Here is a 57,005-nt window from a genome sequence, read left to right on the forward strand (position 1 = left end):
GAACGTTAGAACCAAAAGGGACACTAGCAACTTGATGAAACTAGTGCGCTTTTGGATTTGGCGTTCGTAATGAGGACTCGCTGCGATACTGATACGAACGTCAAATCCAGCGCACTCGCTTGAACGGCCATTGCGGCTATGTCATGAGGGACGCACGTTTCTCCGGCAATGGACATGAGCTAAATGGCTGAAAATATGGGCCTGATGCGCGGCAAGCGCGGTGTGATCCTGGGGGTCGCCAACAACCGGTCGATTGCCTACGGAATTGCGAAATCCTGCCGCGATCAGGGAGCGGAACTCGCTTTCACCTGGCAGGGCGATGCGCTGAAAAAGCGCGTGGAGCCACTGGCCAAGGAACTCGGCGCCATCACGCTCGGCCATTGCGACGTCACCGACTTCTCGACCATCGATGCGGTGTTCGACGAGGTGAAGAAGCAGTGGGGCAAGATCGATTTCGTTGTCCACGCCATTGCCTTCGCCGACAAGGATCAGCTCGACGGCCGTTACATCGAGACCACGGCGGATAACTTCTCCAAGTCGATGCTAATCTCGTGCTACTCGCTGACCGCGATCGCGCAGCGCGCCGAACACTTGATGACCGATGGCGGCTCGATCCTGACGCTGTCTTACTACGGCGCTGAAAAGTGGATGCCGCATTACAACGTGATGGGTGTCGCCAAGGCCGCGCTCGAAGCCAGCGTTCGTTATCTCGCGGCAGACCTCGGCGAGAAGAATATCCGCGTCAATGCAATTTCGGCGGGACCGATCAAGACCCTCGCCGCATCAGGCATCGGCGATTTCCGCTACATCCTGAAGTGGAACGAATACAACGCGCCCTTGCGCCGGAACGTGACGCAGGAAGAAGTTGGCGACAGCGCGATGTATCTGTTGTCCGACCTGTCGCGCGGCGTGACCGGTGAAGTGCATCACGTCGATTCCGGTTACCACATCGCGGGCATGAAGCGTCCCGATGCGCCGGATATCTCGCTGTCGAAAGAATAGTCTCCACGCATGCCTACCGTTTATTTCGTCCGCCACGGCCAGACCGAATGGAACGCCGCTGGCCGTTTCCAGGGTTCGCAGGACATCCCGCTGAACGACATCGGCAAGGGTCAGGCGGTTCGCTCCGGCGAGCTGCTGACTGACATCCTCGTCAATGATTCACATGATCCCGCGAAGATGCCGTTCGTGTCCTCTCCGCTCGGCCGCGCGCGCAACACGATGGAATTGCTGCGCGGTGCGCTCGGCGTCGCGCCGCACGGCTACGAACTCGACGATCGCCTGCGTGAAATCGGTTACGGGCACTGGGAGGGATCGACCCTGGCGCAGATGGAGGTCTCACACCCCGAGCTTTTTGCTGAACGGCAGGCCGACAAATGGGGCGTGCCGCCGCCGGGCGGCGAGAGCTATGCTTCCGTCACCATCCGTGTGCGCGACTGGTATGATTCCCTGTTGCAGGACACGGTGACGGTCTCCCATGGCGGGACGATGCGCGCGTTGCTGGTCGCGCTCGATGTCCATACACCCGTGAGCGCTGTTGATATGCTGGTGGAGCAAGGCGTGGTGTACGTGTTCCGCGACGGCCAGGTGACGAAACATAGTTAACGCTTCGTTAAAGTGGCACTTTAAGCGTATTTGACGCTCCCGACCCCGCGCGTTACGACATCGCATCAAAATCGCGTTTAGCGGTTTCACCGAGGTCGGGTAATTTCCTATGTCTTTCAATACGTTCGGCCACCTGTTTCGCGTCACGACCTTCGGCGAAAGCCATGGGGTGGCGATCGGCTGCGTTGTTGATGGTTGCCCGCCGCGCATTCCCTTAACGGTTGAAGAGATCCAGCGGGACCTCGATCGCCGCCGTCCTGGCCAGTCGCGGTTCACCACCCAGCGGCAGGAAGCCGATCAGGTGAAAATCCTGTCCGGCGTGATGGACACGGAGAACGGTCAGGTCACCACCGGCACCCCGATCGCGCTCTTGATCGAGAACACCGACCAGCGCTCGAAGGACTATTCCGAGATCAAGGACAAGTTTCGTCCTGGCCACGCCGACTTCACCTATGAGGCGAAGTACGGCCTGCGCGACTATCGCGGCGGCGGGCGTTCGAGCGCACGCGAGACCGCGACGCGTGTTGCGGCCGGCGCCATCGCACGCAAGATCATGCCTGGTCTGAATGTGCGCGGTGCGCTGGTCCAGATGGGCCCGCACAAAGTCGATCGCGCCAACTGGGACTGGGAGGAGGTCGATCGCAATCCCTTCTTCTGTCCGGACAGGGCGAAAGCGGAATTCTTCGCCGAATATCTCGACGATATCCGCAAGAGTGGTTCGTCCATCGGCGCGGTGATTGAAGTGGTCGCCGAAGGTGTTCCGGCGGGGCTCGGCGCGCCGATCTACGGCAAACTCGACAGCGATCTCGCGAGCGCTCTGATGAGCATCAATGCTGTCAAAGGCGTGGAGATTGGCGCAGGCTTCGGCGCCGCCGAACTGCACGGGGAGGACAACGCGGACGAAATGCGCATGGGCAACGACGGCCCGGTATTTCTGTCCAACCATGCCGGCGGTATTCTCGGTGGCATCTCCACCGGTCAGGCGGTGGTGGCGCGCTTCGCGGTGAAGCCGACATCGTCGATCCTGACGCCACGCCGCACCATCGATCGATCCGGTGCGGATACCGACATCATGACAAAGGGGCGTCACGATCCGTGTGTCGGAATTCGTGCAGTTCCCGTTGGTGAAGCCATGATGGCCTGCGTGATCGCCGATCACTTCCTGCGTCATCGCGGCCAGGTCGGAGGCTAGTAACTAGGCTTGACCCCGGCTCGCCAGGTAAAGCAAAACTGGCGCATGGTGACCGGTGAACTTCAAAGCGTTGCGGACTGGTTGATCGATGGCGCGCGCTCGGCGTCACGTGTTGATGATTTCATGGCGCAAACCTGCGAGCGGATGGTCGATTGCGGCGTTCCACTCTCGCGGGTCGGCGTGTTCGTCAGCACGCTTCATCCCAACATGATCGGCCGCAGTTTCATCTGGCGTCAGGAATCCGGCGTCAGCATGGGAAGCATGGCCTACGGTTCCGAGGAGTCGGACGATTATCTGTCGAGCCCGCTGTCGGTCGTGTTCGAGCAGGGGCTGGAGGTGCGGCGCCGGCTGTTGAACTCCAACGTTGGCAACTCGCCGTTCCTGGCTGAAATGCGCGCCTCCGGTGCGACGGATTACATCGCTCTTCCGCTCCATATGTCCGACGGCGAAGTCCATGCGTCGAGCTGGCTGACCAAGGATCCTGACGGTTTCAGCGATGCGCATATCGACGGTATGCGATCACTCCTGCCGCCGTTGACGCGCATGATCGAAATCTGGCTGTTGCGCCGGACCGCTGCGGGACTGCTCGACAACTATGTGGGCCCGCGGGCGGGCGCGCGTATTCTGGCCGGACAAATTCGCCGGGGTCATACGGAAGCCATGCATGCCGCTATCTGGCTCTCAGATCTACGCGGCTTCACCCCGCTGTCGGACCGCCTGTCACCTGAGACGGTTGTGAATGTGCTGAACACTTATTTTGACTGCCAGGTTGCTCCGATCCTGAAGCGCGGCGGCGAAGTCCTCAAATTCATGGGCGACGGGTTGCTGGCGATCTTTCCCATCGCAGAGAACGAGGGGGACGCGGCGACCGTCTGCAGCCGGGTCCTTGAGGCCGCGCGCGAATGCCGGGCCAATGTCGAAGCCATGCGTTACGAAACCGGTTCGGAAATCCTTGATAGTTTCCGTTTCGGGCTGGCCTTGCATACGGGCAAGGTGCTGTACGGCAATATCGGCGGCGGTGATCGTCTCGATTTCACCTGCATCGGGCCGGCCGTGAATCTGGCTGCCCGGATTGAAAAAATCACCAGTCGGCTCAATCGCACGGTTCTGGCGTCCACGGATTTCGTCCGCCACACGGAGGGGGAGTGGACAGATCTCGGACTGTTTTCCGTGGCGGGGTTTTCTGCCGACGAACGGGTTTACGGTTTGCCCGAGGAGACGAGCGGCGGGTCGAATTGATGGGGTCTACGATACTTCTCAAGGGGATTATCGGGCACCGTCATCATTTGTGATTGGTCACTGAACAAAACCTGCGGAATCAATATGGTTTTTGAAAGCATAGCGCCAACGACGGCGCGAATGTTTCGGATCATATTTCATGACCCAAGCCATTTCAGGCGATATCAGCGCGTCCTTTTCTTTACGCATTGTCACGCGCGCCGAGTTGAAAGATTGCGATGCTTGGACGTCTGCGTTCGCGGCGTCCAGGAAAGACCATCGCTACTACGAGATTGTCGAAGACACTCTGCGCGACCAGTTCGAATATGGTTATCTCGCCATCGTCGATGCTGCAGGGACGATCCGTACGGTACAGCCGTTCTTTCTTCTGGATCAGGATTTGCTGGAGGGACTTGGCCCGGAATGGCGATCAGTGTCGTTCATCCGGCGATACTATCCGCGATTGTTCAAGCTTCGCACGATGATGGTCGGCTGCTCCGCGGGTGAAGGGCATCTTGCTGAGGGCGATGGCCTGCCGCCTGCACTGATCGCAAAAATCCTGTCCGATGGCATTGTGCAGATCGCACGCTCTATTCGTGCTCGCATGATTGTTCTGAAGGAATTTCCCGCGGAGTATCGTCACCTTTTCAATTGTTTGCTCGAAAAAGGCTTCACCCGCGTTCCCAGCATGCCGATGACCATCATGGATACTGGTGGTTTTCCCGATTTCGATGCGTACGCGCTCGGTAAGCTAAGTGGCCAGACCCGCCGGCAGTTGCGCAAGAATTTCAAGGCGACGGAAGGCATCGAGATCAGCATGAGCGTGACCGACGATGCCGGAAGCTCCGTCGGTGAGATACACCGGCTGTATCTGCAGGTTTTTGAGCGATCAAAACTTCACTTCGAGAAATTGACTGAGGATTACTTCCGTCAGCTCGGGACGCGGATGAGCGACAAGACACGCTTCTTCTTTTGGCGTCGCGACAATGTGCTGGTTGCTTTTGCCCTGTGTATGGTGGAGAGCGGTCAGCTCTTTTACGAATATGTCGGGTTGGAGTATGGCGTTGCGCTCGATTTGCATCTCTATCATTACGTGACGCGTGATCTCTTCAATTGGGCCGTTTCGAACCGTTTTTCTTGCATTCGCAGCACTGGGCTGAACTATGAGCCGAAGCTTCGCTTGCGCCATCGTCTCGATCCGATCGATCTGTATGTCCGGCACACGTCACGGCTTGCCAACGCCGTTCTCAAACGGGTCCTGCCGCGGATTGTCCCGGCGCGGTACGATGCGGTGCTGAAGAAATTTCCCGATTACGGCTCGCTATGGTGAGCCATTGTCACCGGCCGTTTTCGCTAAAGGACTATGGTCACACAAGGTTCACACGAGCGTGACGGCTCCTATGATCTCCGATGGGTCTGCAAACCGCGATTGAGGTGATTTTACGGGTAGCATTCTCTGTCGGGAGGCGTAAAAGCCGCCTTAAATCCTACGGTTGCTCATGTTTCAAACCTAGCTCGATGGTCCCCTCCGGCTTTTATCTCGAAGCTCCGCGAAGACTGCGGGCGCTCGTCAGGGCGCGTGAATCCAGCCTGGTCGTGATTGCGGCGTTGATCGGCGCGATCTCTGGTCTGCTGGTGGCCGCCATGAGCGCTGCGGTGGAGTTACTCCACGTCGTGTTGTTCAACATTCCGATGGGCGCACGATTATCCGGTCAGATCTCGATTGACCCGGTGCGTGCCATCGCCGTGCCTGCCCTGGGCGGCCTTGTCCTCGGATTGGTTCTGTTAATCCTGCTGCGATGGCGTCCGGGGCGCGAGATCGACCCGATCGAGGCGAACGCGTTGCACGGCGGCTATATGTCGTTTCGCGGCAGCATCATCGTGGCGCTGCAAACCATCTGGTCGAGCGGCGTTGGCGGCTCGGTCGGGCTAGAGGCGGGCTATACGCAGCTTGCGAGCGGTGTAGCGTCGTCCGTAGGCCGCGGCTTTCATCTGCGACGTGTGGACCAGCGCGTGATGGTCGGGTGCGGCGCGGCCGCGGCGATTGCCGGTGCGTTCGGAGCGCCTCTTGCCGGCGCCTTTTATGCTTTCGAGCTTGTGCTCGGCAGTTATGCTCCCGCGAGCCTTGCCCCGATCGGGATTGCGGCGGTCACCGGCTATGCCGTGACGCACGCCTTTGCTCCGCTGTCCTTAGGGATCGTGGTCCGACAGGTCGGCGAAGTCATGGGGCAGGATCTCGCCATCGCAAGTGCTCTCGGATTGCTGGCGGCGCTGACCGGCATCGTCATCATGCGTGGCGTCGCGTTATTCGATACGCTGCTATCCAAAATCAGCCTGTGGTCACCGCTGCGTCCGGCATTTGGCGGTTTCATCGTCGGCCTTCTTGCGCTCATCACCCCGCAGGTGCTCGCTTCGGGCCATGGGGCACTGCATCTCAACAGCATGGTCGTGCTGCCCGTCACCACAATCGCCATCATCTTTGTGCTGAAGGCTTTCGCCTCCATTGTTTCGCTTGGTTCCGGCTTTCGTGGTGGGTTGTTCTTTGCGTCGCTACTGCTCGGATCGCTGGGAGGACACTTGTTCGCCGCGGGCCTGTCCGCCGTGTTTCCGCACCTGAGTTTCGATCCCAACGTCTACGCTATTATCGGGATGAGCGCGTTGTCGGCTTCGATTATCGGCGGCCCGCTGACCATGTCCTTCATCGCACTTGAGACGACGGGGAATTTCTGGCTGACAACGGCAGTGTTGATTGCGGTGATTGTTTCAATGCAGGTCACACGCGAGTTGTTCGGCTACTCCTTTGCGACCTGGCGTTTTCACCTGCGTGGCGAAACTATTCGCAGTGCTGCCGATGTCGGCTGGATCAGGGATCTCACCGTGAAATCCATGATGCGAGCCGATGCGGTGACAGTCGATGCGGACACCTCCATCAACGATTTCATCATCAAATTTCCATTGGGATCTAAAACACAGGTGGTGGGCATCGATGCAAAGGGAAGTTATGCGGGGGTGATTTTTGTTGCAGAGGCGCACGGATTGAAAGACACGCCCGGAGCAAGCGTGAAAGAGGTCTTGCGCTATCGTGACGCGACATTATCGCCGGACATGAATGTGAAGCAGGCTGTTGCTGCGTTCGATGCCGCTGAAGCGGAATCGCTTGCGGTGGTGGATTCAGCTCATCAGAGCAGGGTGATTGGAATTCTCACCGAAGCGCATACGCTGCGGCGATACGCCGAAGAGTTCGACAAGCATCGGCGCGATGTTCTCGGCGAAATATAACTTTCCTGCGCGCAGTTCCACTTATTCGCGTCTTGGTTGAGGATTTTAGCAAACCATTAACAGCGACTTGCGGGAAATTACCGCAGCGCGGCTCCGTAGACGCCCAATTAGCAAAATCAATGCAGATTCACGCTGTTTTTGGTCGATTTGGGAGCGGAGAGTTGGAATTCCTGCGGTCAATGCTGATGCATTCCAGCCGGACTTTTGTCTGGTCGGCGACCGCATGCGGCCTCGTGGTCTTGCTCTCGTTCTTTGCCGCGATCGGTTATGATTTCTACCGGGCAACTATCGAGATGAACGAGCAGGCGGCGATGAACATCGCGGCGCTTGCCAGCCAGACCATCGAACGCGACATCGAACTTTACGATCTGTCGCTGCAGTCGGTTCTCGATGGCGTGAACGATCCCGATATTCTCTATCAGGAACCGGCATTGCGGCAAAAAATCCTGTTCGACAGATCGGCTACAGCGCCCGGTCTGGGTTCGCTCACAGCTCTCGATGAAAACGGAGATATTTTCCTCGACTCTCATGGGTTTCCTCCGCGGCGGGGAAATTTTGCTGATCGCGAGTATTTCAATATTCACAAGACCGCTGCGATCGGTATGTACGTCAGCCAGCCATATATGGCGCGATTGCAGAATAATGTTTGGAGCATCTCGGTCAGCCGGCGCATCAACAAGCCAGATGGCGGTTTTGGCGGCATTGTGTCGGGCACGATACGGCTCAGCTATTTTGAGCGGATCTTCAACAAGGTCGCCATGGGTCCGCATGATTCGATCGTGCTGCTCAGGACCGATGGCGCGCTGGTGACGCACAGCGCGTACGTCACGGATCACAAGGTTGGAGCCGATTGGCGCGCTGCACCAGTCTTTGCTCATTTAAAGGATGGCCCAGAAGGAACATTCGCCAGCGACCATTCGATGGATGGAATTCCGCGCCACTTCGCGTTTCATAAAGTTGGTCGGTTGCCACTGATCGTGGTCGTCGGACTTTCCACCGATCAGATTCTTGCGCCCTGGCGATCCAAGATGGCGGTGCTGGCCGGCATATTCGCGATCATGTCCACCAGCGTGCTCATTCTCGTATGGATGCTCGAAAGCGAACTTCGGCGCCGTGCTGCAGCGGAGAAGGCCGCCGAGTTGCTGGCCCGCACGGATGGCCTCACTAAACTTTCAAATCGCCGCTGGTTCGATCGCGGGTTGGCGCGTAAATGGAGTCGAGCCGCGCGCGACGGTGGGCCGATGTCGCTGTTGATGATCGACGTCGATCATTTCAAGTCGTTCAACGACACTTATGGACATCAGGGCGGTGATCGCGTCCTGCGGGCTATCGCCGGCGTTATCAGCGAGTGCATCAGGCGGCCCGACGATCTTGCGGCCCGCTACGGCGGCGAGGAGTTTGCAGTGGTGTTGCCGAACACTGACAGTCGCGGGGCAAGGCAAGTGGCCGCCTCCATTCTTGACGGCGTGCGTGCCCTGCAGGTGGGGCATGGCGGCAGCGAACACAGCGTCGTGACGGTTAGCATTGGATTGGCGACAGCGATGCCGGGTTCCAGTGCTGCCAAACCGCTTCTTCTGGTTCGGGAGGCGGATGCCGCGCTTTATCGCGCGAAGGACAGCGGCAGGAACACCTGCGTGTCCGATGCGACACCGCTCAATTCGGAAACGCCGATTAGCCGCGCAGGCTGATGAGCGCTACAAAACGATTACAGCCAGCATCAATTTCCTCTCAATAAAATTTTAGCTGCGCGAGACGCAATAAATCTCTGCACACAACGTTATCAATCATGGGGGCGCACACCTTCTGTGGGAGTGAGCCATGTTCAGAACATTTATGATCGGAGTTGCCGCGGTTGCGGCAATTGCCGCGTATTCGCCAAATGACGCCTATGCGCGCGGCGGAGGCGGAGGTGGCCACGGCGGAGGTTTCGGCGGCGGCGGTGGTTTCCACGGCGGTGGCGGCTTTGGTGGTGGTGGCTTCCGCGGTGGAGGCTTCGGCGGAGGCTTTCGTGGCGGAGGCATGATGGGCGGCGGTTTCCGCGGCGGTGGTTTCGCTGCAGCACCGGCTTTCCGTGGTGGAAGTTTTGCTGCGATGCGCGGGGCTGGTTTTGGTGGTCCCCGTTTCGCTACTGTGCCCGGAGGCGCGCGCTTTGCCGCCATTCGCGGTGCGGGATTCCGTCACGGCTTCCACCGCGGGCACTTCCGGCGCTTCGCCCCGTTCGCAGTCGGCTTTGGCTTTGGTTGGCCGTACTACAACGACGACTACGGGTACTACGACAACTACGATTACGGATGTTACGATCTGCAACAGGTCCCGACACGTTATGGCTGGCGCTGGCAACGCGTTTATGTCTGCGGTTGAGACACCCTCAAAAATAAAATCGGCGGCCTCGCGGCCGCCGATTTTCTTTAACGGGGTAACGTCGATCAGGCGGCGCGAACCGTCGTCAGGAACTTCTCAACTTCGGTCTTGAGGCGGCTGCTGTCGCTGGACAGCATCTGCGCCGAAGACAGTACCTGACCGGACGCGGCCCCGGTTTCGCCGGCACCGCGGCTGACGTCGGCAATGCTGTTTGCGACTTCGCCGCTGCGTTGCGCCGCGTACTGCACGTTGCGGGCGATTTCCTGCGTCGCAGCGCCTTGTTCTTCCACCGCGGCCGCGATGCTTGAGGAGATTTCGGAGATCATGTTGATGGTCGTACCGATTTCCTTGATCGTCGCGACCGACTCCTGGGTTGCCGATTGCATACCGGCGATCTGGGTACTGATCTCGTCGGTGGCCTTCGCGGTTTGAGCTGCCAGCGCCTTGACTTCGGAGGCAACGACCGCAAAGCCACGGCCGGCTTCGCCTGCGCGGGCAGCTTCGATGGTGGCGTTGAGCGCGAGCAGGTTGGTCTGTTCGGCAACGGCCGTGATCAGCTTCACCACGTCACCGATGCGGGCTGCGGCCTGCGAGAGTTCGGCGATGCTGGTGTCGGTCTTCTGTGCCTGACGCACGGCCTCATTGGCAATGCGGCTGGATTCCTGAACCTGACGGCCGATCTCGGCGACCGACGAGGTGATTTCCTCGGTGGCCGTGGCGACCGACTGGACGTTGCCGGAAACTTCCTGCGACGCGGCCGCCGCAGAGCCGGAGACCTTGCCGGTGCTTTCCGCGGTCATGGTCAGGGTATTGGCTGCAGCCTCGAGCTCGGTAGAGGAGGACGAGAGCGACTCGACCATCTCGCCGATCAGCTTCTCAAAATCGCTCGTGATCCGGTCCACGCGCTGGCCGCGCTGGATCTTGGCTTCCGCATCGGCTGCGGCGGCTTCGTCGGCCTCCTTCTTGGCGATGAGGGCCTCTTTGAAGACCTGAAGCGTGTCCGCCATGGTGCCGATTTCGGTCTTTTCGCCCTGATGCGGGACCTCGGCGGTCAGGTCGCCTTCGCCGAGTGCTTTCATCGGGACGACGATCGAATTGATGCCGTTCGACACGTCACGGACGAGGTAGAAGCCGATGAGGAGACTCGCCACGACTGCGAGAGCCAGCGAGCCGATCACCAATTTGAGGGCGAACGCGTAGCTGTCGTTCGCGTCCTTTCCGGCCTGCTCGGCGCCCTTCTTGTTCAATTCGATATCTTGCTTCAGGATTTCGTCGGCCTTCAGTCCGATCAGGTTGACCGTGGTTGTGTTCAACTCGTGAGCTTCATGGGTCGACGTCGCGTCGGCTCTGTTGGAAATCGTAATGATCTCCTTGGCGGCCGTCTTGTAGCGATCCCATTGTTTGCCCCACTCCTCATACAAGGCGCGCTCCTCGGGTGAAGCAATCGTCGGCTCATAAATGGCGCGGATTTTATTATTGCTGGCAATGATGCTGTCCAGCAGGGCTTCCTGCGCTTTCTTCTCATCGATCGTTTCCGACAGCATATGCTCGCGGATCACATTGCGATAGGTAATGACGCCGGCGCGGAGATCGCCCAAAGCCTGGATAGCGGGAAGCCAGTTCGTCTGAAGGTCGACGGCGTTTGCATTGATTGATCGTATCTTTTGAAGCGCGAGCAAGCCCATGGCTGTCATGACGATCAGAAAGAATGCGATAACGGCCGTAATTTTTGTGCGGATGGAAGTCCTGGAAAACATGACGTGTATCCTTGGGCTTTCTTAAGCCGTTGAGACAAGGTGCTGGCGCCTGGAAAAAGGCCGCGGGTGGGCGAACGGAAGCAATGCCAATCGAATGCCAATCGCTTCACAACGGCTGGAATTCGCAAATCCCACTTTCGCCACATTGGGTGAAGGGTTGGTAAAGGTACGCTGGTGTTGGGCTCAGGCAGCCGCAGTTTATGCGCGATGCCTGCGCGGGGCGGCTCTGCATTCAGCGAATATGGAGTTGTTCGCCTAACGAAAACGGCGGCCAGAGGCCGCCGTTGACGCGAAGCTGATGTTCGGGAGATCAGGCGGCCCGGATGGTGGCCAGGAAGTTGTGAACCTCAAGCTGAAGGTGGTTGCTTTCTTTCGAGAGCGATTGGGCGGCGCTCAGGACCTGAGCGGAAGCGGCGCCCGTTTCGCTGTTGCCGCGATCGACATCCGCGATATTGGCAGCCACCTGGGCGCTGAGCCCGGCGGCCTGCTGGACGTTGCGGGCGATTTCCTGGGTCGCTGCTCCCTGTTCCTCCACGGCTGCCGCGATGGTCGAGGAAATCTCGGACATCAGATCGATAGTGGAACTGATTTCCTTGATAGTCGCGACCGAATCCATCGTCGCGGCCTGCATGCCGGCAATCTGGGTGCTGATGTCGTCGGTTGCCTTGGCGGTTTGAGAGGCGAGCGCCTTGACCTCGGAAGCCACCACGGCGAAGCCGCGGCCGGCTTCGCCCGCACGGGCGGCCTCGATGGTGGCATTCAGCGCAAGCAGGTTGGTCTGTTCGGCAATGGCCGTGATGAGCTTGATCACATCGCCAATGCGGGTGGCGGCCTGCGACAGCTCGCCAATGCTGGCATCCGTCTTCTGAGCCTGTTGAACAGCCAGTCTGCCTACACGGCTCGATTCCTGTACCTGCCGGCTGATTTCATTGACCGACGAGGTGAGTTCCTCGCTGGCGGTTGCGGTCGATTGGATGTTCTCGGAGACGTTTTGCGACGCGCCCGCGGCCGAATTGGAGAGCTGTCGGGTCAGGTCGGCCGCATTGGTCAGGGTGCCGGCAGTGGCTTCCATCTCCGTCGAAGCCGATGACAACGAGGCGATCATCTCACCGATCATGGACTCGAATTTGCGGGTGGCGCTGTCTACGGTCTCGGCCCGGCGCATTTTGGCGCCGGCCTCGTGTGCCGCGACCTCGTCGGCTATGGACTTCGCGACCAGAGCGTCCTTGAAGACCTGCACGGCATCGGCGATCTGACCGATTTCGGTGGCTTCTCCCTGGTGGGGGACTGCCACATTCAGATCGCCAGTGGCGAGGGTTCGCATCGGCCGGAGAACAGAGCTAATTCCGCGGGCGATATCGCGAACGATGGTAACGGCCGCGCACAGCCCGATCACGACGATGACGGCGAGAACACCGAGCACGATGCGGAACGCAAGCGCGTAATCACTTTTTGCTTTTTCTCCGGAGAATGCGCCGCCCTTTTCGTTCAGGTCGACCAGCTTGAACAAGACGTCGTCCATGGCGCGGCCCGGCGGCGTCGCCTTGTCGGTGTTGATCTCAACAGCCTTGGCAAAATCTCCCTTAGCGGATGCGGCAATCACCTCGTTTGCGGCATCGCGGTAAGCCTTCCAGAAAGTGCCCAACTCATTGAAAAGCGCCCGTTCTTCTGGCGAGGAAATCAGCGGCTCGTACTTGCTGATGGCAAGATCGTAAGCCTTGACCCGGTCGTCGAGAGCTTTGTTGATGCTTGCCTTCTTCTTCTCGTCGGCGATCAGGATGTGATCACGCAAAATCGCCCGATACCGCGAGGCTTGAATGCGCAGTTCGCTGATCTGGCGAATGCTTGGCAGCCAGGTCATCTGGATGTCCTGGGCTGACTCGTTGATCGCCCGCATCTCGTAGATGGCAAAAGCGCCTAAGGAAATCGGGGCAATCAGCAGAACGGAAACAAGGGCAATCAACTTGGTGCGAATTGAAAACTTCGAAAACATTACGGTTTCCCTTGGGCTGCTTGATCTGCACGCAAACGAAAATGGGCATATCGAATGAATTCGAATGCCGGGCAGCGGGGTCGTATCGGCAAGTTCCAGTCGGACAATGACGCGAAATGTGCGTAATCCGCATAGATCAGCCTAAAGAAATTGCGTGAACTGTTGGTAAACGACCACCTTTCGGGCCGCCGAAGTGATTGAAAACAAGGCAAATCGCTCAAGACGGCGGCTAAATTCCTGGGGTCCAAGACCGTCTGAAGGCGAAATGGGCGGACACAGATACGTGCGTAACGCAGGTTCCCGCTTTTCCGGCTCCGTCGGTCGTGACACCATCTAGTGCGGTGGTTCAGAAGTTCGCCTGATTTTTTCTGCGAGTCCTTCCGGCGAACTTAGATCTCAGTCCAGGGGAGGGTCGCCATGCGTTGGTGTATCTCGATCGGAGTGGTTCTCGCCGCGGGAGCATTGTTGGCGGGGGACGCGGCAAGCGTGGCGGCGCCAAACGCAATGCCGGTGCAGGCTCAGAAGGTCGACGAAGCCAAGCGTGTCGATGTTGAACTGATCCTCGCTGTCGATGTGTCCTACTCGATGGATATGGACGAACTGGCGATCCAGCGTGAAGGCTATGCCGGCGCGATCACCTCTCCTGAATTCCTGCAGGCGCTGAAGACCGGTCCAACCGGCAAGATCGCGGTGACATACTTCGAGTGGGCCGCCTCCAACGACCAGAAGGTCGTCATGTCCTGGCGCCTCATCGATGGTCCGGAATCCGCCGACGCCGTTGCCGAGGAGATTTCGAAGGCGCCCTTGCGCCGCGCGTCGCGGACTTCGATCTCGGGCGCGATCAATTTCGCAATGCCGCTGTTCGAAGCCAATGAGTATCACGGTCTTCGTCGCGTGATCGATATCTCCGGCGATGGTCCCAACAACAATGGCGAGCCGGTGACCATCGCGCGTGACGCCGCGCTCGCCAAGGGCGTCACTATCAATGGCCTGCCGATCATGGCCAAGGAGACCAACTACGCGACGATGGATATCGAAAATCTCGATTGGTACTATGAGGATTGCGTGATCGGCGGAGCAGGATCGTTTGTGGTGCCGATCAAGAGCAAGGAAAAATTCAAAGAGGCCATCCGCACCAAGTTAGTCATGGAGGTCGCGGGCCGCGTGCCGGAGCCACGGGTTATTCCCGCCGCGACACGCGAGCCTCGTGTGTCATGTCTTATCGGCGAGAAGATCTGGCAGGAGCGGTGGGGGCGTTGATATCCTGATTCAGCGACGGAAGCGCGCCACCAGCTCGACATGCGGTGTGTGACGAAACTGATCTACAGGCGTGACGGTGTCCAGTTTAAACCCGCCATCGAGAAGGATGCGTGCGTCGCGGGCGAATGTCGTCGGATTGCACGACACAGCCACCACCTGAGTAATCTTGCTCGCGGCGAGCTGTTGCGATTGCGCCTGCGCGCCTTGCCGCGGTGGATCGAATACGACGCAATCAACGTCCCGCAGCTCCTGCGGCATCAATGGGCGGCGAAACAGATCGCGTGCTTCGGCTTTGATCGGCTTCAGTCCTTGAGTGTTCTTGACCGCGTGCTGCAGGGCCGCCACGGCGCCAGCGTCACTGTCGAACGCGGTGACCTTGAATTTCTCCGCAAGCCTCAGGGCAAACGGGCCGAAACCGCAGAACAGATCAGCGACATGCTTTGCGCCCTTGCAGAAGGTGAACGCTAGCCCGGCCAGCACTTCCTCGCCTGCCAGTGTTGGCTGCATGAATGAGCCCGGTGGCAAGTTGATTTCCGCCTTGCCGATGCGCACGACGGGTGGCCGGCGCATGATGACCAGTTCGCCATGGCGCGTGAGGCGTGCAAGATCATGCTTTGCCGCGAGCTTCGACAATGCTGACAGCATTGCAGTATTCAGCGGCCCTGAGCCTCGCACATCGACGTCGAGGCCGTTGTTCGCAGCCGTGATCTGGATGTCGAGCGGCTTGCTGACGGGCTTGAGCAGTTCGGCAATCTCGTTGGCCGCTTCAACGGCGCCACGCATGGCCGGATCAAGAATAGGGCAATGGTCGATGGCGATGATCTCATGTCGTCCAGCCGCGGCGAAACCGACGCGGAGCACGCCTTGCTGGCTTTGCCGGGCATGCATGGTCATGCGCCGTCGGCCGGTGCCATGGGCGTCGATTAGATTCTCCACCTCGCAGGAGATGCCTGCGTGTGTGAGCCTGTCGACGACAAGCTGCCGCTTCCAGTTTCGGTACGCGCTGTCATGCCAGTGCTGGATCGCACATCCGCCGCACGTGCCGAAATGCGGGCAGAATGGATCGATGCGCTCTGGGCTTGCTTCGATGACGTGAGCCAGTGACCGCCGATCGTCGTGGCCGGGTGAGGGAAGAACATCGACCGTCTCGCCACCCAGTGCATAAGGCACGTAAACGCTCGTGCCGCCGATGAGGGCCACGCCGTCGCCGAAATGGCCGATATGAGCGATGGTGAGACGTTCAGACATTCAGAGCCATCTCATAAGTGATCAGCCGCGCCGCGCGCCGAGGAAAAATTCCATATTGCCGTCACCACCTGTGATGGATGATGGAAATACCTTGATATCAGTGCAGCCCAGCGAGGCCACGAACTTGGAAATGTCGTCACAGACCGCGCGATGCACTGCCTCATCCCGAATGATGCCCTTCTTTGAGTGCTTACGATCCGCTTCGAATTGCGGCTTGATCAGCGCGAGAAGATGCATCGGCGCCGCGGCCAGAGGTAACACCGCGGGCAGCACGTGTTTGAGGGAAATGAAGCTGACATCGATCACCACGATGTCGGGACGTTTCTCCAGACGCTTGCCCGCCAGCGAGCGAATATCAGTTTCTTCCATCGAGATGATTTTCGGATTGTCGCGCAGGCTCGGATGAAGCTGCTCCCGGCCGACGTCGATGGCATAGACGAGGCTTGCGCCATAGTTCAGCAACACCTCGGTGAAGCCGCCGGTCGATGCGCCGACATCGACACAGACATGATCTTCGATATCGATGGGATATTGCTCCAGCGCACCGGCGAGTTTGACCCCGCCGCGCGACACCCAGGGATGGGCCGGCTCGGCCTCGATCACGGCGTCCTCCGGAATCGTCTCCGATGGCTTGGCGATCGGCTTGCCGTTGGCTGTCACACGGCCTGCTTCGATTGCGGCCTGCGCCTTTGCGCGGCTCTCGAACAAGCCGCGCTCAACCAACAACAGGTCTGCGCGCTTGCGTTCGCCCATGCCCTTCTTTCGGATACTAGTGGTTCTTTGATTCTAACATTTGCAACGGTATCCGCCGAAGTGGGATGCAGATGTTAGAATCGAACCACTAGGCCAGCTTCACCGTCTCGGACCTTGGGTCCTTGCCGAGCGCCTCATACACCTTGTTCACGATGCCCTTGGCGTCGAGGCCTGCTTGCCCATACATCACCGCAGGTGAATCTTGATCGATGAACGTATCCGGTAACACGAGCGTGCGGACCTTCAGGCCACGATCGAGCGCGCCGTGATCGGCCAGGCTCTGCAGCACATGGGTACCGAAACCGCCGATAGAGCCTTCCTCGATGGTGATGAGGACTTCGTGCTCGCGTGCGAGCTTCAGCACCATATCGGTATCGAGAGGCTTCATGAAACGCGCGTCGGCAACCGTCGCGGACAGGCCCAACGATTCCAAATCGTCGGCCGCCTTGAGGCATTCGCCGAGACGCGCGCCGAACGACAGCAGCGCGACCTTGGAGCCTTGGCGCATGATGCGGCCTTTGCCGATTTCCAGCGGAATGCCGACTTCCGGCATCTCGACGCCGCGACCTTCGCCGCGCGGATAACGCAGCGCGCTGGGTGCGTCGTCGATCGCCACCTGGGTCGCAATCATGTGCACCAGATCGGCTTCGTCTCCTGCAGCCATGATCACCACACCCGGAAGACATCCCAGATAGGCGTTGTCGAAGGCACCTGCGTGGGTCGGACCGTCAGCACCGACGAGACCGGCGCGATCGATGGCGAAGCGCACAGGAAGGCGCTGGATCGCCACGTCGTGCACAACCTGGTCGTAGCCGCGCTGCAGGAAGGTTGAGTAGATCGCGCAGAACGGTTTGAAGCCTTCGGTCGCGAGACCGGCCGCGAACGTCACTGCGTGCTGCTCGGCGATGCCGACGTCGAAGGTGCGCTTCGGGAAGGCCTGACCGAACATGTCGATGCCGGTGCCGCCCGGCATGGCGGCTGTGATGGCGACGATCTTTTCGTCCTTCTGCGCTTCCTTGATCAGGCTTTGCCCGAACACGGCCGTATACGACGGTGCGTTCGATTTCGCCTTGGCCTGAGCACCGGTGGCGACGTCGAATTTCACGACGCCATGGTATTTGTCGGGCGCAGCTTCGGCGGGGGCGTAACCTTTGCCTTTCTGCGTGACTACGTGAATCAGTACGGGGCCGTTGCCGGCATCGCGCACGTTCGTGAGGACAGGCAACAGGTGATCGAGGTTATGGCCGTCGATCGGACCGACATAGAAGAATCCAAGTTCTTCGAACAGTGCGCCGCCGGTGACCATGCCGCGCGCGTATTCTTCCGCGCGGAGCGCACGATCCTCGAAGAACTTCGGCAGACGATGCGCGAGGTTCTTCAACGCTTCGCGGGCAGAGCCATAGGTGTGGCTGGAGATCAGCCGCGCGAGATAAGCCGACATCGCGCCCACGGGCGGTGCGATCGACATATCGTTGTCGTTGAGGATGACGATGAGGCGCGAGTGCATGGCGCCAGCGTTGTTCATCGCCTCATAGGCCATGCCGGCAGACATCGAGCCGTCGCCGATCACTGCGATGACGTTGTTCTTGCCGCCGGTGAGATCACGCGCCACGGCCATGCCGAGCCCGGCTGAGATCGACGTCGAGGAGTGCGCGGCGCCGAACGGGTCGTATTCGCTCTCCGCGCGCTTGGTGAAGCCGGACAGGCCATTGCCCATGCGCAGCGTACGAATGCGGTCGCGGCGTCCGGTGAGAATCTTGTGCGGATAGGCCTGATGGCCGACGTCCCAGATGATGCGGTCGTCCGGCGTGTTGAATACATAGTGCAGCGCCGTGGTCAGTTCGACGACGCCGAGACCTGCGCCGAGGTGTCCGCCCGTCACCGACACTGCGTCGATGGTTTCCTGACGCAGTTCTTCGGCGAACTGGCGCAGTTGCTCAGGTTTGAGCTTGCGCAACAGATCCGGCGTCGGCGCGGCATCAAGAAGGGGAGTCTTGCTCGAATGTGACACGTCAATCTTCCGCAATGAGTTGGGGAGGCGCCCGGCCCGGCACAGAAAGGCCATAAAAGGTCCGAAGCGGTCCCGTGGCTTATACCAATTCCAAAGTCATGCCAATCCGTCCGGTGGGCGAGGGAAGGCTTACATCTTGGTCAATTTAGACCGAAAACAGCTTCAAACGGCCGGATTTCGGCGAATTTCACCGATCAGGAGGCCCATATCGCGTGTGCAGGCATGCCCGAGGGGCATGCATCAATCCCTCGAATACATGCTCGGAAGGTAAATCTGAGATGGGCTCGCGCAGTACCGAGCTTGGAATAGAGGCGTCGGACGTCTGTTCTCGCGTTTACTGCACGTCGAGCGGCTCGGTGCCGACAGGGTGTCCGCTGGCATCGGTGGTGATCTTGTCGACGCGCGCTTCCGCCTGCCGCAACAGCTCCTCGCAGCGGCGCTTCAGGCTTTCGCCGCGCTCATAGATCGCAACCGATTCCTCGAGCGGGACCTTGCCATCTTCAAGTCGCTTCACGATCGATTCAAGCTCTTCGATCGCGCGCTCAAAGCTCAGCGTTTTGACGTCCGCATGAGTGTTATCGGCCATTCAATATCCTCAAGTTCAGTTCCACGCCGCAAAATCTAGAAATGATTTACGAGCGTAATATGGCGGCTATTTAGCCTGATTTGCCGCGTGCTGGAAGCGGATGGACAGTCTTAATTGTTCATCAGCGCTGCGACATGCACGGCAACGGAATCCCGCAAGCCTTGCAGATCGTAGCCGCCTTCGAGCACCGAGACGATGCGTCCCTGCGCGGACTTGTCGGCGATTTCCATCAGCTTGCGCGTCACCCACGCGTAGTCTTCTTCCTTGAGTTCAAGGCTGCCGAGCGGATCGCGCCAGTGCGCGTCGAAGCCGGCGGAAATCACGATCAGCTCCGGTGCGAACTGCTCCAACCGTGGCAGGATCGCCAGATCGAACGCTTCGCGGAATTCGCGGCCGCCATTGCCGGCGCGTAGTGGCGCATTGACGACGGTGTCTTCTTCACCGCGCTCGGAGGTCGAACCGGTGCCGGGAAACAGCGGCATCTGATGTGTTGAAGCATACATCACGGTTGGATCGGACCAGAAAATTTCCTGGCTGCCGTTCCCGTGATGAACGTCGAAATCGACCACGGCCGCGCGGCTGATGCCGTATTTGCGTTGCGCGTAACGCGCCGCAATCGCTGCGCTGTCGAAGAAGCAGAAGCCCATCGGCTTTGCGGTTTCGGCGTGATGGCCTGGAGGGCGCGTCCCGACGAATGCATTGGTCTTCGTGTTGCTCATCACAGCGTCGACTGCGGCAACGGCGCCCCCGGTCGCGCGCAGCGCCGCTTCTAGTGTGCCGGGAGACATCGAGGTATCGCCGTCGAGATAGATCATCCCTTCTTTCGGCGAAATGTGACGCAGCTCATCGATGTATTCGTTGCTGTGACACAGCGCGACAGTGTCGAAATCGGCGACCGGTGCTTCGATGCGAACCAGCGGCTTAAAATGATCCTGCGCCAATCCCTGCTCGATGGCGCGCATGCGATCCGGGCGCTCGGGATGACCGGGAGCGGTATCGTGATCGAGGCAGGCAGTGTGATGATAGTAGAGTGTCGGCATGGACAGTGTCCTTTGGAGCCCCTGTTCGGGTTCCACGAATAGAAGACAGGGATGCCTGGTACAAGACCAGGCGCGACTATTCATATAAACCTTGGTTCTGACGTTTAAATATCACGCTTTCTTGCGGGCGAAGAAGGCCTTGAAAGCGGCCATCGCCTCTTTCGAGCTCATGCGCTCGCTGAAAAGATGACTTTCCTGCTCGATGCGGCGAACCAGTTCGTCTGGCGGCTGCTTGAGCAGCTTGCGCGATATGGCGACGGCCTCGGCTGGAAGCGCACAGATTTCGCGCGCGACTTTGCGTGCTTCGGTCTCGGTATGCCCGGGTGAGACCACCGCGTTGACGAAACCGGCTTCCTTGGCGTCCTGCGCACTGAAGGGGCGCCCCATCACTAACATTTCGAAAGCACGCTGATGACCCATCGTCATCGGCACCAGCAGACTGGAGGCACCTTCGGGCACGAGGCCAAGGTGGATGAACGGCGTTGAAAACGTTGCTGCGGTGCTGGCCAGAACGTAGTCGCAGTGGAACGTCATCGTGGTGCCGATACCGATGGCAATGCCGTCCACCGCGGCGATGATCGGTTTGGTGTTGTGCACCAGCGAGTGCAGGAACTTCACTGCATTCATGGGGCGCGATCCGCCAGCGCTTGCTTTGAGGAAATCGTCGAGGTCGTTGCCCGCAGTGAACACACCGGAGCCACCGGTGATGATCAGACAGCGAATTGCGGGATTGTTCTGCGCCGTATCGATGGCAGTGCTCATCGCCGCGTACATGTCTTGTGTCAGCGCATTCTTCTTTTCCGGCCGTCGCAGTGTGACGACGCGTGTTGCGTCTTCATCGGTTACCAGCACGTGGTCTGTCATGATCAATCCCCGAAATACGGCTGAATTATCTAGTGCGGCGGTTCTGAAGTCCGCATCATTCGTGCGGCGACTCCGGAATGCGGACTTCAGAACCAAAGCCACACTAGAACAGTAACTTCCTAGAGTCCTTCGATTCTGAAGTTCGCAGACGAACGAGCAGCGGAATGATGCGAACTTCGGAATCGGGGCTCTCGTGGTCTGATTCTAACATTCGCACCCTATTTTGGCAGGCATCTCCTGCGAATGTTATAATCAAAGGACTGCGAACTGGCGCAGCCTGAAATCTCGCCTACATCATCGGGCAGAACGGTCACGTTCGCCAATGATTTCCGGTTTTAGTCCACAAAAGGGAGAGTGCGATGCAACTCACCGGCATTCACCATCTCACCGCGATTTCCGCCCACGCCAAGGGTAACCTCGCGTTTTATACCGGTGTTCTCGGTATGCGGCTGGTGAAGAAAACCGTCAATCAGGACGACGTGAGCGCATATCACCTATTCTACGCGGATGGAAAAGCCTCGCCCGGCACGGATCTGACCTTCTTCGACTGGCCAGCGGCGCGGGAGCATCGCGGCACGCGCAGCGTTGCGCGCACCGGGCTGCGGGTGAATGGCGAAAAGGCGCTTGGCTACTGGCATGACCGTTTGCTGAAACTTGGCGTGCACACCGGCAAGGTGACGGAAGTCGATGGCCGCCTGACATTGCCGCTCGAGGACCCGGAGGGGCAGCGTCTTGTGCTGGTGGACGACGATGGCAAGGAGGAGGCGAACCCCTGGGAGAAGAGCCCGGTGCATGCCGAACACCAGATTCGCGGACTTGGCCCTATTGTGCTGAACGTGCCCGAGCTGTCGCGAACCGAGCGCGCCTTGGTTGAAGTCATGAACATGAAGCGCGTGCGCGATTATGCCTCGCCTGACGGAGAGCACCGCATCCACGTCTATGAGATGGGAGTAGGCGGACCCGCGGCGGAAATTCATGTGATCGAGCAGAAGGACTTGCCTCCCGCACGGCAAGGCGCCGGCGGCGTGCATCACGTCGCATTTCGTACACCGGACGAGGCGAGCTATCACGCGTGGACGAAACGGTTGTCCGAGTTCGGTATCAACCACAGCGGTGAAATCGACCGCTTCTATTTCCGCAGTCTGTATTTCCGCGAACCGAACGGCATCCTGTTCGAGATCGCGACCGACGGTCCCGGTTTCGCAACTGACGAAGCGATGGAAACACTCGGCGAGAAGCTGGCGTTGCCGCCTTTCCTTGAACCACGCCGCAGGGAAATCGAAGCGGGATTGAAGCCGTTAAAATAGGCAAGCTCATCAAATAAGCTGTTTACGTCGTGCTGCTCTCACCTGTGCGTGATCGCGTAACGTCGAACCTTGTGATCCGAACCTGATGACGTATGTCGGCGGTGTCCGACCTTCTGCCGGAAACCTACATCGGAAAAGGAGAGGATCATGAGAAGGTTTATGCTCGCTGCGTCTGCTGCAATCTCGTTGTTCGCCGCGTCAGGTGTTGCCCATGCTGGCGAGGTGATTTCGGATCAGCGTTACTGGCCGAGTGAGGAGATTCAGACCCAGCGTTACTGGCCGAATGAAGCCTACGGGTATGGGTATTACACCGGCAGGACACGTTCGGCGTACAACGCCATGGCCAGCATGGACGCCGCCGCCCCGACCACAGGAAGTTCATTCGTCTATCGGGGCGGACCAAAGACGGGTACGCGCGATTACATACGCGAATGGTGAATACGTAGATTCATCTAAAAGCCCGAGACGCACTTCCATTGAAGGTATCGGGCTTTTCGGCTTTGGCTCCGCGCTTAGGCGCCCAGTACAACATCCGCGCCGTTGACGGCATCGGCGCTGTCGATCACGGCACGTTCCAGCGCACCGGACTGCACTGTCACGTTCTCCGCGAAGAAGCGCGCCAGCGTGACGTAGCGGCCAGCGTCGCCCTGCACGGCACCGTCGCTACGTGCGGCCAGCGCTTCATTTGCCAGCATGCAGCCGCCGAGCGTGGTCGAGAACAGGCGCAGGTATGGCGTTGCGCCAGCCAGCGCATCGTTTGGCGCAGTGGCGATTTTCTCCAGTAGCCATTTGCTGGTGTGCTCGACCGAGGCGACCGCGTCGCGCAGCTTCGCTCCGGTGGTGCCGAAGGCCGGATCGTTCGAGGCTTCGACCTTTGCGACAATCTCCGAAAGCTCGCCGAGCAGATCCCACACTGCTTCTCCGCCCGACATCGCCAGCTTGCGCATGGTGAGGTCGTTGGCCTGCACACCGTTGGTTCCTTCATAGATGGTGAGGATTCGGGAGTCGCGAACATATTGCGCCGCGCCGGTTTCCTCCATGAAGCCCATGCCGCCGTGCACCTGCACACCGATTGCCGCGACTTCGTTGCCGATATCGGTGGAGAACGCCTTTGCCATCGGTGTCAGCAATGCGCCGCGCGCTGCGGCCTTGGCGCGCACCTTCGGATCGCTGGCGCGGTGCGAGATGTCGATGGCCACCGCTGTGGCGTAGCAAATGGTACGCGCTGCGGCCGTCATGCCGCGCATCAGCATCAGGTTGCGCTTCACGTCCGGGAACATGATGATCGGGTCGGAGCCGTCGCCCTTGCTGCCGCGGGCTTTGCCCTGCTTGCGTTCCTGTGCGTAGGCGAGCGCACGCTGATAGGCGCGATCGGCGATGCCGACGCCCTGAAGGCCGACCCCGAGTCGCGCCTGGTTCATCATGGTGAACATCGCGGCCATGCCACCGTTCTCGGCGCCGACGAGATAGGCGATCGCGCCGCCTTTGTCGCCCATGGTCATGGTGCAGGTCGGCGAGGCATGAATGCCGAGCTTGTGCTCGATGCCGCTGGCATAGATGTCATTGCGGGCGCCGAGCGAGCCGTCGGTGTTGACGAGGTACTTTGGCACCAGGAACAGCGTGATGCCCTTGGAGCCGGGAGGGGAGCCGGGCAGGCGCGCCAGCACGAAATGAACGATGTTGTCGCTCATGTCGTGGTCGCCATAGGTGATGAAGATCTTGGTGCCGAACAGGCGATAGGTGCCGTCGGGCTGCTTCTCCGCGCGCGTGCGCAATGCGCCAACATCAGTGCCGGCTTGCGGCTCGGTGAGCTGCATGGTGCCAGGCCAGACGCCTGAGATGAGCTTTTCGAGATAAATTGTCTTCAGCTCCTCGCTGCCGTGGGCCTCGAGGGCATCGATCGCGCTGAGCGTCAGCAGCGGGCACAGCCCGAAAGACATGTTGGCCGCGCTCCAGATTTCGTTGACGGCGGAATGCACCGCCAGCGGCAGGCCCTGGCCTCCCCACTGTTCCGGACCTGACACCGCGTTCCAGCCGCCGTCACACCAGCGCTTGTAGGCATCAGACCAGCCCGGGGCGGTGACCACGCCCTTGTCGGTCAACTTGATCCCCTCACGGTCCCCGATCTGGTTCAGCGGCTCAAGGATTTCGGTGGCAAACTTGCCGGCTTCCTCGATCACCGAGGCGGAAAAATCGGCCTCATAGCCGTTATAATGCCCGGCCTCGATGGCGGCCAAAAGCCCGGCGCCGTGGTTGAGGGACAGCAACATGTCATTGATCGGAGCGCGGTAGGTCATAACCTTGGACTTCCTCTGCGGGCAGGACCGATCCCGCCTTTGAAAAATGACGGATTCTTAAAGCCTGCGGGCTGTGTTTGGGACAAGGTTAGCGGCGAAACTGATTTCGCGAAATGGCTGATTTGCCTGTTGAAACTCTCGAAACCGGTCTATAGACCAGCGTTGCCACAGGGTATCGGCGCGGCTATGGTCCCGCCACTTCCCAGACAGAGCGGATTTCGGCAGGGGCGGTGACGCCTCCGCATTTGCTGAAACGCTCGGCGCTGTTGGGGCGTCGCCAAGTGGTAAGGCAGTGGATTTTGATTCCACCATGCGGAGGTTCGAATCCTCCCGCCCCAGCCAGACTTAGCCAATAAAATCGGGCACTTCTCTCATATTCAGGTTTTGCATTCCGAACGGTGATCCACTCTCCATTCCGAATGGATGTTCTTTGAGCGTTCTTCGTCGGTAGGAATGCGTGGGTAACGCGCTGCGGTAGCAAAGCGGACGTTATTTAGCTGGCGGTCGTAAACCCGAGACCTCATCATGTGCAGATCGCAGTCAGATTCGCGTTGAATGAGGTCGAAGTGGACCCCAATTACTTTTGTCTTGTTGAGGCACTCTTTCTTTGTTCGGACTTAGTAAATGTGCAGGTGCCAGCAGCGGCAACCTGCGATCATTCGGTATTGGGCTTTTGTCTCGTAGCGACTGACGGGGGCAAGGGTGGAATTTTCGGATTCGCCGAGTTTGTTCAGGCTTTCGCCTTGCTCGTACTAATCTACACGCTGACTGGAGCTCGCTACCAATTTCGAATCTACACCGCTCCAATTCCTCTTTGGCCGATCGTTTTCGGAGGGACAGCTTTTATTGGGCTCGCCACGTTGTTAAGCGACGTTATCTTTGCAAAGGCTATTCCGCTCCCCGCTTTCCTTGCCGATCAGACGCTATGGCAGTTGTGCCTAGGCCTCCTATTTTTGGGCCTTATACTTGTTTGGCTTTGGTACGCCTACATTCGTCCTTCCACGTTTGGTAGCTGGAACGCGCTCTCGTATACGCGAGCCGTCTATCGCTACGTTCTTCAGGGTGATCAGAATGACCTCCCCGCGATTGCGGCAGAGATAGAGTTTTCAGCGAGAAATATCGTCAAGCATGCGATTCGATTGTCGCCCGTCCCACCCGCAGACAAGTCGCAAGGACGGAGAGAACAGCCACCGGCAGCCGCGCAACTTGCTCACGACTTGTTGCTAATACTTGGCAATCGACGATTTTGTCGAACGGTCGTCGCCTGCGCACCGAACACGGCAATCGCTCTTTTCGAAGCGATGTCGGAATTTAAGAACTTCGGTTTGCCTGCTGGTCAGCTTGCCTCAAACATTTCTACAGAGGCATTGTTGAATAAAGACTCGTTACTCTATCACGAAGATGCGGGCTATTTCTCTGGCTACCTTGGATATGTGAAGCCTTTCACTAACGCGCTTTATGGTGATTTCAATTTGGTCGAGGGATTGGCGGGACACAATAATTCGCCGTTAGATGTTGATCTTGATGCTCGATGGAACCTTGATAGTAAGCAACTTTCTGCGTACTCGCGCGCTGTGCTGGTGACATTCGAAAGCGCGATAGCCAATAATCAATTTGATCGTAATTCGTATGCACTGCGTCGAGCATTCAGAATTTTAGAGACGGCCTGTCGAGATTTATACAAGCTCGATGAGGAGTTGCCGCGCGAAGAAGTTGACGAAATATTGGGGAGTCTACGCGCGGTTACAGAATTTATTGAAGGTGCAATCGCGATTCTTCACCGAAGCGGAGTGAAGCAAACGAGGCTCCGGCGGCACGACGACGCGTATAAATGGGATGACGATTATTACGATAAATTAGCGAGCCTAATGTTCGAAATTATTGGCCGCGCAGCATACGTTAGGAGGAGCAATCACCTTGGTTGGACCGTACAGTACAGCATGGTTTGGAGTGGGTTTGCCAATTACGATAACAGCAAGACTCGCAAGATCATTCTCTTCAAGTTACGTCGATTGTTGTACGAGGAGATTAAACAGCGGCCGAATTTCAATTCGGCAAGATACCTCGGTTTCTGCTTAAACGTCTTCGGATTGAAAACGGATCAAAGAATTGGTCGAAGCAGAGGTGCACATCCGCTTCGCGAGGCTGTGATTGCATGGGCGCGCAAGAACTATCTCGGTCTAGTGGAAGACTATCCCGACATAGCCGACGCTGTCCTAATGGGAACCATTTCGTTCGACGCAACCACCAAGCGTTTGGTTAAGACCTATGCAAAAGGGCTAAACAATGTCGCCCCCACGGACGCGCTTGAGTTAGAAGAACGCCCTGCAAAATCGGCTGAAACCGCCGAAAAACTAGCAGTCTAGCTGCCGTCAACTTGTCTAACTGGTCTACTTTTCTTCACGCGAATTGATGCATTCCGTTTTTGGATGAACTCTATTGCGTGAGCGAGTGTATCGATTTGACTGGCAACTTGACGCGATGCCATTTTGGGGCGCGTTCGATGGTCGATAGTTGCGTGGGAGTGGGTTTCGCTATCCCGAACAGCCAAAGGATTTGCCGCTTTTGAAGCTGACAGGTCAGAAATGAATCCCGCCATCGACTTAGGGCCGCTCTTAGTTGCTCCGACCATTTACGTGGACGTGCGCAACGGAATTCGTGAAGTGCTAGGGTTTCCAGAGCATCGATATCCCCTACTGATTGGAGTCGATGGCTTAAATGGTTCGGGCAAATCTTCGCTGGCATCGTGGCTTAGCTGGCAGTTAGAGATGCCGGCAATCCATCTGGATTCCTTCCTCATAAATAATACTGTGCCCCTTTCCATTCGAACGGCTGATCTAGCTCGCGTCTTAGAAGAACGACGTTTGTTGGGGAGGCCGATCATCGTGGAGGGCGTCTTGCTTCTCCGCGTTTTAGGGGAATTGAAGCGTGCCCCTGATTTTCTGTTGTTCGTTGAGTGCGAAGAAAACCATACATCCGTGATCCCGGATGTTCTTCCCTACTTGCTCGAATTTGATCCAAAGGCAAAAGCAAACATGATTGTTCGCTGGTCGAGCCGCGAGTACGACCAAGCAACCAGGCGCGCTAATATCGAGTCTTTGGGAAGCGGGGAGCGATAGGAAACATGCTCGAATAAGAGGGAATCGCCGTTGAAATCATTGGCGAATTAGCCGAATTTTGATTCCACCATGCGGAGGTTCGAATCCTCCCGCCCCAGCCAGACATTTCCCTACGTTATGAAATGAGCAGGGCCTCGGCTTTCGCCCGGGTGTTGCTTGAACCAAGGTTGCGCGGCACCGGAGCCGGATGACGATCACCGCCACCCGAGCGCGGGAGCCACGTGGGTCAGGATCGATTCAATGACATGGGCGTTGTAGGCAACGCCGAGCTGGTTCGGCACGGTCAACAGCAGCGTGTCGGCCTCAGCGATCGCCTCGTCCTTCTTGAGCTGCTCGATTAAAACTTCCGGCTCGGCGGCATAGCCGCGGCCAAAGATTGCTCGGGTTCTCTCGTCGATGAACCCGACCTGATCCTGTTCCTCGCCGCGTCCGAAGTAAGCGCGATCGTGATCGTTCATAAGGGCAATGATGCTGCGGCTGACCGAGACACGTGGCTCGCGCATATGCCCTGCTTCTTTCCAGGCGGCACGGTAGGCCTTGATCTGCGCGGCTTGCTGCACGTGGAAGGCTTCGCCGGTTTCGTCATTCTTGAGTGTCGAACTCTGTAGGTTCATGCCGAGCTTCGCCGCCCATATGGCCGTGGCGTTCGAGCCGGCTCCCCACCAGATGCGATCGCGAAGCCCCTCCGAATGTGGTTCGAGGCGCAACAAGCCGGGTGGGTTCGGAAACATCGGGCGCGGATTGGGCTGGGCGAAACCTTTACCCTGCAGCACACTGAAAAAGACCTCGGCATGACGCCGTCCCATATCGGCATCGGTTTCGCCCTCCGCGGGCTGATAGCCGAAATAGCGCCATCCATCGATCACCTGTTCGGGCGAACCTCTGCTGATGCCAAGCTGCAGGCGTCCGCCCGCAATGAGATCGGCTGCCCCCGCGTCCTCTGCCATGTAGAGCGGGTTTTCGTATCGCATGTCGATGACCGCGGTGCCGATCTCGATGCGGCTGGTTTTCGCGCCGACGGCTGCCAGCAAGGGAAAAGGCGAAGCCAACTGACGTGCAAAATGGTGAACGCGAAAGTACGCGCCGTCAGCGCCCAGCTCTTCAGCCGCAACGGCGAGGTCGATGGATTGCAGCAGCGTATCCGCTGCCGAGCGGGTCTGCGATTGTGAGGAGGGCGTCCAATGCCCGAACGAAAGAAATCCGATTTTTTTCATTCAGCCAATCTATGGTGGTCGTGGTCTATTTGCGACCCTCACGATGAGCAGGGCTTCCCTGCGATCATCATCAATGTAGTGGGATTGCCATAAAACTTCACCGCGCTTTGTAGCCCTTGGTGTCGCCGGGCAAACTGCACAATGTTCATGGTGAAGCTGCTTTGCTTTCACTTCATGCTGTCTCGTTATCGGTGCAGTTTAAGGTGCCGCCCGGCCCGTGCGCGATGCTTCCGAGGGAGAAAGGAATTCCGAGGTTGCAAGCTATTCATTCCGATTTTCAGTTCAGTTAAGCTGGATTGTGATTGAGGTTTCGGTTTAAGAGGATGCGCGATGGTTGCTATTTCCCGGCTGAATGCGGCTGTTCGCTAATCGAACGTCTCCCTTGATCGTCCTATGAGATTGTCCCATGACCCTCATATATCCGCGCGAAAGTAATGCAGCGCACGCGGCGCGGCTCTCACCGGACTATAAAAGCACGGTGAAACGCTCGCCGACCAAGCCGCTGATCATCATGCCTCATACGCTGTCGGAATTGACCGGGCCGGTCTATGGCCACGAGACAGTGCGCGAGAGCGATCACGACCTCACGATCCAGCATCAGGGTGAGCCGCTCGGCGAGCGGATCATCGTTCATGGACATGTCCGCGACGAGGATGGCCGTGGCGTTCCCGACACGCTGGTAGAATTGTGGCAGGCCAATGCCTGCGGGCGTTATGTTCACGTGGTCGATCAGCATCCAGCGCCGCTTGATCCGAATTTCACCGGCGCAGGGCGAGCCAAGACTGATGCGAGCGGCTACTATAAATTCATCACGATCAAGCCGGGCGCGTATCCGTGGGGCAATCATCCGAATGCCTGGCGTCCGGCTCACATCCACTTCTCATTGTTCGGCCATTCGTTCCTCTCGCGTCTCGTGACGCAGATGTACTTTCCGGGCGATCCACTGTTCGCCTACGATCCGATTTTCAATTCGGTAACCGATGAGAAGGCGCGTATGCGGATGGTCTCGAGCTTCGACCTCGAACACACCAAGCCTGATTGGGCTCTCTGCTATCGCTTCGACATCATTTTGCGCGGGCGCAACGCCACACCTTTGGATAACGACTGATGAGCGGCATTACTCCATCACAGACTGTCGGGCCTTACTTCAAATATGGACTGACACCGGGCAGCGACTACCAGTGGAACGATGCGTTCGGCAACGACCTGGTGACTCCGGATGTTTCGGGCGAGCGCATCCGCATTGTCGGACGCGTGTTTGACGGTGACGGCAAGGAGATCACCGACTCGATGCTGGAGATCTGGCAGGCAGACGCGCAGGGCCGCTTTGCCGATCCGCAGGATGCACGTTCGCTCCCCAATGCCGCTTTCAGGGGCTTCGGCCGTTGCGGGACCGACAGCAAGGGCGCGTATTCATTCCACACGATCAAGCCTGGGCCTGTCGCAGGACCCAACGAGTTGCAGGCGCCGCACATCCTGCTCGCGGTCTTTGCGCGCGGGATGACCCGCCAGGCGCAGACCCGGATTTATTTCGAAGACGAAGCTGCGAACGCGACAGATCCCATTCTCGCGCTAGTGCCTGCAGAACGGCGTGGGACGTTAATTGCGGTTCGGGAGCCGGGCGACGTCGCGACCTATCGGCTTGATATTCATCTGCAGGGTGACTTGGAAACGGTATTTTTCGATCTCTGAGTGCGCAGCCGGCGCAACTCGACAATTGCTCATATTCGCGATCGTTACGAATGCCCCATATTGTGTGCCACTATTCCGTCGGTCAGGAGATGCCGCCAATCAGCGAGGTGATGATGGCGCTTCATCTCGCTGCTGCTTCCACCGGCGTGGTCAAGGCAGAGGACCTCAAGATCCGGGCCCAAGCCTTCGACGACTATCTGGTCGCAGGCAAGGCTCAATCATTCTTCCATGTGTCGCTTTATTTGCTTGCGGGACGCACGCCACAGCAGAAGGAAGCCTTGAGTCTCGAACTGCGAAGCACTTTGTCGAAGCTCCTCGAGAATACGCACAGTATCAGTATCGATATCCGTGACATGGACCCGGATGCCTACAAGAAGCGTCTGAAATAGAGCGCTTCCAGAAGTTGTAAACGAACTTCTCCCGCTTGCTCCCTTGCCAGATTTCTGAACGATCCGCGATGTGCCCGGATGGGAGCGGGCTCCATTTGTGACAACGCTCCGGCGGCTTGCTCTCGCCGACATATTGCTCGATCACTGGGTATCATTTGATACGCACAATGTCTTGCCACATTTCAGTACCGAAGCTTGATGTTAGATGAGGGTATAGTTCGGCGTGGTGTAATGCGTTTGAGGTGCTCCAAGTTCACTCACGAGATTTCAAATGAAAAGAACGAACGGCCGCCGGGCCGCGTCTGCGGAACAACCGGTGCCACGACGGGGCAAGGAAACAATCTACGATGACATCGAAGCGGCCTGGTTGATCGAACGGCCCGATCTTGACCTCAAAGTCGCCTGTACTTTGCTGCGGATGGAGCGTGCAAATCTGATGCACGAAGCCCGCGTGCAGGTGATTTCGAAGGCGCTCGGGCTGGTGACCGGCGACCTTCACGTTTTGCTGGCGTTGAGGCGTACCGGCAAACCCTACGAGTTGCGCCCCACCGATCTGTTTCGCACACTGTTGGTGACCTCCGGCGCGATGACGAAGCGGGTTGCGCGGCTTCAAGAAGCAGGTCTGATTTGCCGGGTTTCAGTGAATGACGATGGACGATCGGAACTGGTGCGTCTGACCGCGAAGGGGCTGGGCATTGCCGATCGTGGGATCTCGGAAATTGCACGATGCGTCAAACACGTCACGGCTGAATGCCAGCTCACTGAGCACGAAATAGACGTGATGGATCGCGCTTGTCGCAAGCTTCTAAGTGTGAGGGCGATTGAGTTTCACGAGACGCGTGGAAAGAAGAGCGTCTCCAGGTCCCGCGCGCGAGCATAGAAAGCTAAGCGATATTCGCTTGAAAACGCTCTAGACCAGGAGTGGCTTGGCAGTCGCTGCCATTTGCTTCAGCAGCGGAAGGAAGCGATCGATCATCTCGCCGGTCGATATGCGATCGACATGAGCTCCGATATTGGCGGCGGCGATGATGCCGCCATCATATCGGTGGATCGGAACCGAGATCGAGCGGAAGCCTTCCTCTGCTTCGAGATCAACCAGGGAATAGCCTTTGCTTCGGTCCGTGACGATCGTAGCGATCACGAGCGACTTGTCTGTGATCGTTTCCGGCGTTTGCGGCTTCAGCGTCATGCCATTGATGGTCGCGGTCAATTCATCGTTCGAGAGCCGGCCAAGCAGAACGCGTCCCACCGAGGTGCAGAAAGCCGGAAGCCGGTAACCGATATCGACTCCCGCCGGGAAAACCCGGGCCGGACTGGCCCGCGCAACAAACACCGCTTCATCGTCATCAAGCACGGCCAGCGAGCAAATTTCCTTCGCTTTTGATGAGACCTCATCCATGAGAGGCTGCATCACCGTGCTGATCTGGTTGGATGCAAGATAGGTCGACGCAAGGGTGAGGATGCGCGGCGTCAGCGTGAAGAGCCGATCGTCACCGGCAACAAAGCCCGACTTCTGGAGCGTCAGAAGGATTCTGCGGACCGTCGCGCGCGGCAGATTGGAGACCTTGGCAATATCACTGAGCGTCATCGGCCGGTGGTCCGAGGCGAATGACTGAATGACTCTCAAGCCGCGATCGAGGCTCTCGATAAATTCGGTCCCGTCCGGCCTGCCGTCCTTGTCCTCTGCCGTCCGCTTGAGTTTGGGCATGCCGCGAGTGGGTCCACTGCTTGAGATGGCTGATTCACTTATGGAAATAGCGAATCAGTCGATTATGCACCAGCGTTGTCCGCAGCCCTCAGAAGAGATTTGAAATCGAACGACAGATCCGCCGCCTCTTCGGGTGATGGCGAGATTCCGCTTGCGATGAGCCGCCTGGCGGCCATCTGATCACCGGCGCGATTGATGCTGTCGACGGCGATCAGCCGTCCCAGCCTGTAATAGAACACCGAGAATTTTCCGTCCTCGATTGAGCCCCGGACGGCCTGGGCGTCGAAGTTGCGCGAGATGCCGACGACCTGCAGTTTGGTGTCATACTGGTCGGACCAGAATCGCGGCACGCTTTCATAGGGCCCTGTGTCTCCGGCGATCGCAAGGCCCGCAGCCTTGGCTTGATCCTGTGCGTTCTGTACGGATTCAAGGCGAAGCCATTCCCGCGCAAAGATGTTGTAGTGCGAGGTGCAGTCGCCGGCCGCGAAGATGTTTGGATCGCTGGTGCGGCCGTGATCGTCCACAACGATGCCATTGGTGCATTTCAAGTCGGCGCTTTTGGCCAACTGGTCGTTGGGGAGGCCGCCAACGCCGATCAGGACGATGTCTGCTGGAATTCTCCGATTGTTTCCGCAAAGGACCGCTGACACTCGGCCATTCCGCCCTTCGACCGAAACAGCTGTTTCCTCGAGCAACACGTCGACCCCATGCTGCGTATGCATGTCGAGCAGGAATTCGGAGACGATAGGCGAAACAGCCCGTTCGAGCAGGCGAGACGCGCTCTCGAGAACAGTTGCTTTCTTGCCGAGCTTGGTCGCGGACGCCGCGACTTCAAGCCCGATAAAACCTCCACCAATTACAACGATCTCGGACGCATCTTGCAATCTCGCTTTAAGATCGACTGCATCATGAAGCGACCTAAGATAGCAAACGCCATCCAGGTTCGCGCCGTTGATGGGCAGTTGCCGCGCGTGCGAGCCCGTTGCGATCATCAGCTTGTCGAAGACTAATTCCGAGCCGCCGCCGAGCAGGATCTTCCGCGATTGCCTGTCGATCTCGAGCGCGCGAGTCCCGAGCACAAGATCGATGCCCTTTTTCTCGAAGAACGCATTGTCGCGCAGGATCAGGCTTTCCTCGCTCTCGAGACCGAGCAGAAAGCCTTTGGAGAGCGGCGGCCGTTGGTATGGAAGGCTGCTCTCATCGCCGACAATGGTGATGCGCTCGGCGTAGCCTGAATCGCGTGCAGTCAGGCTGGCCTGAACGCCGGCATACGAGGCGCCAATAACGACGAGGCCGCTCATCTCTCGGTCTCCGGTACGTAGACTGTGAGGGGGTCAACGGGAAAGGGGGCTTTCAACTGGCAGCTCAGCCGGCTGTTCGGCTTTCGCACGGCTGTTACGGCGCCCAGCAATTCTAGTTCGTCTTCCTTTGGGGCTGGAAGATGGCTCGATTGCTGCTCATCGACGTACACGTGACAGGTCGCGCAGTCGAGACAGCCGCCGCACTCGCCTTCGATGCCGGCGATTCCATTGCGAACGGCGACGAGCATCACGCTGACGCCGGCACTAGCCTCGATCACACTCTCCGAGCCGTCGCGTTGAACGAACCTGATGTGGGCCACTCGCGCCTCCTCGATGCATTAAAAACGAACATAAGTTCGTCTATTGAACGTGACAAGCTCAATTTGTGCGCGTCAAGATGAGACGCGATCTCTGAATGCGCCATTAGTTAGCAATTGCAGCATTGAAATTGGGCTTGCGACCCGGACTGATTAGAGGCAATCTAACAATATACGAACTTATGTTCGTCTATTGAACAAAATGATGGGGAAGCGCAATGCGATGGTCGGCAGGTCTATTGGGTGTCGTGGTTGGCTCCGCCGTTTCCTTCGGGGCGTTCGCCCAGCAGTCCGATCTGAATGCGCCTGATCTGATACTGACCAACGGCAAGCTGCTCACCATGGACAGCCAGTCGACGGTGGTCGAGGCATTGGCCATTCGGGACGGCAAGATCTTCGCCCTCGGAAGCAGTGCGGCGATCAATCCGCTGACCGGATCGCAGACGAAGGTGATCGACCTTGGCGGCAAGACCGTTGTTCCGGGGTTGATTGACACCCACGCGCACTTCAAGGCCGCAGGCCTTGGTGAGTACGTTGTGAATATGAGCCGCGCGAAGACGGTTGCGGAAGCTCTCGATGCCATCAAAACGTTCGTTGCGAACAAGAAGCCTGGCGAATGGATCATCGGTGGCGCATGGCATCCGCCGTCACAGCTTGCGGAAAAGCGCTATCTCACCCGGCAGGAAATCGACAGCGTTGCCCCGAATAACCCGGTGTATCTGCGCACCGTCGGCCATTTTTCGATGGCCAACAGCCTCGCTCTGCAGAACGTCGGCGTAGACAAGAGCACGCCGGATCCGAGCGGTGGATCGTTCGAGAAAGACAAGTCGGGCGAACTGACGGGCGTTCTCGTTGAGACGGCCATCGATCGCGTCGAGAAGGCCGTGCCTGCCTCGACCGAGCAGGATCAGATCCGACAGTTCAAGCTCGCCGAGAGCGCCCTGAACAGCTACGGGATTACCAGCGTTGTCGAAGGTGCTACCGAGGCGAAGGACATCGCCACGCTGCAGAAAGTTGCGCTGACTGGAGAGGCCACCCTTCGTGTCGGCGTGATGTTTCGCCCAGAACCGCCGAAGGAGCTGGCAGCTTGGGAAGCCATTATGGCCGGCAACGGTGCATCGTCCGGCTTCGGCGACGACTGGCTGAAGTTCGCAGGCATCAAGATCTACTACGACGGCGGCATGACGCTGAAGACGGCGTTGACCCGCGACGAATATCCCGACTCTCACGATCATTATCACGGCATCACGCAGCAGACGCCGGAGCGGCTGAAGGAGCTAGTTTCGATCTGCAATCGTTATGGCTGGCGTGTCGGCGTGCACGTGGTGGGCGATATGGGCATCGACCAGGTGCTCGACGCATTTGAAGCGGCGGACAAAGAGAAGTCGATCAAGGATCGCCGGTTTATCCTGATCCACGCCAGCCTGATCAGGCCCGAACAAATGGAGCGGGCTCATCGCCTCGGTGTCCGCGCTGATTTCCAGAACGTCTTCATGTGGGACAAGGCCGCCACCGTCGAGCGCTTCCTCGGCAAGGATGTTGCCAATCGCGCCGTCCCAACCAAGACGCTGATCAAAACCATGGGCCTCGATAATCTCGGTGCGGGGACCGATTTCCCGGTGAATCCGATCAATCCGTTCCTCAACATGTACATCATGGTGACGCGGAAGGACCCGAACGGGCATGTCTATGGGGCGTCGGAAGCGATCAGCCGCGAGGAAGCGCTGCGCCTCTATACCAGTGCTGCATCGCGATACATGTTCGATGAAGGCCGGAAAGGCACGTTGCAGCCTGGAAAATTGGCTGATCTAGTCGTCCTCTCGGCGGACTTCATGACGGTGCCCGAAGAGGACATCAAGAACATCAAGGCCGATATGACGTTGGTTGGCGGCAAAGTCGTATTTCAGCGTTGAGCGCGGCTCGACGACCTTAGACTCGAAGGAGAACCTCATCATGATGAGCCAACAGCAAAACGATCTGATCACCCGGATCGGTCCGAAGGATCCCGCTGGAAAATTGATGCGGATGTATTGGCAGCCTGCGGCGCTCGTGGACGAGCTTGAGGGCGATCGACCGATCAGGGCGGTCCGGCTGCTCGGTGAAAACTTCGTGCTGTTTCGTGACGAGAGCGGCCGGTATGGGCTCATGGATCGGGACTGTCCGCACCGCGGCGCTGATCTGGCGTTCGGGCGGTTAGAGAATGGCGGCTTGCGTTGCGCCTTTCATGGCTGGCTGTTCGACGTCAACGGTCAATGCCTGGAGACGCCAGCTGAACCCATCGGGTCGTCGCTGTGCAAGAACATCAAGCAGCGTGCTTACCCGGTTGTAGAGAAGGGCGGCATCCTGTGGGCGTATCTGGGAGAGGGCGAGCCGCCGGCATTCCCGGAGATCGACTGCTTCGCGGCGCCGGACGCCTATACCTTCGCGTTCAAGGGATTGATCAACTGCAACTGGTTGCAGGCACTCGAAGTCGGCATCGATCCCGCCCACGCGTCCTTCCTGCATCGCTTTTTCGAGGACGAGGATACGTCGGCGGCTTACGGCAAGCAGTTCCGCGGCGCATCCGCTGACAGCGAACTACCGATGACCAAGATTTTGCGCGAATACGATCGCCCGATCATCAATGTCGAGCAGACCGAATACGGCCTGCGTCTGATTGCCTTGCGCGAGATCGATGACCAGCGAACGCATGTTCGCGTCACCAATCAGCTTTTCCCGCATGCGTTCGTCATTCCGATGAGCACGGAGATGACGATCACGCAGTGGCACGTGCCGGTGGATGACGAGAATTGCTACTGGTACGCGATTTTCACCAGCTTTACCAAGCCGGTCGATAAAAAGAAGATGCGTGAGCAGCGGCTCGAGCTCTACGAACTTCCCGATTATGTTTCGCGCAAGAACAAATCCAACGACTACGGCTTCGACCCGCACGAGCAGGCGACTGAGACTTATACAGGCATGGGCGCTGACATTAACGTCCACGACCAGTGGGCGGTCGAATCCATGGGGGCTATTCAGGATCGCACCCGTGAACATCTCGGCCAGTCAGACAAGGCTATCATCCAGTATCGCCGGCTGCTGCGGCAGGAAATCGAGAAGGTGACGTCCGGTGGCAAGCCGTTCATGTTCCTCGACGAGGCGCATGCGAAGAGCATTCAAGGGCCAGGGACGATGGATGGTATTGGTCCGACCAAAGGCTGGGAAACCTATTGGATGGAGGTTGACGTGAAGCGGCGGCGAGGTGCGCCTTGGGCTGCGCCTGTGCCAGCCGACATCGCGCAAAAGGCGCCCCATCTGACGGCTGCCGAGTAAGCGGCAGCGGAGGATAATGTTTTGAGTTTCGTCAAGAAGCACGACCTCTGGTCAGAGGAACAACATGAGGCGGCGACGCGTCTGCGACGTGTCGTCGAGGAGCAGAAGCTGGATTCCATCCGGCTGTCGTTTCCGGATCAGCACGGCATTCTTCGCGGCAAGACGTTGATCGCAGGTGAGGCATTGCGGTCGCTGGAAAATGGTTGTTCGATTACGACGACCATGCTGGCGAAGGATACGTCGCACCGCACGGTGTTTCCGGTTTTCACCGCGGGCGGCGGCTTCGGCATGACCGAGATGCAGGGCGCCAGCGACTGCTTGATGATCCCGGATCCCACAACGTTCAAGGTGTTGCCCTGGGCACCGACGACGGGCTGGCTGTTGTGCGATGTGCATTTCTCGGATGGCCGCCCGGTCCCGTTTGCCACCCGCGGACTTTACAAGTCGGTTTTGAATCGGTTGGCCGAGCGTGGCTACGACTTCATGGCCGGGCTTGAAGTCGAATTCCACATCTTCAAGGTCAACGATCACAAGATGGCGCCGGAGCACGCCGGCCAGCCTGGCGAGCCGCCGGATGTCACGCTTCTGTCCCACGGATATCAATATCTGACAGAGCAGCGCTACGATCAGATGGAGCCTGCCCTTGAATTGATCCGGCGAGACGTCGTGGCGCTTGGCTTGCCGCTGCGCTCGATGGAAGTCGAGTTCGGACCGAGTCAGGCGGAATTCACGTTCCAGCCGACGGTCGGTCTTGCGCCTGCGGATACCATGGTGCTTTTCCGGAGTGCCGTGAAGCAGATTGCGCACCGTCATGGCTATCACGCGACGTTCATGTGCCGGCCGCGCATTCCCAATGTGGTCTCGTCCGGCTGGCATTTGCACCAATCGCTGATATCGCGCGCCAGCGGTGAAAATGCCTTCATGTCGAAGGTTGAGACTGAAGGTCTATCAGAGCTGGCCAAAGGGTATCTCGGCGGACTGCTCGAACATGCGCGCGCCTCGACTGTGTTCACCACGCCGACTATCAATGGCTATAAACGCTATCGATCCTATTCTCTTGCGCCTGACCGGGCGATCTGGGGCAGGGATAACCGCGGTGTCATGATCCGCGTGCTGGGTGGGCCGAACGATCCGGCCACGCGCTTCGAAAACCGGGTCGGCGAGCCTGCCGCCAATCCATATCTCTATATGGCCTCACAGATCCTGTCGGGCATGGACGGGGTGGATCGCAAGCTCGATCCGGGCCCCTCGGCCGACACACCCTATGAGACGAAGGCAAGCCTGCTGCCAAAAACACTACGAGAGGCGGTATTTGCGCTACATGATGACCCATTCTTCCGCAACGCGATGGGGAAGGAGCTGGTAGACTATTACGTCCACATCAAAAATGCGGAAATCGAGCGCTTCCAGAGTGAAGTGACCGAATGGGAGCAGCGCGAATATTTCGAGATGTTCTGATCGAATTTCAATAAAGTCGAACGCGGCTGGGCACCATGCCGGCGAGGAATTGAAGGGGAGTCGTATGAGGAAACGAGCAAAATTACTACTCGCGTTGGCCGCTTTGGGCATGACGAGCGCGGGCGCATCGGCGGATGTCATCAAGGTTGGGGTGATCGGCACAATGTCTGGCCCTTACGCGCTGTTCGGTGCCAATTTCAAGAGAGGCATCGAGGCGTGGGTTTCTCAGAATGGCAACAAAGTCGGTAATCACGAGGTTCAGTTCATCTATCGCGATGAAGAGGCTCCTAATCCCGCGAAATCCAAGGCGCTTGCTCAGGAGCTGATCGTCAAGGACAAGGTCCAGTACCTGGCCGGTGTTTATTTCACGCCCAATGCGATGGCGATCGCGCCATTGCTGGAAGAATCCAAGACGCCGCTTGTCGTCATGAACGCGGCGACGTCAGCGATCGTTGAAAAGAGCCCTTATATTGTGCGGACATCGTTCACGATGTGGCAGAATACCGTTCCCGCTGCCGAGGTAGCCAAAAAGAATGGCGCAAAGAAAGTCGCGATCGCGGTGAGTGACTATGGCCCCGGCATCGACGCTGAGGCTGCATTCAAGAAGACGTTCGAGGCTGCCGGCGGTACAGTGACGGAAGCGATCCGGATGCCACTGAATACCACGGACTTCAGCCCGATTATGCAGCGCATCAAGGATTCCGGCGCCGATACGATCTTCACGTTTCTCCCGGCCGGCCCTCCGACTCTTGGCTTCGTCAAGGCTTACATCGATAACGGACTGAAGGCCGCGGGCGTGAAGCTGATGTCGACCGGTGACGTCGTCACCGAGCCGGATCTACCGAACATCGGCGACAGTGGGATCGGTATTCTTTCGACCTACCACTATGCCGTTTCGCACGACTCGCCAGAGAACAAGGCGTTCCTCGACCAGATGGTGAAGGACGGCGGAAAGCTCGACGAAGTGACGATGACTTCAGTTGCGGCATATGACGGTGCGCGTCTGATCTACAAGATGATCGAAGCGACCGACGGCCAGCGCGACCCCGCAAAGGCCATCGCCGCCGTCAAGGGAATGAAGTGGGTGAGCCCGCGCGGTCCGGTGTCGATCGACCCGGAGACACGGCACATTCGTCAGAATGTCTATCTTCGCGAGGTCAAGAAGGTGGATGGCAAGCTCATCAACCAGGAAAACCAGACGTTCGATGCGCAGCCTGACTGGGCTCTGAGCAAGAATTAAGGTTCACCAGAGGTCTCCGCGGCTGCGCGTTGCGGAGACCTTTTTTATTTTGCGAAGGTTTAGGGCATCGGCAGGGACGACGGATGACGGAGAGTTCAGCTTCTCTGCGGTTGCTCAATGGACGCATTTACCGCTCCGCTTACGACCAGTCTCCTGCCGAAGCTCTTTTGGTCCGGAATGGCGAGGTGGCCTGGATTGGAGCGCAGAACGATGCTCCTGCCGCGGACGTCACGCTCGACCTGCGGGGCACGACCGTTATTCCCGGGCTGACCGATCCTCACATTCATCTCTTTGCGATCGCGAATGCCCGGCTGCTTGTTGCGTTGGGGCAGCAGCATGCATCGTCGATCGGCGATATCCTGAACCGGCTTATGACGCGCGCGCACAGCGAGCCAAAAGGCAGCTGGATCCAGGGCGTAGACTTCGACGAGAACAATCTGGCCGAACATCGCTATCCGACGCGCGATGAAATCGACGCTGTTATTCCCGATCATCCTGTCATGATCCGCCGTTTCTGCGGCCACATCGCCATTCTCAATAGCGCCGCGTTGCGGCATCTTGGATTCAACGAGGGGACTTCAAATCCTGAGGGCGGAGTCTTCGGTCGATTTCCGGATGGCCGCCTGGATGGCAGCGCCATCGAAAGCGCTGCGGAAATGGCATTTCGCGCGATGCCAAGAACCGACCGCGCCGTGCTAGCTGAAGCGCTTCGTCACACCATCGATGACTGCCTGCGGATGGGAATGACGGCAGCCGTCGAGGCTGCGGTGGGATTCACCAGCGGTTTCGATGAGGAGTTTGCCATTTGGCAATTGCTCCGGCGCAATCAGCCGCTTCTGCCGATGCGGCTCGGCTTCATGCTCCAGCTTGATCCGGAAGAAGCCGCACAGCGAGGACTTTCTCCAAGCCTCGATCCGGATTGGCAGAGCGCGACGCTGAAATATTTCGCCGATGGCATTGTCGGCGGGCGGACAGCCGCCGTCAGCGAAGACTATTGCGATACGCCGACGCGCGGCTTCTTCATGCGCGACGAAGGGGACCTTGAGCGCGTGATTGTCGAGGCGCATCGCGGCGGGTGGCAAGTGGCCGTCCACGCGGTGGGGGATCGGGCGATTTCCCATATAATTGGCGCTTATGAAAAGGCCCAGCAGGCAGCTCCTCGTGATGACGCTCGTCACCGTATTGAGCATTTCTTTTGCCCGCCGGTTGATGGCTTTGAACGGATGAAGCAGCTCGGCGGTGTCATTGTCATGCAGCCGAGTTTTCTGACGCGCATGCGTCGATCAATTCTCAATGCCTTTGGTGATCGTGCTCACCGAAATTATCCGGGCCGTTCAGCGCTCGATGCCGGGGTGAACTATGCCGGGAGTTCGGACGCACCCACCGGGCTCGTCTCGCCGTGGGCAGGGATGGCGGATGCGGTCGATCGGGGCGCTCCGGGCGGCGATCCGATAGGTCCCGGCGAGGCGCTAACTGTGCGGCAGGCGATATCGAGTTACACTCATGGCGGTGCCTATGCCATGAAGCAGGAAAACTGGCGGGGCGCGCTTGAGCCCGGGATGGCTGCGGACCTGATCGCGCTTGACTGCGATCCATTTACTGCCATCAATCCGGATCTTCGTAACATCAATGTGTTGATGACGATGATTCGTGGCGAAATCCATCACGATGCGATCGGTCGGACCTCCGCGGTACCTGCGGCGGCGCCAGCATAGGGAACGTGATGCAGACAATTCTGAGTATCGCATTCGATGGCATTGCCTACGGAATGGTGCTGTTCATCATTTCGATCGGGCTGTCGATCATGATGGGCCTCATGCGGGTCGTAAATCTCGCGCATGGAGCGTTCGCGATGATCGGGGGCTATCTCGCATCTTACGCGATGCGCGATCTCGGCATGAACTACGCGCTTGCGATTATTGCGGCGGTCATCGGAACAATTATCATCTCGATCCCGTTCGAAATTTTGCTCTATCGCCGCATTTACCGGAAGTCGGACGCTCTCACGCAGTTGCTTCTGACCATTGGCATTACGTTCTTCATTATAGGCATTGCGAACTTCCTTCTCGGACCGACTTTGAAGTCGATTCCATTGCCCGCCGCATTAAGCGGTCCAATGGATATCGGCTTTCGTATGGTGCCGACGCACCGCATTTTTGTGATTGTCTGCGGTGTGATCGCAGCCCTCGCACTCTGGTTTCTCATCGATAAAACTGAATTCGGTGTCCGGCTGCGCGCGTCCGTCGACAACGCCGACATGGCCGACTCCCTCGGCATCCGGACCGAGTGGATTTACGCAGCGACATTTGCGCTGGCGGTCGGGCTTGGCGCTTTCGGGGGCGTCGTCGGGGCAGAACTCATGCCGATCGAGCCATATTATGCGCTCCGCTACATGGTGACGTTTTTGGTGGTCGTCTCGGTGGGGGGCGCGGGATCGATCACAGGCGCCATTGCGGCATCGTTATTGCTTGGATTCACCGACACGACGGGAAAATATCTCGCGCCGGAATATGGCGAGTTCTTCTTCTATCTTGTCGTCATCCTTGTCGTTTTCCTGTTCCCCCGAGGCCTGTCCGGGCGGGCCCACTAGATGAATACATTTTCGAGATCGGCTGCGATGCGGCTAGAAGCCTTTCCCTTCGCGCAAGAGGTGCTGGGTATTCTGTCCATCGGTCTCCTTGGCCTCGTGGGCTATTTACTCTTTCCCGAGGACCTCGCATTTCTGACGCGCGTGATCAGCATCATCTTGCTGGTTTTGTCGCTCGATCTGGTGACCGGGTACTGCGGGGTTGCCACTCTCGGACAGGCGGTTCTTTATGGCGTCAGCGCATATGTCGTAGGCAATGCGGCCATCGCGGGGGTGAGTGATCCGATCCTGTTGCTCCTAGTTGGCGTTGTGGCCGGCATTTTGATGGGGCTGATCTCGGGCGTTTTGATTGCCCGGTTCCGTGGTCTCCCGCAACTCGTGCTGTCCATCGCCTTCGGTCAGCTTGTAACGGCGCTGTGCAACAAGCTCTCTTCGCTCACCGGTGGAAGCGATGGCCTTGCCGGCATTACGCCTGCACCCGTATTCGGCGTCTTCAACTTTGACATGTACAGCCGCACGGCGTTTGTCTTCTCGCTGGTCGTCCTCGCGATCGTGTTCGTTCTGCTGTTGCGTTTCGTCCGTTCGCCATTCGGCTTGTTGTGCCGTGGCATCAAGGATGACGACCTTCGCGTCCAGATGATCGGGGCGACCGTCTATCCGCGGCTGATTATCATGTACTGCGTCTCGGGTGCTGTTGCCGGCATCGGTGGTGCGTTGAACGCGATCACGGCCGGTGTTGTCGGGCTGGACAGCGTGGGTTTTGAGCGGTCAGCCGAAGCGCTTGTGATGGTGGTGCTCGGCGGTGCTGGAAACTTGTGGGGGGCACTGTTCGGCTCGATCATCTTTCAGATCTTTGGACACTATGTGTCGTCGACCAACCCGTTCCACTGGATGACATTGGTCGGTCTGTTGTTGATCCTTGTCGTGGTGTTCGTGCCGCGTGGCTTGTCGCATGGCGTTGCGGTGCTGTGGTCGAGGCTGACCAAGCAGGAGGCACGCCCATGACGGATCTTCTCAAATTGGAGGGACTGTCGAAATCCTTTGGCGGCCTCCACGTCAACCGGGACATTTCGTTTGGCCTTGCGGCGGGCGATCGTGTCGCGCTGATCGGTCCGAATGGCGCCGGCAAGACGACGCTTGTGAACGTGCTCTCCGGAGATACGCCGCCCACGGAAGGGCAGCTTTTTCTGGAAGGCGAGAATATCACGCACCTCGGGATCACCGGGCGCGTCCAGCGGGGTCTCGTGCGCACGTTTCAGGTCACGCGGCTGTTCAACAGCCTGACGGCTGCCGATAACGTCGCGCTCGCGATCATGCAGCGGCGAGGGATCACGCGACAATTTTTCTCGGCCGCAACGAACAGGCCCGACGTTCGTGAAGAGTGGGAGCGGCTCTTGGGCTCGTTGGGCATTGCGCATCTGGCAAGATTACCCGTGTCGAAACTTGCCTACGGCCAGCAACGTCTTCTGGAACTGGCGATCGGGCTTGCGCTGAAGCCGAAGGTTCTGTTGCTCGACGAGCCGGCGGCCGGCGTGCCTCACGATGAAGCGCCGAAAATTCTCGAAGCCATCGATCGCTTGCCGCCTGATATCGCGGTGCTGATGATCGAGCACGATATGGATTTGGTCTTCCGGTTCGCCAAACGCGTTCTCGTTCTCGCCAATGGCCGATTGATTTTCGAAGGAACACCTGAAGCCGTGACTGTCGACGACGAAGTGCGCCGAGCCTATCTAGGGAGCTATGCCGATGCCCGCCGCACGGCTTGACGTTGAAGGTCTCAGCGCCGGTTACGGACCGACGCGAATCATCCAGGGCCTGTCCTTCAATGTGGGTGCCGGGGACAGGCTGGCGATCCTTGGCCGCAACGGAATGGGAAAGACAACGCTGCTGGCAACGCTGATGGGATTGTCCACACGCCATCACGGCACCGTCAAGGTTGACGACGTTGACGTGACGGGGCGCAGGACATCGGCGCGCGCCCATCTCGGCGTCGGCTATGTGCCGCAAACGCGCGATGTGTTCCGCTCGCTGACTGTGGAGGAAAATCTGTCGACGGGTTTGAAGGGCCGGCCGCGCTCGGCGCTGGAAGAGGCCTATGAGATGTTTCCGCGACTCGGTGAACGGCGGCAGAATCTCGGAGGACAGTTGTCCGGCGGCGAACAGCAGATGTTGTCGATGGCAAGAACGCTGCTGGGAGAGCCGTCGATCCTGCTGCTCGATGAACCTCTGGAAGGGCTAGCCCCAGTCATCTGCGATGAGCTGATGAACATGATCTCCGATCTGGCGGCATCGGGGAAGATGACCATCATTCTGGTAGAGCAGCAGATCGAACGGGCTCTGGACTTTGCCGGCCGTGTCCTGATCCTCGAACGCGGACGGCTGGCTTGGGAAGGGACCCCGGGCGAATTGAAATCCGATCGCGCACTGGTCGAGCGATTGCTTGGCGTTGGTATCCATTAAGCGAGAGTGCATCTCGCCTCAGCCCTTGCGATCCTTCATTCGTTCTACGAGCATCTGTGCAATACGGAGGCTCGACGGGGAAGTTCCTTTTGCGGCCAATTGAACCAGCGTGACCTGAGTTGCCTCAAGCCTCTTGTCTCGTAAGGGAATCGCAACCAGCGTTCCCGCAAGCAGTTCCGGCATGGCCGCATCGCGCGGCAGAAATGTGCCGAGGTCGGTTTTCCCGACGATGCTGCGGGCAAAGGCGAGGGAGTTGGTTTCGCCATAGAGGTCGAGCTGCACGTTGGCTTGTGCGCAGGCGCGGTCGATTTCCTGTCGGATACCGAAAGACGGGTCGGGGACGATGACCCGCAAGCCCGCGAGATCCTTCATCGTGCAGGCGTCTCTGTTGGCCATCGGATGATGCGGAGAGACGATCAGGCAAAGCGATTGGCGCATGCGCGCGAGCTCGACGAGATCGCGCCGCGGTGCTCGCCCGAACACAAGCCCAAGATCCACTTCGTGCCGGCTCACCATTTCGGCGACATCGCGAGAGCCAACCGCTGTAATGGCGATAGAGATGCCCGGATGTTCTTCGGCTAGGTCCGCGACGAAGTCTGATAGGAAGCTTGCGAGCAAGCCTTCGACGGTCGCGATCTTCACGTGACCGCGCTGCAGCGAACCGAATTCCTCGACCTGATCCCGGACGCGTTCCAGCTTTTTCTGGCTCTCGATTGCATATCGATAAAGCAGGTGACCCGCGCTGGTCAGGGTCATTCCGCGTGCACCGCGCTCGAAAAGCTTGACCGCCAGTTCCTCTTCCAGGCCCTGCACTTGTCGGCTGATGGCGCTGGGCGCGATATTCAGGGATTCGGCGGCTTGTTTGACCGATCCGCGCAGGGTCACTTCCCGAAAGTATCGAATAGCGGTGGATTCAAGCATGTTTCCTGGCTCGGCGAGAGCGTCGGGCGGAAGGTGCATCGGAACGAGGCTGGAGGTGCCTAGCGTTCGAATTTTGAGACCGGTCGCTTCTAAATTCAATGCTTTTATTCGATCCCCCGGTTTGTCATGATTTCGTCAGGTCATTCTCTCGCTCTCGGTCCCTGATGGAGAAATTAGATGGCTCGTTCTGGGTTTATCGCGCGTTGCCTGAGTTCACTTTTAGTAGCCGCCAGTTTGGGATCGTATGCGACTACGGCCTCCGCTGAAGATGTGATCAAATTCGGAGCGCCGCTTCCGCTCACCGGGCCTCTGGCGCCCGAAGCCATCAAGCAACAACAGGGCTACGATCTCTGGGCCGAGCAAGCCAACAAAGCGGGCGGGATCTCGGTCGGTGGCAAAAAATATAAGGTCGAGATTGTTTACGCGGACTATCAGTCGAATACGCCGCGCGCGGTGCAGACATCTGAACAGATGATCACGCAGAACAACGTCAACTTCCTGTTCGGCCCGTTCGGATCGGGCGCAGCAAAGGCAGCAAGCAGCGTCTCCGAGAAGTACAAGGTGCCCACGATCGCGGCGACCGCATCGTCGGCCCAAGTCTACGATCAGGGCTACAAATACCTGTTCGGCACATTCACGCCGAACGACACGCTGACCACACCTCTGACGCAGATCGTGAAAGCGAAGGCGCCGGACGTGAAGAAGATCGCGATTCTTGCCCGCAACGACCTGTTTCCGCTGGCGATCGCGCAGGAGATGGAAAAGTCGGCCAAGGTGAACGGGATCGAAGTGGTCTACTTCGAGAAATACGCCATCAATACGCTGGATCACTCGGCGGCCGTCTCGCAGATCAAATCGCTGGCACCGCAATGGATCTTCGTGACCGGCTATACCAACGATCTTTTGCTGGTCCGGAAGCAGATGGCTGATCAGCAGGTCAAGGCGAACGTGGTCTCCATGATCGCTGGTCCCGCCTATCAGGAGTTCATCGATGCCGCCGGTGCGACTGCGGAGAACATTACCAGCGCCGCATGGTGGCATCCGGCTGCGCAGTACAGCGGCAAGGACATTTTTGGCACGACCGCGAACTACGTGAAGCTGTTCCGCGACAAGTACAAGTCAGATCCGGACTACGCGCAGGCATCTGCGTCCGTGTCGGGCGCATTGTTCCAGATGGCGATTGAGCGGGCGGGATCGCTTGACCGCGACAAGGTGCGTGATGAGCTCGCCAACTTGAACGAGATGACGTTCTGGGGCCCGGTCAAATTCGGCCCGACCGGACAGATCGACTCGCTTGAGCCGCCGGTTTTCCAAATCCAGGGTGGCAAGCCGATCGTGCTTGCGCCGCAGCTGATCAAGCAGGGTGAATTCAAACTCGGCGTGAACTGACACTTTACAACGGCAGCGCGCGGGCGGGGAGCGACATGCTGGCGGCTCAGGTTCTGATCAATGCATTGGTGCTGGGCTGCCTTTACGCGTGCATCGCTATCGGCTTCTCGCTGGTGTGGGGCGTTCTCAACGTCATCAATCTGATCCATGGCTCCTTCATCGTTCTCGGAGCTTACCTTGCTTGGGGACTGTATCAGTCGCTGCATTTCTCGCCCTGGTACGCGCTTGTCATTGCCGCACCGCTGTTCTTCTGCCTCGGCTGCGTCGTTCAAAGGATCATTCTGAACCGCGTGATCACTGCGCCGGTTCTCGTGACGCTGACGCTGACGTTCGGGCTCGACCTGATCCTGAACAACGCCATGATCTACTTCTTCAAGGCGGACTACCGGAAGCTGACACTGTCGCCGCCCATGGGCTCGGTGTCGCTGTTCGGGGTGGTTGTTCCGGTAGATCGCTTGCTGGCGACGGCCTTCGCGTTGGCTCTGACAGGCATTTTGTATCTGATCCTTCGGCGGCTGAAGGTCGGGCGCGCCATTGTCGCGGTCAGACTTGATCGAGACGCAGCGGTGTTGATGGGCGTCAACGTTAAATCGATCTACGCCATTGCCTTCGGTCTTGGCGCTGCTTTGGCAGGCTGCGCCGGCGTGCTGATGGCGCTGATTTTTCCGATCTCGCCGCTGACCTCGTCAGCCTATCTCGGTAAGGCCTTCGTGGTTTGCGTGCTGGGCGGTCTCGGTAGCGTCTCCGGGGCGCTTGCTGGCGGAATCCTGCTCGCACTGATCGAGGGCATCGGCTCGGCAACGATCGGGCCAGCGCATGCCACGACATTGTCGTTCGTGCTGTTGATTGTCTTCCTGATCCTGAGGCCGCAAGGCTTGCTTGGCCGGAAGGGGTTCGAATGACACGTTCGAACATCATTCTGCTGGCGATTGTCGTGGCCATTGCGGCGCTGCCGATGTTCGGCGGACCCTACGCGCTGCGGCTCGGCACCATGGCGTGCATGTATGCCATTCTCGCGCTGTCATGGAACGTCGTGGGCGGCCTCGCAGGGTATCCCTCGTTTGCCACAGCCGCCTTCTTCGGCTTCGGCGCGTATACGTGTGGTGTTTTGTTGTCTCGCGGGATGTCCATGGCATTTGCCGTGCCTATTGCGGGCATCGCGTCCTTTTTTGTTGCTGCTGTATTGGGAGCTGCGCTGCTGCGCCTGCGCGGGCATTACTTTGCCATTGCGAGTCTTTCCCTGATCGAGGTATTTCGCGAGTTGGTCAACAACGCGACCGATCTGACCGGTGGCGGCATGGGATTGAATATTCCCTTGGGCGCCGGATCGGCAGTCATGGCCGACGCCACATTTTATTTCTTGTCGATGTGGGGCGTGCTGCTGGCAACCGCATTGATGGTCATCATCGTCGGTGGATCCAAGCTGGGCTTCGGCCTTGCCTGTATCCGGCAGAATGAGACCGCAGCCAATATGATCGGTCTCAATGCCACGCTTTATAAGAGCGTAGCGTTTGGATTGTCAGCGTGTTTCGTCGGCGCCGCAGGCGGCATCTATGCGGCGTGGGTCCATTACATCGATCCGTCTGATGTGTTCGACATCCTCTATTCGGTGAAGCCGATCGTGATGGCTCTGATCGGCGGCCTGGGCTCGCCGCTTGGCGTGCTACTCGGTGCATTCGTCTATCTCGGATTGGAAGAGGTCGTCTGGCGCAACTACATTCAGATTCATAGTGGCGTGCTTGGCGTATTGATCGTCCTGTTGTTGCTGTTCCTGCCTCATGGTTTGATGTCGCTTCGCTCCCGCCTTCTCGCATGGAGACCGAAGCATGTCTGAGATACTCAGACTTGAATCTGTCTCCCGCCATTTCAGCGGCCTGCAGGCGCTGCGTGATATCTCGCTGAAGGTGAACAGGGGAGAGGTTCTCGGCCTGATTGGGCCGAACGGTGCGGGGAAAACCACACTGGTGAATGTCGTCACGGGGGTCACGCCCGCAAGCTCCGGAACGGTCACGTTTATGGACAGGGACATCACCCGAGTGAAGACCTATCAGTCCGCACGCCTTGGCCTGTCCCGCACGTTCCAGATCGTTCAGCCGTTCGCCGAATTCACCGCACTCGACAACGTTGCTGCTGCGGCGCTCTTCTCGCAACCCGGACAATCCTTGAAGTCCGCTCGGGAGGAAGCACGTGCGCATCTTGCTTTCGTGGGCCTCGAAGCCCAATCAGCGCAGCCCGCTGCAACGCTCACACTTGCCATGCGCAAGCGACTCGAACTGGCCAAGGCGCTGGCGATGCGGCCCAAGCTGTTGTTTCTCGACGAAGTCAATGCCGGGCTGAACAGCGCGGAAGTCGAACGGGCCACCAAGCTCATTCATCAGCTTGCTACGGACGGCATCACCATCGTGATGATCGAACATCTGATGAAGGTTGTTCTGAATGTCTGTACGCGCATTGTTGTGCTTCACAACGGCAGCCTGATTGCGGATGGCGCGCCGCGCGACGTCATCAAAAATCCCGCGGTCGTCGAGGCCTACCTCGGTCAGCAATATGCGCAGAGGGCTGCCGCCCATGGCTGAGATCCTGGCTGACGCATCAATCCTCGAATTGCAGGGACTGCGCGCGGGCTACGGCGAAGTGCAGGTGCTGTGGGGCGTCGATCTGGCGATCAAGCGGGGTGAAATCACCGCGTTGATCGGCTCAAACGGCGCAGGCAAGACCACGCTGATGCGGGCGGTGTCGGGCCTTATTCCCGTGCAGTCCGGCAGCTATCGGTCCGAGGGCGAGGATCTTAGCCACGCGTCGGCGGTGCACATTCTGGCGCGCGGCATCGTTCACGTTCCGGAAGGCCGGCGGCTGTTCGGCGCCATGAGCGTCGAAGACAACCTGCTGATGGGTGCCTATTCCCGAACGATCTCCGGCGCCGAGACGAGACGCGAGATGGATCGGGTCTACACGACGTTTCCGAAGCTGCGCGAGCGGCGAAATCAGGCAGCCGCGACGCTGTCCGGAGGCGAGCAGCAGATGTGCGCGATCGGTCGCGGCCTGATGAGCGCGCCGAAACTACTGATGATCGATGAGTTGTCGCTCGGTTTATCGCCGTTGCTTGTGGAGCAGCTCGTCGCCGCGCTGCGCGTACTCAACGCGGACGGAATGTCCATTTTGCTGGTGGAGCAGGATGTCACCATCGCGCTGGATCTCTGTGATCGAGCGTTTGTGATGGACATGGGACGGATCGTGCGGACGGGCTCCGGACCGGAGCTGCTCGCGGATCCGATCATTCGGGACGCATATCTCGGCGTGCTCGAAGACTGATCTCTATTTCTGTTTTCAACTCAAGAAGAAGAGGCAACATGATCAAGACCGTCGAAGCGCCCAACAGCGGCTACAGGTTCATGCCCGGCGTCAGTCAATATTCGGCAGGTGTCGCCGCATTGCCGGGGTTTGCCCTCGAACGTGTGCGCTTTACGAAACCCGTGCCGTTGCGCCATGGCTTCGAGCGTATCGCTCAAATCCTAAAGGACGCTGGCCGTCCGCTCACGGCATTCGCGGCGTGCGAACTGCGGTCCCCTGCACCGTTTACGGAAAGTGGATTTGTCAGCTTCAATGAGGAATATATCGGCTTCCTGAAGGCGTGGGGCCTGATGCCCGATGGCGTAAATCCGGTGGCGCGCAGCAACGTTTGTCCGAAGGTCGATCCTCCGTCAGAGCCAGGTTTCTATGCCTTCTCGTACAGCATCCCTGTCCACAACGCGCCACCCACATTCGTCGTGGCAGGAAGCGGAGAGGCGCCGGAGGGTAAGTCGAACTACCGCGATCACGCGGTTCGTCTCGGTGATACATCACCGGCGGCGATGCATGAGAAAGCCAAGTGGGTGCTTGGCGAGATGGAACGGCGCATGAGCGCGTTTGGTGGAGATTGGACCCAGACCACTGGCGTGCAGCTCTATACGGTCCACGACATCTATCCGTTTCTGGAAAGCGAACTTGGCAAGCGCGGCGTGTTGCGGCATGGCCTGACCTGGCATTTCAATCGGCCTCCGGTCGTCGATCTTGAATACGAGATGGACTGCCGCTGCGTTTACAACGAGAAAGTCGTTCAGGCCTAGGAACGACTGCAACGGGACAATGCACTGGGCGGCTAATCTCAGCCGCCCAGATACGCCTCCTGAATGCGCGGATCGCCAGCCAGTTCGGATGAGAGTCCCGAAAGCGTGATCGCGCCGGTCTCCAGCACAAAGGCGCGGTTTGCTACTTCAAGGGCCATTGCGGAATTCTGCTCGACCAGCAGCACGGCAAGTTGTGTCCGCTTGTTCAGTTCGACAATCCGCTCGAATACCTGTTCGATCACAATTGGAGCGAGACCGAGGGAGGGCTCGTCGAGCATCAGCAGGCTGGGCCGGCTCATCAACGCACGCCCGATGGCAAGCATCTGCTGTTCGCCGCCCGATAGCGACCAGCCGCCTTGCTTGATGCGCTCTTTCAAACGGGGAAAGAGATCGAACACCAGCGCCATGTCCTCTTCGACTTCTTTTTTGTTATAGGCGCGAGCCGCGGTGCCGGTGATCAGGTTCTCACGCACGGTGAGACCCGGAAAAATTCGCCGGCCTTCCGGGCTGTGTGCCAGTCCGGAGCCGACGATCGCCTCAATGGGCGATCCCTGGATTTGCTCGCCCTGCCAGAAGATCTTTCCTGCTGTTGGCCGCAGCAGGCCGGAGATCGTACTCAGCGTCGTGGTTTTTCCTGCGCCGTTGCTACCGATCAGCGCGACGATCTCTCCGGGCTCGACACTGAAGGAGATGCCCTTGAGCACCTCGATGTGGCCGTAGGCAACGTGCAGGTCTTCGACTTTAAGCATGGCTATGCCGCCTGCCGAGATAAGCCTCGATCACTCTGGGATTGGATTGCACTTCAGCGGGTGTGCCTTCGGCAATCTTTTTACCGAAATCGAGCACGGCGACGCGATCGCTGATACCCATCACCAGGCGTACATTGTGTTCCACGAACAGAACGGTGATCCCGCTGCTTTTGAGTTTCGAGATGGTTTCCAGCAGGGTCATGCTCTCGGTCATGTTCATGCCGGCGGCCGGCTCATCCAGCAGCAGGACACTGGGCTTCGATGCAAGGGCGCGGGCGATTTCGAGCAATCGCTGCTGCGCATAAGGAAGCTGATTGGCGCGATCGCCGGCACGAGCCTCCAGCCCCACGAGGCGTAGTGCTTCGCGAGCGGAATGCTCGATCTCGTCCTCGTTCTGCCGTTGCCGGTTTGCGGATGTGATGATGCTGAAGATCGGCGTCGGCGTACGGCAGGCTGCGGCCACCTTGACGTTTTCGAGGACGCTGAGGTTTGGGAACAGACGGATGTTTTGAAACGTGCGGGCAAGACCGATCCGGGCGATCTTGTGCGGCCTAAGCCGAAAGATTTCCTCGCCATTGAGGCGGATCGATCCGGCATCGGCATGGGAGGCGCCACTCAACGCATTGAGCAGCGTGGTCTTGCCGGACCCGTTCGGCCCAATCACAGCTTGCACGATGCCGCGCGGAACATCGAGGTCGACGTTATCAAGGGCCACGAGCCCGCCGAACCGGCGTGTGACGCCGCGGGCGGCGATGATGGGAGCGGTACTCATCGTGCGGTGGCCCCACGTAGTCTCACGAGCGACGAGAGCGAAGCGAGGCCGCCGGGCGCCAGGACGATGACGCAGATGACGCCAAGCCCGTAAAGCACGAGGTACCATTGACCGAGAAATCGCAAGGCCTCCGGCAGCAGTGTCAGCACCAATGCGCCGATGATGCAGCCGGGGATCGATCCCATGCCGCCGATGATCAGCATGGTCATCAGCAGCACAGCTTGCGTGCCGGAAAAGCTGTCGGGGCTGACGAAGCGGATCGAGGATGCATAGAGACAGCCCGCGAGGCCGGCATAAACAGCGCCAATCATAAAGGCCATCAGCTTGATGCGAACGGTATCGACGCCACTTTGCTCGGCGGCGATCTCGCTGTCCTTTGTTGCGATCATGGCTCGCCCGAGTGTCGAGTTGCGGATGCGCATGGCGACAATGACCGCGATCGCAAGAGCCGCGAGCAGAACATAAAAGTGCTGAACCTGGCCTTCAGGGCCAAAGCCGAGAATGCTGATGCCGGGAATGGCTCTGAGACCGGACGTGCCGCCCGTCACAGGTTCCCAATGTACGATGATCAGCCGGACGATCTCGCCGAAGCCAATGGTGGTCATCGCCAGATAGTATGTTCGTAGCCGGAGCGTCGGCATGCCGAGAATAAGGCTGGCGACGATCACGATGACGGTCGAAAGAAATGGCGCGGCAATCCAGGGAATGCCGGCCTTGGTCGCGATCGCAGTCGTATAGGCGCCCAAACCATAAAACGCGGCTTGACCGAAGTTGATCTGGCCTGTCCATCCCGTCGCATAGTTGAGACCCAGCACGACGATGGCATTCAGAATAGCAAGGTTGAGAAGCTGAATGATGTAGCCGTCACGCGTTACGAGCGGGATCGCCAACGCGACCGCAGCCGCAAAAATAGAGATGGGTGATAGTTTCACGATCACACCTTCTCGCTGCTCTTTTCGCCGAACAGCCCACGGGGCCAAGCGACGAGAACAGCGATCATGACGATAAAGGCGTAGGCATCGCGGAAATTCGATGAGATGTAGCGCGCGCCGAAAGTCTCGATCAGGCCGAGAAAAAGCCCGCCAATCACGGCGCCGGGCAAATTGCCGAAGCCGCCGATGACGCTGACCACAAAGCCCTTCAGGCCAAGGCTCCCGCCCATGGTCGGCTCAGCCAGGAAGATTGGGGCCACCAGCAGGCCTGCAATTCCCGAAAGAACGGCGCCAAATGCGAAGGCCACGGCGATGGTCCGGCTGACCGGAATGCCGACCAGACGCGCCGTATGGAGATCTTGCGCCGTCGCCTGCATTAGGATTCCAAACCGTGTCCGCGTCAGCATGACGTACTGGAGCAGCAGGATCACGGCGAGCGTGGCAAAAGTGAACAATTGATGCGCCGAGATCACGACGCCGGCGAAACGTAACGGCGGTCCGCGCACAGGAGAGGGGAGAGAAACTGGAAGCGGCCCCCACACAATGAGAGCCAGGTTTTCCAGAACGATGCCCATTGCGATCGTCGTCAGGATCACGAGAAACGGCGGCCGTCCTCGCAAAGGAAAATAGACCAGCACCATGAAAATGATGCCAACCAATGCCATCGCGATAACGGTAATGGCCCATGACATTGCCACCGGCAGTTCGTGCGTGACCGCACCGCTGATGCCGATGAATGCCCCCAGCATCAGCAGCTGTCCCTGTGCGAAATTCACGATCTGCACGGTGTTGAAGATCATGAGAAGCCCGAGCGCCACGAGAGCGTAAATGCTCCCGAGCGCGAGGCCGTTAACGACAAGCTGACCCATCGTCCGTTAGTATCCAGCTTCCTTGATCGGTCCGACCAGCTCGGGTGTCTTTCCCTTATTGCGGTAGATGCCGAGCGTATGCGCCAGATCGCCGGGGGCGTCAGCGGTGTAGGTGATGAACATGCCCTGCCAGTCCTTGGTCGCAGCGAATGCGTCGCGGATGGCGGCTTTGTCGCAACCGACTTTTTCGATGATGCTCTTCATCAGATACACCGTGTCGTAGTAGGCGACGGTGAAGTTGTCGGCCGGTACCTTGTATTTGTCCTGGACGCGCTTTGCCCAGTCGACGATTTTCGGATCAGTCGAAGTCTGTGGGATCATGCCGCCGATGGCATATCCACCGTCGGCTTCCGCAGCGGACAAGTTATTCAGGGTCGTCTGCGCAACGACACTGGCGTTTCCGATTGTCGTCATCTGGATCCCGAGTTCGCTCATCTGCTTCATGACGAGCGCGACATCGGCCGGACGACCGAAAAGGATGAGGCTGTCTGCGCCCTTGTCTTTGATTTCGAGCAGTTGTGCGCTCATGTCCTTGTCGGACGGGGCATACGAGGTCACCGCGACGGGCGTTACGTTCAGCTTGGCGAGCGCGGCCTGAATGCCTTTCGACGCGCCGAGGCCGTAGTCGTCGGCAACGGCCATGATGCCAGGCTTTTTCTTACCGAGGGATGTGACGAGATATTGCGGAATGAGGTCGGCGAGCTGTCCGTCATGCACATGGGTGCGGAATAGCCACTTGCTGCCTTGTGCCGTGACCTTGGCATTCGTCGCCCCCACCAGGAATGGCGTTTCGGATTTGCTGACGCCTTCGGTCTGCGCAAAGACGTGAGGGCTGATCATCGAGCCGAAGATCACAACAGGTTTTCCCTCAAGGATCCGGTTCATGGCATTCAATGCGTCTGTGCTGGATGCGCCGGTGTCCTCTGTTGCGAGCTTGAGTTGCTTGCCGTCGATGCCGCCGTTTTTGTTGATCTCGTCGACGGCGAATTCTACGCCGTTGCGCGCCTGAGTGCCGAGCAGCGCCAGATTTCCCGTCAGTGCCGTGGTTAGTCCGAGCGGGATCGGAGATGGACACGCAGCGGGTGCCGCGATCGACTGAAAAGTTGTAAGCGCGAGAAATACACTTGCGACGGAAGTGCTCTTGAGAAAATTCCTTTTCGATACACGAAACGACATCAGGGATCCTTTATATAGCCACGGCAGGCATATTGGATGCAAAGGCGATGCCAGTTCGATCGAGGTGGAGCGCCAGCTGCAGCGTAGTTCGCGCGGATTTTGTGCGGTCATGGTGCATAAAATCCGGTCATCTGCGCCAGAAGTGGGCAAACGAAACGCTTCAGCCGGTGCATTTGTTGTCGGGTTGCCATGACAAGCCCAATATTGCGCCGCTGGTAAAAGTATGTCGTGATCCGGCGCAAATCTTTGCCCAGGATGAATCGATGGCTTTTCAGTGTGACACTCCCGCGGTCCCGACCGTTCAGGAAGATAACGACACGATGCGTATTACCCGCTGGGATTTCCAGCCGGGGGCGGTGACGGGATGGCACAAGCACGGATGGCCATACTTCGTGATCATGCTGGTGGATGGGACTTTGCGAATCCACAATGGGAAAGACGTCACCGATGTGCCGCTCGTGGCCGGTCAATCCTACATGCGGCAGTCGGGTGTCGAGCACGACGTCATGAATGGATCGCCGCA

General features: G+C 58.6%; 52 protein-coding genes and 1 tRNA gene (1 of these 53 cut by a window edge). 34 read left to right on the plus strand and 19 right to left on the minus strand.

Translation table 11 applies throughout. From position 1 onward, the window contains the following. The first annotated feature begins 183 nt into the window (after window positions 1-183). From fabI to ACZ5C3_RS05845, 8 genes are all read left to right on the plus strand, one after another. Window positions 184-1,002, plus strand: coding sequence for an enoyl-ACP reductase FabI (fabI, locus tag ACZ5C3_RS05810; protein ID WP_464035977.1), 819 nt, complete (start codon window positions 184-186; stop codon window positions 1,000-1,002). 9 nt (window positions 1,003-1,011) lie between these two features. Further along, window positions 1,012-1,605 carry a histidine phosphatase family protein gene (locus ACZ5C3_RS05815; RefSeq protein ID WP_464035979.1) on the plus strand — a complete coding sequence of 198 codons (594 nt, stop codon included), beginning with the start codon at window positions 1,012-1,014 and terminating at the stop codon, window positions 1,603-1,605. A gap of 109 nt (window positions 1,606-1,714) precedes the next feature. Next, window positions 1,715-2,797, plus strand: a complete 1,083-nt coding sequence (gene aroC / locus ACZ5C3_RS05820) for a chorismate synthase (RefSeq protein WP_464035981.1) — start codon at window positions 1,715-1,717, stop codon at window positions 2,795-2,797. A gap of 45 nt (window positions 2,798-2,842) precedes the next feature. After that, the gene (locus ACZ5C3_RS05825) at window positions 2,843-4,036 is read left to right on the plus strand and encodes an adenylate/guanylate cyclase domain-containing protein (RefSeq protein WP_464038266.1); all 1,194 of its coding nucleotides are present in this window, start codon (window positions 2,843-2,845) and stop codon (window positions 4,034-4,036) included. Between the two features lie 139 nt (window positions 4,037-4,175). Next, complete coding sequence (locus tag ACZ5C3_RS05830) at window positions 4,176-5,345, plus strand: GNAT family N-acetyltransferase (RefSeq protein WP_464035982.1); 1,170 nt, start codon at window positions 4,176-4,178, stop codon at window positions 5,343-5,345. Between the two features lie 188 nt (window positions 5,346-5,533). Continuing rightward, entirely contained in the window at window positions 5,534-7,294 is a 1,761-nt protein-coding gene (locus ACZ5C3_RS05835; RefSeq protein WP_464035984.1) for a chloride channel protein, read from the plus strand. Between the two features lie 179 nt (window positions 7,295-7,473). Continuing rightward, window positions 7,474-8,982, plus strand: a complete 1,509-nt coding sequence (locus ACZ5C3_RS05840; RefSeq protein WP_464035986.1) for a sensor domain-containing diguanylate cyclase — start codon at window positions 7,474-7,476, stop codon at window positions 8,980-8,982. A gap of 130 nt (window positions 8,983-9,112) precedes the next feature. After that, window positions 9,113-9,655, plus strand: coding sequence for a hypothetical protein (locus ACZ5C3_RS05845; RefSeq protein WP_464035987.1), 543 nt, complete (start codon window positions 9,113-9,115; stop codon window positions 9,653-9,655). A gap of 65 nt (window positions 9,656-9,720) precedes the next feature. On the opposite strand, the gene ACZ5C3_RS05850 is transcribed toward ACZ5C3_RS05845, so the two are convergent. Beyond that, complete coding sequence (locus ACZ5C3_RS05850) at window positions 9,721-11,412, minus strand: methyl-accepting chemotaxis protein (RefSeq protein WP_464035989.1); 1,692 nt, start codon at window positions 11,410-11,412, stop codon at window positions 9,721-9,723. Window positions 11,413-11,722: 310 nt separating this feature from the next. After that, window positions 11,723-13,405, minus strand: coding sequence for a methyl-accepting chemotaxis protein (locus tag ACZ5C3_RS05855; protein ID WP_464035991.1), 1,683 nt, complete (start codon window positions 13,403-13,405; stop codon window positions 11,723-11,725). Window positions 13,406-13,822: 417 nt separating this feature from the next. Between ACZ5C3_RS05855 and ACZ5C3_RS05860 the strand changes: the two genes are divergently transcribed. After that, window positions 13,823-14,665, plus strand: coding sequence for a DUF1194 domain-containing protein (locus ACZ5C3_RS05860; protein WP_464035993.1), 843 nt, complete (start codon window positions 13,823-13,825; stop codon window positions 14,663-14,665). Between the two features lie 9 nt (window positions 14,666-14,674). Here the strand turns inward: ACZ5C3_RS05860 and ACZ5C3_RS05865 are convergent, their stop codons facing one another. The 6 genes from ACZ5C3_RS05865 to ACZ5C3_RS05890 form a co-directional block, all read right to left on the minus strand. Further along, entirely contained in the window at window positions 14,675-15,913 is a 1,239-nt protein-coding gene (locus ACZ5C3_RS05865) for a class I SAM-dependent RNA methyltransferase (RefSeq protein WP_464035995.1), read from the minus strand. A gap of 21 nt (window positions 15,914-15,934) precedes the next feature. Next, window positions 15,935-16,666, minus strand: coding sequence for a TlyA family RNA methyltransferase (locus ACZ5C3_RS05870; RefSeq protein ID WP_464035996.1), 732 nt, complete (start codon window positions 16,664-16,666; stop codon window positions 15,935-15,937). 88 nt (window positions 16,667-16,754) lie between these two features. Then, window positions 16,755-18,677 carry a 1-deoxy-D-xylulose-5-phosphate synthase gene (gene dxs, locus ACZ5C3_RS05875; protein ID WP_464035998.1) on the minus strand — a complete coding sequence of 641 codons (1,923 nt, stop codon included), beginning with the start codon at window positions 18,675-18,677 and terminating at the stop codon, window positions 16,755-16,757. 334 nt (window positions 18,678-19,011) lie between these two features. After that, window positions 19,012-19,263, minus strand: coding sequence for an exodeoxyribonuclease VII small subunit (locus ACZ5C3_RS05880; protein ID WP_464036000.1), 252 nt, complete (start codon window positions 19,261-19,263; stop codon window positions 19,012-19,014). A 110-nt stretch (window positions 19,264-19,373) separates the two neighbouring features. Further along, window positions 19,374-20,303 carry a histone deacetylase family protein gene (locus ACZ5C3_RS05885; RefSeq protein WP_464036002.1) on the minus strand — a complete coding sequence of 310 codons (930 nt, stop codon included), beginning with the start codon at window positions 20,301-20,303 and terminating at the stop codon, window positions 19,374-19,376. A 111-nt stretch (window positions 20,304-20,414) separates the two neighbouring features. After that, window positions 20,415-21,167, minus strand: a complete 753-nt coding sequence (locus ACZ5C3_RS05890) for a crotonase/enoyl-CoA hydratase family protein (protein ID WP_464044598.1) — start codon at window positions 21,165-21,167, stop codon at window positions 20,415-20,417. A gap of 359 nt (window positions 21,168-21,526) precedes the next feature. Between ACZ5C3_RS05890 and ACZ5C3_RS05895 the strand changes: the two genes are divergently transcribed. Together ACZ5C3_RS05895 and ACZ5C3_RS05900 are read left to right on the plus strand one after the other, a co-directional pair. Further along, window positions 21,527-22,474 carry a ring-cleaving dioxygenase gene (locus ACZ5C3_RS05895; RefSeq protein WP_464036004.1) on the plus strand — a complete coding sequence of 316 codons (948 nt, stop codon included), beginning with the start codon at window positions 21,527-21,529 and terminating at the stop codon, window positions 22,472-22,474. A 147-nt stretch (window positions 22,475-22,621) separates the two neighbouring features. Further along, window positions 22,622-22,912 (plus strand): hypothetical protein, encoded by a 291-nt coding sequence (locus ACZ5C3_RS05900; protein WP_464036006.1) that lies wholly within the window; start codon window positions 22,622-22,624, stop codon window positions 22,910-22,912. A gap of 74 nt (window positions 22,913-22,986) precedes the next feature. On the opposite strand, the gene ACZ5C3_RS05905 is transcribed toward ACZ5C3_RS05900, so the two are convergent. After that, complete coding sequence (locus tag ACZ5C3_RS05905) at window positions 22,987-24,771, minus strand: acyl-CoA dehydrogenase (protein ID WP_464036008.1); 1,785 nt, start codon at window positions 24,769-24,771, stop codon at window positions 22,987-22,989. 267 nt (window positions 24,772-25,038) lie between these two features. Here ACZ5C3_RS05905 and ACZ5C3_RS05910 point away from each other — a divergent pair. The 3 genes from ACZ5C3_RS05910 to ACZ5C3_RS05920 all read left to right on the plus strand — a co-directional run bounded on the left by ACZ5C3_RS05910 (window position 25,039) and on the right by ACZ5C3_RS05920 (window position 27,890). After that, window positions 25,039-25,113 (plus strand) — tRNA-Gln (locus ACZ5C3_RS05910). 224 nt (window positions 25,114-25,337) lie between these two features. Then, a complete protein-coding gene (locus ACZ5C3_RS05915) occupies window positions 25,338-27,137 on the plus strand; it encodes a hypothetical protein (RefSeq protein ID WP_464044599.1) in 1,800 nt (599 codons plus the stop codon). A 219-nt stretch (window positions 27,138-27,356) separates the two neighbouring features. Next, the gene (locus ACZ5C3_RS05920) at window positions 27,357-27,890 is read left to right on the plus strand and encodes a hypothetical protein (RefSeq protein ID WP_464036011.1); all 534 of its coding nucleotides are present in this window, start codon (window positions 27,357-27,359) and stop codon (window positions 27,888-27,890) included. A gap of 194 nt (window positions 27,891-28,084) precedes the next feature. Here the strand turns inward: ACZ5C3_RS05920 and ACZ5C3_RS05925 are convergent, their stop codons facing one another. Beyond that, window positions 28,085-29,104: an LLM class flavin-dependent oxidoreductase gene (locus tag ACZ5C3_RS05925; protein WP_464036013.1), complete on the minus strand. Its 1,020-nt coding sequence runs from the start codon at window positions 29,102-29,104 to the stop codon at window positions 28,085-28,087. Between the two features lie 406 nt (window positions 29,105-29,510). Here ACZ5C3_RS05925 and pcaH point away from each other — a divergent pair, with 406 nt between their 5' ends. The 4 genes from pcaH to ACZ5C3_RS05945 all read left to right on the plus strand — a co-directional run bounded on the left by pcaH (window position 29,511) and on the right by ACZ5C3_RS05945 (window position 32,065). Further along, on the plus strand, window positions 29,511-30,212 hold the full coding sequence (pcaH, locus tag ACZ5C3_RS05930; RefSeq protein WP_464036015.1) for a protocatechuate 3,4-dioxygenase subunit beta: 702 nt from the start codon (window positions 29,511-29,513) through the stop codon (window positions 30,210-30,212). Beyond that, complete coding sequence (pcaG, locus tag ACZ5C3_RS05935; protein ID WP_464036017.1) at window positions 30,212-30,796, plus strand: protocatechuate 3,4-dioxygenase subunit alpha; 585 nt, start codon at window positions 30,212-30,214, stop codon at window positions 30,794-30,796. The genes pcaH and pcaG overlap by 1 nt, the downstream gene beginning before the upstream one ends. A 50-nt stretch (window positions 30,797-30,846) precedes the next feature. Beyond that, entirely contained in the window at window positions 30,847-31,185 is a 339-nt protein-coding gene (locus tag ACZ5C3_RS05940) for a 5-carboxymethyl-2-hydroxymuconate Delta-isomerase (RefSeq protein ID WP_464036018.1), read from the plus strand. Between the two features lie 271 nt (window positions 31,186-31,456). Further along, entirely contained in the window at window positions 31,457-32,065 is a 609-nt protein-coding gene (locus ACZ5C3_RS05945) for a MarR family winged helix-turn-helix transcriptional regulator (RefSeq protein ID WP_464036020.1), read from the plus strand. 30 nt (window positions 32,066-32,095) lie between these two features. Here ACZ5C3_RS05945 and ACZ5C3_RS05950 read toward each other — a convergent pair whose 3' ends face one another. The 3 genes from ACZ5C3_RS05950 to ACZ5C3_RS05960 form a co-directional block, all read right to left on the minus strand. Continuing rightward, window positions 32,096-32,893: an IclR family transcriptional regulator domain-containing protein gene (locus tag ACZ5C3_RS05950; protein ID WP_464036022.1), complete on the minus strand. Its 798-nt coding sequence runs from the start codon at window positions 32,891-32,893 to the stop codon at window positions 32,096-32,098. A gap of 62 nt (window positions 32,894-32,955) precedes the next feature. After that, a complete protein-coding gene (locus tag ACZ5C3_RS05955) occupies window positions 32,956-34,194 on the minus strand; it encodes an NAD(P)/FAD-dependent oxidoreductase (protein WP_464036024.1) in 1,239 nt (412 codons plus the stop codon). After that, window positions 34,191-34,514 carry a 2Fe-2S iron-sulfur cluster-binding protein gene (locus ACZ5C3_RS05960; RefSeq protein WP_464036026.1) on the minus strand — a complete coding sequence of 108 codons (324 nt, stop codon included), beginning with the start codon at window positions 34,512-34,514 and terminating at the stop codon, window positions 34,191-34,193. Before ACZ5C3_RS05960 ends, ACZ5C3_RS05955 begins: the two co-directional genes overlap by 4 nt. Before the next feature lie 215 nt (window positions 34,515-34,729). On the opposite strand from ACZ5C3_RS05960, the gene ACZ5C3_RS05965 reads away from it, so the two are divergent. From ACZ5C3_RS05965 to ACZ5C3_RS06005, 9 genes are all read left to right on the plus strand, one after another. Continuing rightward, the gene (locus ACZ5C3_RS05965) at window positions 34,730-36,424 is read left to right on the plus strand and encodes an amidohydrolase (RefSeq protein ID WP_464036027.1); all 1,695 of its coding nucleotides are present in this window, start codon (window positions 34,730-34,732) and stop codon (window positions 36,422-36,424) included. A 40-nt stretch (window positions 36,425-36,464) separates the two neighbouring features. Continuing rightward, window positions 36,465-37,823: an aromatic ring-hydroxylating dioxygenase subunit alpha gene (locus ACZ5C3_RS05970; RefSeq protein ID WP_464036029.1), complete on the plus strand. Its 1,359-nt coding sequence runs from the start codon at window positions 36,465-36,467 to the stop codon at window positions 37,821-37,823. 21 nt (window positions 37,824-37,844) lie between these two features. Then, entirely contained in the window at window positions 37,845-39,281 is a 1,437-nt protein-coding gene (locus ACZ5C3_RS05975; RefSeq protein ID WP_464036031.1) for a glutamine synthetase family protein, read from the plus strand. A 64-nt stretch (window positions 39,282-39,345) separates the two neighbouring features. Then, on the plus strand, window positions 39,346-40,521 hold the full coding sequence (locus ACZ5C3_RS05980) for an ABC transporter substrate-binding protein (protein ID WP_464036033.1): 1,176 nt from the start codon (window positions 39,346-39,348) through the stop codon (window positions 40,519-40,521). 83 nt (window positions 40,522-40,604) lie between these two features. Continuing rightward, on the plus strand, window positions 40,605-42,236 hold the full coding sequence (locus ACZ5C3_RS05985) for an amidohydrolase (RefSeq protein WP_464036035.1): 1,632 nt from the start codon (window positions 40,605-40,607) through the stop codon (window positions 42,234-42,236). Between the two features lie 8 nt (window positions 42,237-42,244). Then, window positions 42,245-43,111: a branched-chain amino acid ABC transporter permease gene (locus ACZ5C3_RS05990; RefSeq protein ID WP_464044600.1), complete on the plus strand. Its 867-nt coding sequence runs from the start codon at window positions 42,245-42,247 to the stop codon at window positions 43,109-43,111. Next, window positions 43,112-44,113, plus strand: coding sequence for a branched-chain amino acid ABC transporter permease (locus ACZ5C3_RS05995; RefSeq protein WP_464036038.1), 1,002 nt, complete (start codon window positions 43,112-43,114; stop codon window positions 44,111-44,113). Beyond that, window positions 44,110-44,874 carry an ABC transporter ATP-binding protein gene (locus tag ACZ5C3_RS06000; protein WP_464036040.1) on the plus strand — a complete coding sequence of 255 codons (765 nt, stop codon included), beginning with the start codon at window positions 44,110-44,112 and terminating at the stop codon, window positions 44,872-44,874. The genes ACZ5C3_RS05995 and ACZ5C3_RS06000 overlap by 4 nt, the downstream gene beginning before the upstream one ends. Continuing rightward, entirely contained in the window at window positions 44,855-45,568 is a 714-nt protein-coding gene (locus tag ACZ5C3_RS06005; RefSeq protein WP_464044601.1) for an ABC transporter ATP-binding protein, read from the plus strand. The genes ACZ5C3_RS06000 and ACZ5C3_RS06005 overlap by 20 nt, the downstream gene beginning before the upstream one ends. A gap of 18 nt (window positions 45,569-45,586) precedes the next feature. Here ACZ5C3_RS06005 and ACZ5C3_RS06010 read toward each other — a convergent pair whose 3' ends face one another. Next, entirely contained in the window at window positions 45,587-46,489 is a 903-nt protein-coding gene (locus ACZ5C3_RS06010) for a LysR family transcriptional regulator (RefSeq protein ID WP_464036041.1), read from the minus strand. A gap of 177 nt (window positions 46,490-46,666) precedes the next feature. Here ACZ5C3_RS06010 and ACZ5C3_RS06015 point away from each other — a divergent pair, with 177 nt between their 5' ends. The 6 genes from ACZ5C3_RS06015 to cnbZ are packed head-to-tail and all read left to right on the plus strand — an operon-like array spanning window position 46,667 to window position 51,984. Further along, window positions 46,667-47,878, plus strand: coding sequence for an amino acid ABC transporter substrate-binding protein (locus tag ACZ5C3_RS06015; protein ID WP_464036043.1), 1,212 nt, complete (start codon window positions 46,667-46,669; stop codon window positions 47,876-47,878). Window positions 47,879-47,913: 35 nt separating this feature from the next. Further along, window positions 47,914-48,780: a branched-chain amino acid ABC transporter permease gene (locus ACZ5C3_RS06020; protein WP_464036045.1), complete on the plus strand. Its 867-nt coding sequence runs from the start codon at window positions 47,914-47,916 to the stop codon at window positions 48,778-48,780. Next, window positions 48,777-49,712 carry a branched-chain amino acid ABC transporter permease gene (locus tag ACZ5C3_RS06025; protein ID WP_464036046.1) on the plus strand — a complete coding sequence of 312 codons (936 nt, stop codon included), beginning with the start codon at window positions 48,777-48,779 and terminating at the stop codon, window positions 49,710-49,712. The genes ACZ5C3_RS06020 and ACZ5C3_RS06025 overlap by 4 nt, the downstream gene beginning before the upstream one ends. Next, window positions 49,705-50,454 carry an ABC transporter ATP-binding protein gene (locus tag ACZ5C3_RS06030; protein ID WP_464036048.1) on the plus strand — a complete coding sequence of 250 codons (750 nt, stop codon included), beginning with the start codon at window positions 49,705-49,707 and terminating at the stop codon, window positions 50,452-50,454. The genes ACZ5C3_RS06025 and ACZ5C3_RS06030 overlap by 8 nt, the downstream gene beginning before the upstream one ends. Then, window positions 50,447-51,190, plus strand: a complete 744-nt coding sequence (locus ACZ5C3_RS06035) for an ABC transporter ATP-binding protein (protein ID WP_464036050.1) — start codon at window positions 50,447-50,449, stop codon at window positions 51,188-51,190. Before ACZ5C3_RS06030 ends, ACZ5C3_RS06035 begins: the two co-directional genes overlap by 8 nt. 38 nt (window positions 51,191-51,228) lie before the next feature. Next, a complete protein-coding gene (gene cnbZ, locus ACZ5C3_RS06040) occupies window positions 51,229-51,984 on the plus strand; it encodes a 2-amino-5-chloromuconate deaminase CnbZ (RefSeq protein ID WP_464036052.1) in 756 nt (251 codons plus the stop codon). Between the two features lie 38 nt (window positions 51,985-52,022). Here the strand turns inward: cnbZ and ACZ5C3_RS06045 are convergent, their stop codons facing one another. From ACZ5C3_RS06045 to ACZ5C3_RS06065, 5 genes are read right to left on the minus strand one after another with little or no spacing between them, the layout of a single operon-like run. Continuing rightward, window positions 52,023-52,733 (minus strand): ABC transporter ATP-binding protein, encoded by a 711-nt coding sequence (locus ACZ5C3_RS06045; protein ID WP_464036053.1) that lies wholly within the window; start codon window positions 52,731-52,733, stop codon window positions 52,023-52,025. Continuing rightward, window positions 52,726-53,505 (minus strand): ABC transporter ATP-binding protein, encoded by a 780-nt coding sequence (locus tag ACZ5C3_RS06050; protein WP_464036055.1) that lies wholly within the window; start codon window positions 53,503-53,505, stop codon window positions 52,726-52,728. Before ACZ5C3_RS06050 ends, ACZ5C3_RS06045 begins: the two co-directional genes overlap by 8 nt. Continuing rightward, window positions 53,502-54,437, minus strand: coding sequence for a branched-chain amino acid ABC transporter permease (locus ACZ5C3_RS06055; protein ID WP_464036057.1), 936 nt, complete (start codon window positions 54,435-54,437; stop codon window positions 53,502-53,504). The genes ACZ5C3_RS06050 and ACZ5C3_RS06055 overlap by 4 nt, the downstream gene beginning before the upstream one ends. 2 nt (window positions 54,438-54,439) lie before the next feature. After that, complete coding sequence (locus ACZ5C3_RS06060) at window positions 54,440-55,306, minus strand: branched-chain amino acid ABC transporter permease (protein WP_464044602.1); 867 nt, start codon at window positions 55,304-55,306, stop codon at window positions 54,440-54,442. Between the two features lie 6 nt (window positions 55,307-55,312). Then, the gene (locus ACZ5C3_RS06065) at window positions 55,313-56,482 is read right to left on the minus strand and encodes an ABC transporter substrate-binding protein (RefSeq protein ID WP_464036061.1); all 1,170 of its coding nucleotides are present in this window, start codon (window positions 56,480-56,482) and stop codon (window positions 55,313-55,315) included. Window positions 56,483-56,745: 263 nt separating this feature from the next. Between ACZ5C3_RS06065 and ACZ5C3_RS06070 the strand changes: the two genes are divergently transcribed. Then, on the plus strand, window positions 56,746-57,005 hold the 5' portion of the coding sequence (locus ACZ5C3_RS06070) for a cupin domain-containing protein (RefSeq protein WP_464036062.1). It continues 52 nt past the right edge of the window; only the first 260 of its 312 coding nucleotides appear in the window; its start codon is at window positions 56,746-56,748; its stop codon lies off the right edge, out of view.

This window comes from Afipia dichlorophenoxyacetatis (assembly GCF_055386385.1).

Coding starts and splice junctions, on each gene's coding strand:
- fabI (WP_464035977.1), top strand. CDS start 184: ATGGCTGAAAATATGGGCCTGATGCGCGGCAAGCGCGGTGTGATCCTG.
- ACZ5C3_RS05815 (WP_464035979.1), top strand. CDS start 1,012: ATGCCTACCGTTTATTTCGTCCGCCACGGCCAGACCGAATGGAACGCC.
- aroC (WP_464035981.1), top strand. CDS start 1,715: ATGTCTTTCAATACGTTCGGCCACCTGTTTCGCGTCACGACCTTCGGC.
- ACZ5C3_RS05825 (WP_464038266.1), top strand. CDS start 2,843: ATGGTGACCGGTGAACTTCAAAGCGTTGCGGACTGGTTGATCGATGGC.
- ACZ5C3_RS05830 (WP_464035982.1), top strand. CDS start 4,176: ATGACCCAAGCCATTTCAGGCGATATCAGCGCGTCCTTTTCTTTACGC.
- ACZ5C3_RS05835 (WP_464035984.1), top strand. CDS start 5,534: ATGGTCCCCTCCGGCTTTTATCTCGAAGCTCCGCGAAGACTGCGGGCG.
- ACZ5C3_RS05840 (WP_464035986.1), top strand. CDS start 7,474: ATGCTGATGCATTCCAGCCGGACTTTTGTCTGGTCGGCGACCGCATGC.
- ACZ5C3_RS05845 (WP_464035987.1), top strand. CDS start 9,113: ATGTTCAGAACATTTATGATCGGAGTTGCCGCGGTTGCGGCAATTGCC.
- ACZ5C3_RS05850 (WP_464035989.1), bottom strand. CDS start 11,412: ATGTTTTCCAGGACTTCCATCCGCACAAAAATTACGGCCGTTATCGCA.
- ACZ5C3_RS05855 (WP_464035991.1), bottom strand. CDS start 13,405: ATGTTTTCGAAGTTTTCAATTCGCACCAAGTTGATTGCCCTTGTTTCC.
- ACZ5C3_RS05860 (WP_464035993.1), top strand. CDS start 13,823: ATGCGTTGGTGTATCTCGATCGGAGTGGTTCTCGCCGCGGGAGCATTG.
- ACZ5C3_RS05865 (WP_464035995.1), bottom strand. CDS start 15,913: ATGTCTGAACGTCTCACCATCGCTCATATCGGCCATTTCGGCGACGGC.
- ACZ5C3_RS05870 (WP_464035996.1), bottom strand. CDS start 16,666: ATGGGCGAACGCAAGCGCGCAGACCTGTTGTTGGTTGAGCGCGGCTTG.
- ACZ5C3_RS05880 (WP_464036000.1), bottom strand. CDS start 19,263: ATGGCCGATAACACTCATGCGGACGTCAAAACGCTGAGCTTTGAGCGC.
- ACZ5C3_RS05885 (WP_464036002.1), bottom strand. CDS start 20,303: ATGCCGACACTCTACTATCATCACACTGCCTGCCTCGATCACGATACC.
- ACZ5C3_RS05890 (WP_464044598.1), bottom strand. CDS start 21,167: ATGACAGACCACGTGCTGGTAACCGATGAAGACGCAACACGCGTCGTC.
- ACZ5C3_RS05895 (WP_464036004.1), top strand. CDS start 21,527: ATGCAACTCACCGGCATTCACCATCTCACCGCGATTTCCGCCCACGCC.
- ACZ5C3_RS05900 (WP_464036006.1), top strand. CDS start 22,622: ATGAGAAGGTTTATGCTCGCTGCGTCTGCTGCAATCTCGTTGTTCGCC.
- ACZ5C3_RS05905 (WP_464036008.1), bottom strand. CDS start 24,771: ATGACCTACCGCGCTCCGATCAATGACATGTTGCTGTCCCTCAACCAC.
- ACZ5C3_RS05920 (WP_464036011.1), top strand. CDS start 27,357: ATGAATCCCGCCATCGACTTAGGGCCGCTCTTAGTTGCTCCGACCATT.
- ACZ5C3_RS05925 (WP_464036013.1), bottom strand. CDS start 29,104: ATGAAAAAAATCGGATTTCTTTCGTTCGGGCATTGGACGCCCTCCTCA.
- pcaH (WP_464036015.1), top strand. CDS start 29,511: ATGACCCTCATATATCCGCGCGAAAGTAATGCAGCGCACGCGGCGCGG.
- pcaG (WP_464036017.1), top strand. CDS start 30,212: ATGAGCGGCATTACTCCATCACAGACTGTCGGGCCTTACTTCAAATAT.
- ACZ5C3_RS05940 (WP_464036018.1), top strand. CDS start 30,847: ATGCCCCATATTGTGTGCCACTATTCCGTCGGTCAGGAGATGCCGCCA.
- ACZ5C3_RS05945 (WP_464036020.1), top strand. CDS start 31,457: ATGAAAAGAACGAACGGCCGCCGGGCCGCGTCTGCGGAACAACCGGTG.
- ACZ5C3_RS05950 (WP_464036022.1), bottom strand. CDS start 32,893: ATGCCCAAACTCAAGCGGACGGCAGAGGACAAGGACGGCAGGCCGGAC.
- ACZ5C3_RS05955 (WP_464036024.1), bottom strand. CDS start 34,194: ATGAGCGGCCTCGTCGTTATTGGCGCCTCGTATGCCGGCGTTCAGGCC.
- ACZ5C3_RS05965 (WP_464036027.1), top strand. CDS start 34,730: ATGCGATGGTCGGCAGGTCTATTGGGTGTCGTGGTTGGCTCCGCCGTT.
- ACZ5C3_RS05970 (WP_464036029.1), top strand. CDS start 36,465: ATGATGAGCCAACAGCAAAACGATCTGATCACCCGGATCGGTCCGAAG.
- ACZ5C3_RS05980 (WP_464036033.1), top strand. CDS start 39,346: ATGAGGAAACGAGCAAAATTACTACTCGCGTTGGCCGCTTTGGGCATG.
- ACZ5C3_RS05985 (WP_464036035.1), top strand. CDS start 40,605: ATGACGGAGAGTTCAGCTTCTCTGCGGTTGCTCAATGGACGCATTTAC.
- ACZ5C3_RS05990 (WP_464044600.1), top strand. CDS start 42,245: ATGCAGACAATTCTGAGTATCGCATTCGATGGCATTGCCTACGGAATG.
- ACZ5C3_RS05995 (WP_464036038.1), top strand. CDS start 43,112: ATGAATACATTTTCGAGATCGGCTGCGATGCGGCTAGAAGCCTTTCCC.
- ACZ5C3_RS06000 (WP_464036040.1), top strand. CDS start 44,110: ATGACGGATCTTCTCAAATTGGAGGGACTGTCGAAATCCTTTGGCGGC.
- ACZ5C3_RS06005 (WP_464044601.1), top strand. CDS start 44,855: ATGCCCGCCGCACGGCTTGACGTTGAAGGTCTCAGCGCCGGTTACGGA.
- ACZ5C3_RS06010 (WP_464036041.1), bottom strand. CDS start 46,489: ATGCTTGAATCCACCGCTATTCGATACTTTCGGGAAGTGACCCTGCGC.
- ACZ5C3_RS06015 (WP_464036043.1), top strand. CDS start 46,667: ATGGCTCGTTCTGGGTTTATCGCGCGTTGCCTGAGTTCACTTTTAGTA.
- ACZ5C3_RS06020 (WP_464036045.1), top strand. CDS start 47,914: ATGCTGGCGGCTCAGGTTCTGATCAATGCATTGGTGCTGGGCTGCCTT.
- ACZ5C3_RS06025 (WP_464036046.1), top strand. CDS start 48,777: ATGACACGTTCGAACATCATTCTGCTGGCGATTGTCGTGGCCATTGCG.
- ACZ5C3_RS06030 (WP_464036048.1), top strand. CDS start 49,705: ATGTCTGAGATACTCAGACTTGAATCTGTCTCCCGCCATTTCAGCGGC.
- ACZ5C3_RS06035 (WP_464036050.1), top strand. CDS start 50,447: ATGGCTGAGATCCTGGCTGACGCATCAATCCTCGAATTGCAGGGACTG.
- cnbZ (WP_464036052.1), top strand. CDS start 51,229: ATGATCAAGACCGTCGAAGCGCCCAACAGCGGCTACAGGTTCATGCCC.
- ACZ5C3_RS06045 (WP_464036053.1), bottom strand. CDS start 52,733: ATGCTTAAAGTCGAAGACCTGCACGTTGCCTACGGCCACATCGAGGTG.
- ACZ5C3_RS06050 (WP_464036055.1), bottom strand. CDS start 53,505: ATGAGTACCGCTCCCATCATCGCCGCCCGCGGCGTCACACGCCGGTTC.
- ACZ5C3_RS06060 (WP_464044602.1), bottom strand. CDS start 55,306: ATGGGTCAGCTTGTCGTTAACGGCCTCGCGCTCGGGAGCATTTACGCT.
- ACZ5C3_RS06065 (WP_464036061.1), bottom strand. CDS start 56,482: ATGTCGTTTCGTGTATCGAAAAGGAATTTTCTCAAGAGCACTTCCGTC.